The organism is Vibrio sp. Isolate34 (assembly GCF_022397915.1).
In the GTDB taxonomy this organism is placed as follows: Bacteria; Pseudomonadota; Gammaproteobacteria; order Enterobacterales; family Vibrionaceae; genus Vibrio.
Genome location: NZ_JAKEUO010000002.1, coordinates 173,014 through 230,684, shown reverse-complemented (window position 1 = coordinate 230,684; position 57,671 = coordinate 173,014). Strand labels below are relative to the sequence as shown.

General features: G+C 45.0%; 56 protein-coding genes (2 of these 56 only partly in view). 20 read left to right on the top strand and 36 right to left on the bottom strand.

Features of this window, described 5'->3' with window-relative positions; all coding sequences use genetic code 11:
• A protein-coding gene (purN, locus tag L1D22_RS03670; RefSeq protein WP_239828743.1) for a phosphoribosylglycinamide formyltransferase crosses the window boundary here: on the top strand, positions 1-363 show its 3' portion. It extends 312 nt beyond the left edge of the window; the window shows 363 of its 675 coding nt (coding positions 313-675); its start codon lies beyond the left edge, outside the window; its stop codon occupies positions 361-363.
• Between the two features lie 115 nt (positions 364-478).
• On the opposite strand, the gene L1D22_RS03665 is transcribed toward purN, so the two are convergent.
• The gene (locus L1D22_RS03665; RefSeq protein ID WP_239828742.1) at positions 479-1,324 is read right to left on the bottom strand and encodes a class II glutamine amidotransferase; all 846 of its coding nucleotides are present in this window, start codon (positions 1,322-1,324) and stop codon (positions 479-481) included.
• Positions 1,325-1,391: 67 nt separating this feature from the next.
• Positions 1,392-1,967 (bottom strand): D-sedoheptulose 7-phosphate isomerase, encoded by a 576-nt coding sequence (lpcA, locus tag L1D22_RS03660; RefSeq protein ID WP_239828741.1) that lies wholly within the window; start codon positions 1,965-1,967, stop codon positions 1,392-1,394.
• 326 nt (positions 1,968-2,293) lie between these two features.
• Here lpcA and fadE point away from each other — a divergent pair, with 326 nt between their 5' ends.
• Positions 2,294-4,759, top strand: a complete 2,466-nt coding sequence (gene fadE / locus L1D22_RS03655; protein ID WP_239828740.1) for an acyl-CoA dehydrogenase FadE — start codon at positions 2,294-2,296, stop codon at positions 4,757-4,759.
• Between the two features lie 130 nt (positions 4,760-4,889).
• On the opposite strand, the gene L1D22_RS03650 is transcribed toward fadE, so the two are convergent.
• Positions 4,890-6,137 (bottom strand): TIGR03503 family protein, encoded by a 1,248-nt coding sequence (locus L1D22_RS03650; protein ID WP_239828739.1) that lies wholly within the window; start codon positions 6,135-6,137, stop codon positions 4,890-4,892.
• Positions 6,138-6,146: 9 nt separating this feature from the next.
• On the bottom strand, positions 6,147-6,914 hold the full coding sequence (gene dnaQ / locus L1D22_RS03645) for a DNA polymerase III subunit epsilon (RefSeq protein WP_161687277.1): 768 nt from the start codon (positions 6,912-6,914) through the stop codon (positions 6,147-6,149).
• A gap of 56 nt (positions 6,915-6,970) precedes the next feature.
• Here dnaQ and rnhA point away from each other — a divergent pair, with 56 nt between their 5' ends.
• Entirely contained in the window at positions 6,971-7,435 is a 465-nt protein-coding gene (gene rnhA, locus L1D22_RS03640; RefSeq protein ID WP_239828738.1) for a ribonuclease HI, read from the top strand.
• A gap of 74 nt (positions 7,436-7,509) precedes the next feature.
• On the opposite strand, the gene L1D22_RS03635 is transcribed toward rnhA, so the two are convergent.
• Positions 7,510-8,295, bottom strand: coding sequence for a class I SAM-dependent methyltransferase (locus L1D22_RS03635; protein ID WP_176680286.1), 786 nt, complete (start codon positions 8,293-8,295; stop codon positions 7,510-7,512).
• Between the two features lie 53 nt (positions 8,296-8,348).
• On the opposite strand from L1D22_RS03635, the gene gloB reads away from it, so the two are divergent.
• The 3 genes from gloB to L1D22_RS03620 all read left to right on the top strand — a co-directional run bounded on the left by gloB (position 8,349) and on the right by L1D22_RS03620 (position 11,432).
• Positions 8,349-9,107, top strand: coding sequence for a hydroxyacylglutathione hydrolase (gloB, locus tag L1D22_RS03630; RefSeq protein WP_146492105.1), 759 nt, complete (start codon positions 8,349-8,351; stop codon positions 9,105-9,107).
• Positions 9,108-9,177: 70 nt separating this feature from the next.
• Positions 9,178-10,749: a LysM peptidoglycan-binding domain-containing protein gene (locus L1D22_RS03625; protein WP_239828737.1), complete on the top strand. Its 1,572-nt coding sequence runs from the start codon at positions 9,178-9,180 to the stop codon at positions 10,747-10,749.
• Entirely contained in the window at positions 10,746-11,432 is a 687-nt protein-coding gene (locus L1D22_RS03620) for a YIP1 family protein (RefSeq protein WP_176680289.1), read from the top strand. The genes L1D22_RS03625 and L1D22_RS03620 overlap by 4 nt, the downstream gene beginning before the upstream one ends.
• Positions 11,433-11,493: 61 nt before the next feature.
• Here the strand turns inward: L1D22_RS03620 and L1D22_RS03615 are convergent, their stop codons facing one another.
• From L1D22_RS03615 to rpsB, 21 genes are all read right to left on the bottom strand, one after another.
• Positions 11,494-12,336 carry an endonuclease/exonuclease/phosphatase family protein gene (locus L1D22_RS03615; protein WP_239828736.1) on the bottom strand — a complete coding sequence of 281 codons (843 nt, stop codon included), beginning with the start codon at positions 12,334-12,336 and terminating at the stop codon, positions 11,494-11,496.
• 61 nt (positions 12,337-12,397) lie between these two features.
• Entirely contained in the window at positions 12,398-12,736 is a 339-nt protein-coding gene (glnB, locus tag L1D22_RS03610) for a nitrogen regulatory protein P-II (RefSeq protein WP_239828735.1), read from the bottom strand.
• A gap of 130 nt (positions 12,737-12,866) precedes the next feature.
• Entirely contained in the window at positions 12,867-13,190 is a 324-nt protein-coding gene (locus L1D22_RS03605) for a cytochrome c (protein WP_019821619.1), read from the bottom strand.
• A 46-nt stretch (positions 13,191-13,236) separates the two neighbouring features.
• Positions 13,237-14,568 (bottom strand): tRNA lysidine(34) synthetase TilS, encoded by a 1,332-nt coding sequence (gene tilS, locus L1D22_RS03600; RefSeq protein ID WP_239828734.1) that lies wholly within the window; start codon positions 14,566-14,568, stop codon positions 13,237-13,239.
• A 123-nt stretch (positions 14,569-14,691) separates the two neighbouring features.
• Complete coding sequence (gene accA / locus L1D22_RS03595; RefSeq protein WP_239828733.1) at positions 14,692-15,651, bottom strand: acetyl-CoA carboxylase carboxyl transferase subunit alpha; 960 nt, start codon at positions 15,649-15,651, stop codon at positions 14,692-14,694.
• A 45-nt stretch (positions 15,652-15,696) separates the two neighbouring features.
• Positions 15,697-19,176 carry a DNA polymerase III subunit alpha gene (gene dnaE / locus L1D22_RS03590; RefSeq protein ID WP_239828732.1) on the bottom strand — a complete coding sequence of 1,160 codons (3,480 nt, stop codon included), beginning with the start codon at positions 19,174-19,176 and terminating at the stop codon, positions 15,697-15,699.
• Positions 19,177-19,288: 112 nt separating this feature from the next.
• Positions 19,289-19,909 (bottom strand): ribonuclease HII, encoded by a 621-nt coding sequence (gene rnhB / locus L1D22_RS03585; RefSeq protein WP_239828731.1) that lies wholly within the window; start codon positions 19,907-19,909, stop codon positions 19,289-19,291.
• Positions 19,910-19,957: 48 nt separating this feature from the next.
• Complete coding sequence (gene lpxB / locus L1D22_RS03580) at positions 19,958-21,154, bottom strand: lipid-A-disaccharide synthase (protein WP_239828730.1); 1,197 nt, start codon at positions 21,152-21,154, stop codon at positions 19,958-19,960.
• A gap of 82 nt (positions 21,155-21,236) precedes the next feature.
• Positions 21,237-22,025 carry an acyl-ACP--UDP-N-acetylglucosamine O-acyltransferase gene (gene lpxA, locus L1D22_RS03575; RefSeq protein WP_004738600.1) on the bottom strand — a complete coding sequence of 263 codons (789 nt, stop codon included), beginning with the start codon at positions 22,023-22,025 and terminating at the stop codon, positions 21,237-21,239.
• A gap of 1 nt (position 22,026) precedes the next feature.
• Entirely contained in the window at positions 22,027-22,479 is a 453-nt protein-coding gene (gene fabZ, locus L1D22_RS03570; protein WP_048661224.1) for a 3-hydroxyacyl-ACP dehydratase FabZ, read from the bottom strand.
• A 95-nt stretch (positions 22,480-22,574) separates the two neighbouring features.
• Positions 22,575-23,606 (bottom strand): UDP-3-O-(3-hydroxymyristoyl)glucosamine N-acyltransferase, encoded by a 1,032-nt coding sequence (gene lpxD / locus L1D22_RS03565; RefSeq protein ID WP_239828729.1) that lies wholly within the window; start codon positions 23,604-23,606, stop codon positions 22,575-22,577.
• A gap of 5 nt (positions 23,607-23,611) precedes the next feature.
• A complete protein-coding gene (locus L1D22_RS03560; RefSeq protein ID WP_239828847.1) occupies positions 23,612-24,112 on the bottom strand; it encodes an OmpH family outer membrane protein in 501 nt (166 codons plus the stop codon).
• A 27-nt stretch (positions 24,113-24,139) separates the two neighbouring features.
• Complete coding sequence (bamA, locus tag L1D22_RS03555) at positions 24,140-26,545, bottom strand: outer membrane protein assembly factor BamA (protein WP_176680297.1); 2,406 nt, start codon at positions 26,543-26,545, stop codon at positions 24,140-24,142.
• A 48-nt stretch (positions 26,546-26,593) separates the two neighbouring features.
• Positions 26,594-27,952 (bottom strand): sigma E protease regulator RseP, encoded by a 1,359-nt coding sequence (rseP, locus tag L1D22_RS03550; RefSeq protein WP_017066403.1) that lies wholly within the window; start codon positions 27,950-27,952, stop codon positions 26,594-26,596.
• Positions 27,949-29,157: a 1-deoxy-D-xylulose-5-phosphate reductoisomerase gene (gene ispC, locus L1D22_RS03545; RefSeq protein ID WP_239828728.1), complete on the bottom strand. Its 1,209-nt coding sequence runs from the start codon at positions 29,155-29,157 to the stop codon at positions 27,949-27,951. The genes rseP and ispC overlap by 4 nt, the downstream gene beginning before the upstream one ends.
• Before the next feature lie 50 nt (positions 29,158-29,207).
• The gene (locus tag L1D22_RS03540; RefSeq protein ID WP_239828727.1) at positions 29,208-30,050 is read right to left on the bottom strand and encodes a phosphatidate cytidylyltransferase; all 843 of its coding nucleotides are present in this window, start codon (positions 30,048-30,050) and stop codon (positions 29,208-29,210) included.
• Between the two features lie 15 nt (positions 30,051-30,065).
• Positions 30,066-30,818: an isoprenyl transferase gene (locus tag L1D22_RS03535; RefSeq protein WP_239828726.1), complete on the bottom strand. Its 753-nt coding sequence runs from the start codon at positions 30,816-30,818 to the stop codon at positions 30,066-30,068.
• Positions 30,819-30,916: 98 nt separating this feature from the next.
• Positions 30,917-31,474 (bottom strand): ribosome recycling factor, encoded by a 558-nt coding sequence (gene frr, locus L1D22_RS03530; RefSeq protein ID WP_026084234.1) that lies wholly within the window; start codon positions 31,472-31,474, stop codon positions 30,917-30,919.
• A gap of 97 nt (positions 31,475-31,571) precedes the next feature.
• Positions 31,572-32,303 carry a UMP kinase gene (pyrH, locus tag L1D22_RS03525; protein WP_017630771.1) on the bottom strand — a complete coding sequence of 244 codons (732 nt, stop codon included), beginning with the start codon at positions 32,301-32,303 and terminating at the stop codon, positions 31,572-31,574.
• Between the two features lie 162 nt (positions 32,304-32,465).
• Complete coding sequence (gene tsf, locus L1D22_RS03520) at positions 32,466-33,311, bottom strand: translation elongation factor Ts (RefSeq protein WP_017630772.1); 846 nt, start codon at positions 33,309-33,311, stop codon at positions 32,466-32,468.
• 141 nt (positions 33,312-33,452) lie between these two features.
• Positions 33,453-34,184 carry a 30S ribosomal protein S2 gene (rpsB, locus tag L1D22_RS03515; protein WP_009847420.1) on the bottom strand — a complete coding sequence of 244 codons (732 nt, stop codon included), beginning with the start codon at positions 34,182-34,184 and terminating at the stop codon, positions 33,453-33,455.
• Positions 34,185-34,641: 457 nt separating this feature from the next.
• Here rpsB and map point away from each other — a divergent pair, with 457 nt between their 5' ends.
• From map to L1D22_RS03500, 3 genes are all read left to right on the top strand, one after another.
• Positions 34,642-35,520: a type I methionyl aminopeptidase gene (map, locus tag L1D22_RS03510; protein ID WP_239828725.1), complete on the top strand. Its 879-nt coding sequence runs from the start codon at positions 34,642-34,644 to the stop codon at positions 35,518-35,520.
• A 141-nt stretch (positions 35,521-35,661) separates the two neighbouring features.
• Entirely contained in the window at positions 35,662-38,283 is a 2,622-nt protein-coding gene (gene glnD, locus L1D22_RS03505) for a bifunctional uridylyltransferase/uridylyl-removing protein GlnD (protein ID WP_239828724.1), read from the top strand.
• Between the two features lie 164 nt (positions 38,284-38,447).
• Positions 38,448-38,831 carry a DUF3461 family protein gene (locus tag L1D22_RS03500; protein WP_239828723.1) on the top strand — a complete coding sequence of 128 codons (384 nt, stop codon included), beginning with the start codon at positions 38,448-38,450 and terminating at the stop codon, positions 38,829-38,831.
• Positions 38,832-38,962: 131 nt separating this feature from the next.
• Here the strand turns inward: L1D22_RS03500 and truC are convergent, their stop codons facing one another.
• A complete protein-coding gene (gene truC, locus L1D22_RS03495) occupies positions 38,963-39,712 on the bottom strand; it encodes a tRNA pseudouridine(65) synthase TruC (RefSeq protein WP_239828722.1) in 750 nt (249 codons plus the stop codon).
• Positions 39,712-40,026, bottom strand: coding sequence for a YqcC family protein (locus tag L1D22_RS03490; RefSeq protein ID WP_239828721.1), 315 nt, complete (start codon positions 40,024-40,026; stop codon positions 39,712-39,714). The genes truC and L1D22_RS03490 overlap by 1 nt, the downstream gene beginning before the upstream one ends.
• A gap of 87 nt (positions 40,027-40,113) precedes the next feature.
• On the opposite strand from L1D22_RS03490, the gene L1D22_RS03485 reads away from it, so the two are divergent.
• Together L1D22_RS03485 and L1D22_RS03480 are read left to right on the top strand one after the other, a co-directional pair.
• A complete protein-coding gene (locus tag L1D22_RS03485; RefSeq protein ID WP_239828720.1) occupies positions 40,114-41,154 on the top strand; it encodes a DUF3549 family protein in 1,041 nt (346 codons plus the stop codon).
• A gap of 105 nt (positions 41,155-41,259) precedes the next feature.
• Positions 41,260-41,568 carry a DUF3301 domain-containing protein gene (locus tag L1D22_RS03480; protein ID WP_019821602.1) on the top strand — a complete coding sequence of 103 codons (309 nt, stop codon included), beginning with the start codon at positions 41,260-41,262 and terminating at the stop codon, positions 41,566-41,568.
• On the opposite strand, the gene L1D22_RS03475 is transcribed toward L1D22_RS03480, so the two are convergent.
• Positions 41,534-42,052 (bottom strand): GNAT family N-acetyltransferase, encoded by a 519-nt coding sequence (locus L1D22_RS03475; protein ID WP_239828719.1) that lies wholly within the window; start codon positions 42,050-42,052, stop codon positions 41,534-41,536. The genes L1D22_RS03480 and L1D22_RS03475 overlap by 35 nt on opposite strands.
• 767 nt (positions 42,053-42,819) lie before the next feature.
• On the opposite strand from L1D22_RS03475, the gene L1D22_RS03470 reads away from it, so the two are divergent.
• Together L1D22_RS03470 and L1D22_RS03465 are read left to right on the top strand one after the other, a co-directional pair.
• A complete protein-coding gene (locus L1D22_RS03470; RefSeq protein ID WP_017110392.1) occupies positions 42,820-43,107 on the top strand; it encodes a hypothetical protein in 288 nt (95 codons plus the stop codon).
• A 22-nt stretch (positions 43,108-43,129) separates the two neighbouring features.
• Entirely contained in the window at positions 43,130-43,573 is a 444-nt protein-coding gene (locus tag L1D22_RS03465) for a YaiI/YqxD family protein (RefSeq protein ID WP_017630780.1), read from the top strand.
• 111 nt (positions 43,574-43,684) lie between these two features.
• Here the strand turns inward: L1D22_RS03465 and L1D22_RS03460 are convergent, their stop codons facing one another.
• From L1D22_RS03460 to L1D22_RS03450, 3 genes are all read right to left on the bottom strand, one after another.
• A complete protein-coding gene (locus tag L1D22_RS03460) occupies positions 43,685-45,271 on the bottom strand; it encodes an AbgT family transporter (RefSeq protein ID WP_239828718.1) in 1,587 nt (528 codons plus the stop codon).
• A gap of 388 nt (positions 45,272-45,659) precedes the next feature.
• Positions 45,660-45,785 (bottom strand): type B 50S ribosomal protein L36, encoded by a 126-nt coding sequence (gene ykgO / locus L1D22_RS03455; RefSeq protein ID WP_004734365.1) that lies wholly within the window; start codon positions 45,783-45,785, stop codon positions 45,660-45,662.
• Positions 45,786-46,046 carry a type B 50S ribosomal protein L31 gene (locus L1D22_RS03450; RefSeq protein WP_239828717.1) on the bottom strand — a complete coding sequence of 87 codons (261 nt, stop codon included), beginning with the start codon at positions 46,044-46,046 and terminating at the stop codon, positions 45,786-45,788.
• Positions 46,047-46,170: 124 nt separating this feature from the next.
• On the opposite strand from L1D22_RS03450, the gene tsaA reads away from it, so the two are divergent.
• From tsaA to L1D22_RS03420, 6 genes are all read left to right on the top strand, one after another.
• Positions 46,171-46,866 carry a tRNA (N6-threonylcarbamoyladenosine(37)-N6)-methyltransferase TrmO gene (tsaA, locus tag L1D22_RS03445; RefSeq protein ID WP_239828716.1) on the top strand — a complete coding sequence of 232 codons (696 nt, stop codon included), beginning with the start codon at positions 46,171-46,173 and terminating at the stop codon, positions 46,864-46,866.
• 101 nt (positions 46,867-46,967) lie between these two features.
• Positions 46,968-48,683, top strand: coding sequence for a proline--tRNA ligase (locus L1D22_RS03440; RefSeq protein WP_010436451.1), 1,716 nt, complete (start codon positions 46,968-46,970; stop codon positions 48,681-48,683).
• A gap of 189 nt (positions 48,684-48,872) precedes the next feature.
• A complete protein-coding gene (locus L1D22_RS03435) occupies positions 48,873-49,568 on the top strand; it encodes a tellurite resistance TerB family protein (protein ID WP_239828715.1) in 696 nt (231 codons plus the stop codon).
• Positions 49,569-49,732: 164 nt separating this feature from the next.
• Positions 49,733-49,936 carry a YaeP family protein gene (locus tag L1D22_RS03430; RefSeq protein ID WP_008222923.1) on the top strand — a complete coding sequence of 68 codons (204 nt, stop codon included), beginning with the start codon at positions 49,733-49,735 and terminating at the stop codon, positions 49,934-49,936.
• Between the two features lies 1 nt (position 49,937).
• Positions 49,938-50,129 (top strand): DUF4250 domain-containing protein, encoded by a 192-nt coding sequence (locus L1D22_RS03425; RefSeq protein ID WP_004738555.1) that lies wholly within the window; start codon positions 49,938-49,940, stop codon positions 50,127-50,129.
• A 232-nt stretch (positions 50,130-50,361) separates the two neighbouring features.
• Entirely contained in the window at positions 50,362-50,688 is a 327-nt protein-coding gene (locus L1D22_RS03420; RefSeq protein WP_017630785.1) for a hypothetical protein, read from the top strand.
• 237 nt (positions 50,689-50,925) lie between these two features.
• On the opposite strand, the gene glyA is transcribed toward L1D22_RS03420, so the two are convergent.
• On the bottom strand, positions 50,926-52,176 hold the full coding sequence (gene glyA / locus L1D22_RS03415; RefSeq protein ID WP_017072002.1) for a serine hydroxymethyltransferase: 1,251 nt from the start codon (positions 52,174-52,176) through the stop codon (positions 50,926-50,928).
• A 347-nt stretch (positions 52,177-52,523) separates the two neighbouring features.
• On the opposite strand from glyA, the gene L1D22_RS03410 reads away from it, so the two are divergent.
• Positions 52,524-53,126, top strand: a complete 603-nt coding sequence (locus L1D22_RS03410) for a YitT family protein (protein WP_017630786.1) — start codon at positions 52,524-52,526, stop codon at positions 53,124-53,126.
• Positions 53,127-53,298: 172 nt separating this feature from the next.
• Here the strand turns inward: L1D22_RS03410 and treC are convergent, their stop codons facing one another.
• From treC to treR, 3 genes are all read right to left on the bottom strand, one after another.
• On the bottom strand, positions 53,299-54,984 hold the full coding sequence (treC, locus tag L1D22_RS03405; RefSeq protein ID WP_239828714.1) for an alpha,alpha-phosphotrehalase: 1,686 nt from the start codon (positions 54,982-54,984) through the stop codon (positions 53,299-53,301).
• A 140-nt stretch (positions 54,985-55,124) separates the two neighbouring features.
• On the bottom strand, positions 55,125-56,549 hold the full coding sequence (gene treB / locus L1D22_RS03400) for a PTS trehalose transporter subunit IIBC (RefSeq protein ID WP_048661201.1): 1,425 nt from the start codon (positions 56,547-56,549) through the stop codon (positions 55,125-55,127).
• A gap of 205 nt (positions 56,550-56,754) precedes the next feature.
• A protein-coding gene (gene treR / locus L1D22_RS03395) for a trehalose operon repressor TreR (protein WP_019824953.1) crosses the window boundary here: on the bottom strand, positions 56,755-57,671 show its 3' portion. The gene runs 28 nt beyond the window's last position; 917 of the gene's 945 nt are visible here — the last part of the coding sequence; its start codon lies off the right edge, out of view — the gene reads right to left on this strand; the stop codon is at positions 56,755-56,757.

Below are 57,671 nucleotides of genomic sequence, written 5' to 3'. Positions count from 1 at the left end.
CTGAGTTCAGAGTTTGTTCGTCACTATGCAGGGAAAATGGTCAACATCCACCCTTCTCTGTTACCGAAATACCCAGGCCTACACACCCACCAACGTGCCATTGATGCGCAAGACAAAGAACACGGTACTAGCGTCCACTTTGTTACCGAGGAGCTCGATGGCGGCCCTGTGATCTTGCAAGCTAAGGTGCCAGTGTTTGAAGGCGATGACGCTGATATGTTGGCAAGCCGAGTGCTGACTCAAGAACATTGCATTTACCCTATGGTTTGCAAGTGGTTCGCGGAAGACCGCTTATCAATGGTCAATGGGCAGGCTGTGTTAGACGGTAAGACATTAGGTAAGCACGGTTACGCAGAAGAGTAATTCGTAAAACGACTGTCAGGCAAAAATTACAGAAAAACAAAAAGGCCGCTTACTGACTGATTAGTACAGTAAGCGGCCTTTCGCTTATTCGGGTTCAGCAATGCGATCTACAGCATTAGCTTAATGGCTCAGTAGGTGCTTGGCTCGCGACCTTTTTCGGCGCATAAGCAACATCTTCCAACGCTTGATGGTTGTTGCCAATCAGCTCACCAAAATGAAACAGTGCGTATTCACCCGGCTTCATTCTAAACCACTCTTCATTGTCTGTAAGAGGTTGAGTTGCAACGACCGTCACCACATCATTCGGCGTGGTCTCTTCTTGGAAGTTAATCTCAACATCTTCATCAATTAAGCTCGCTTTGCCAAAAGGCGCGCGTCTGGTTATCCAGTACAAATGGTTGGTACAGTAAGTCATCACGTACTCACCATCACTCAATAACATGTTAAATACGCCTTTCTCGCGTAGCTTGTCACAACACTCAGCCACGAAACGGAACATACCTTCCATGTCTTGAGGTGGTTCAGGAAAACGCTCTTCAAGTTGTTTCAGTAGCCAACAAAAAGAGAGCTCACTGTCCGTTTCACCGACAGGTCTAAAACGCCCACTCACCAGATCATCGTAATCTGATAATTGGCCATTGTGAGCAAAGGTCCAATATCGCCCCCAAAGCTCACGGGTAAAAGGGTGTGTATTTTCTAGATTAACGCCACCACGGTTGGCTTGACGGATATGACTGACAACAGCTTGGCTTTTAATTGGGTAGTTTTGAACCAACTCAGCGATCTTAGATTCACAGCTCGGAGTCGGGTCTTTAAAAGTGCGAAAACCCTTGCCCTCATAAAAGGTAATACCCCAGCCATCACGATGCGGGCCAGTGTTACCTCCACGCTGCATAAGACCAGTAAAGCTAAAACAAATATCCGTTGGCACATTCGCGCTCATACCGAGCAATTCACACATGGTTTAATCTACTCCCTATTAAAACCAATGGAGCCACAAAGCTGGGCTCCAAATGTCTGTATAACTATTATTCCATCTCTTTTTCAACAAGTTGAATCACAATATGGATGATCTTAATGTGAATCTCTTGGATGCGATCTGCGTAGCCAAAGTGTGGTACTCGGATTTCGATATCCGCACAACCTGCCATTTTACCGCCATCTTTACCCGTCAATGCAATAGTCTTCATGCCTTTCGCTTGAGCCGCTTCAATCGCTTTTAGAATATTGGCAGAGTTACCTGAAGTCGACAGACCGAACAACACATCGCCTTTACGACCTACCGCTTCTACATAGCGAGAAAATACGTGGTCGTAGCCAAAATCATTACTCACACAAGATAAGTGGCTAGGGTCTGAAATCGCAATGCCAGCGTAGCCCGGGCGATTTTCACGGTATCGGCCTGTTAGCTCTTCTGCGAAATGCATCGCATCACAGTGTGAGCCACCGTTACCACAAGAAAGCACTTTGCCTTCTTGTCTGAATGAATCAGCAATCAGTTTTGCAGCCGCTTCAATTTGAGCAATGTTGTGATCATCACTCAAGAACTTGTTAAGAACGTCAGCAGCTTCGTTCAATTCACTTTTGATTAGGTCTTGGTACATAAGGCTTATCTCTTATATTTTTTTACGCAACTTAAGGTACGTGAAATGAGAGCTGAGGGTTTTTCCCTCTTTTACCTGAGTTTACCCACAAACATGAAATAGTGTCGACACTTAAGCCCAAAGATTGCCACCTTAATTAATATCTCACTGCAGAACCGTCCAATTATTCACCACCAACCTCTCACAATTAGAATTTTAACTCTATTAAGATCACTTTTTACCCAATTTAGAGTTTTACAAATATTTAATATTTTGTTTACACTTAACTGGTTAGACCTCTTACCTAAAATCATAACGATAAGTGATCTCTGAAAAGGAAATCGATCATGAACATATTGCTCTCCCTACTCGGCATGACAGCCATCTTAGGCGTCTGTCTTTACCACAGAGTTAGTCTGGTACGCGCGTTAACCGTATTAACTGGCGCGATGGTAGCATTAACACTGTTTGGTGGCGTGGCTGTCACCGGCTGGCTATGCTACTTGTTAGCCGTTGCGATCTTTGCAGTTCCAACTATTCGCCAAACTTTAATCAGTCAAAAAGCACTCTCTTTATTTAAGAAAGTTCTACCGGCGATGTCTCAGACAGAAAAAGAAGCACTAGAAGCTGGCACAGTATGGTGGGAAGCAGAGCTGTTCAAAGGCAAACCTGAATGGAAGAAGCTTCAGAACATTGCAGACCCGAAACTCTCTGAAGCCGAGCAAGCATTTTTAGATGGTCCAGTGAATACCGTGTGTGAAATGGTCAACGATTACCAAGTGACACATGAGCTTGCTGATTTGCCACCAGAAGTATGGCAATACCTGAAAGACCATAAATTCTTCGCCATGATCATCAAGAAAAAATACGGCGGTTTAGAATTCTCGGCTTACGCTCAATCTTTGGTTCTTCAGAAGCTAACCGGCGTTTCTAGCGTATTGTCATCAACGGTTGGCGTACCTAACTCATTAGGCCCTGGTGAGCTATTACAACACTACGGTACTGAAGAACAAAGAAACCACTTCCTGCCGCGCCTAGCGGAAGGTAAAGAGATCCCTTGTTTTGCCCTAACCAGTCCAGAAGCCGGTTCAGATGCAGGTTCAATCCCAGATTACGGTGTTGTATGCAAAGGCGAATGGCAAGGCGAAGAAGTATTGGGCATGCGCCTAACTTGGAACAAGCGTTACATCACCCTAGCACCTGTCGCGACGGTATTAGGCTTGGCTTTTAAACTGCGTGACCCTGATGGTCTGCTTGGTGATCAAAAAGATCTAGGCATCACTTGTGCGCTTATCCCAACAGATTTAAAAGGCGTAGAAATTGGCAACCGCCACTTCCCGCTAAACGTACCTTTCCAGAACGGTCCAACGCAAGGCGACGATATCTTCGTGCCTATCGACTTCATCATTGGTGGCCAGAAAATGGCCGGCCAAGGCTGGCGCATGCTGGTTGAGTGCCTGTCGGTTGGTCGTGGTATCACACTGCCTTCAAACTCAACAGGTGGTATTAAATCAGCAGCGCTTGCAACAGGTGCTTACGCTCGTATCCGTCGTCAGTTCAAACAACCGATTGGTCGCATGGAAGGGGTTGAAGAGCCACTTGCACGCCTTGCAGGTAACGCTTATGTAATGGACGCTGCGAGTAACCTAACCGTTGCAGGTATCGACCTTGGCGAAAAGCCTTCAGTTATCTCTGCAATCGTTAAGTACCACTGTACTCACCGTGGCCAACGCAGCATCATTGATGCGATGGATATCGTTGGCGGTAAAGGCATTTGTTTGGGCCCCTCGAACTTCCTAGCTCGTGGTTACCAAGGTTCGCCTATCGCGATTACCGTTGAAGGCGCAAACATCCTAACTCGTTCAATGATCATCTATGGTCAAGGGGCGATTCGTTGCCACCCTTATGTTCTTAATGAAATGGAAGCGGCTTATTCTGAAAGTAGTGATGCGCTTGATAAGTTCGATTCAGCGTTAGCAGGACACGTTAGCTTTACTATGAGTAATCTAGTCCGCAGTTTGTGGTTTGGTTTAACCGATGGTCGTGGTTCAGATACACCAACGCCAGCCAATAAAACTGACAAACAGACACAACGTTACTACCAACAACTGAACCGCTACAGTGCAAACCTAGCGCTACTGTCTGATATTTCAATGGCTGTGTTAGGTGGTTCACTGAAACGCAGAGAGCGCCTATCAGCAAGGCTGGGTGACATCCTGAGTCAATTGTACTTAGGCTCAGCAACGCTGAAACGCTTTGAAAGCGAAGGCAGCCATGCTGAAGATCTACCGCTAGTACATTGGGGTATGCAAGATAGCTTACGTCAAACTGAAGTAGCGATTGATGAGCTTTTAGCAAACTTCCCTAACCCAGTAGTTGGTCGCCTGCTGCGTGTTGTACTAATGCCATTTGGTCGCATTCGTCGCGCACCAAACGACAAACTGGACAGCAAAGTTGCGCACATCCTACAAACACCGAGTGAAACACGTTCACGTATCGGTCGTGGTCAATACTTAGCGGACACTCAATACAACGCGGTTGGTAAGATTGAGAAAGCACTAGAAGTGATTCTTCAAGCTGAACCTCTGTTCGACAAAGTCTGCAAAGAGACGCATCAAAAACGCGCCTTCCTGAGACTGGATCTGGTTGCTGAACAAGGTTTAGAGAAAGGCATCTTAACGCAAGAAGAAGCTGACCTTCTGATCAGTGCAGAACAACACCGACTGTACACGATTAATGTTGATGACTTCTCTCCAGAGGAGCTAGCAGCAAAGCCACAATATCCAGGCCAATCGATTGATAACGTAGCCTAGATTTTGTAATGGAAACGAAAACGGGACTCCTATGAGTCCCGTTTTTTTGTTAATGACATCGTTGTCACAAATTCTAATGCTTTATCTCTGGCGGCTTATTCTCTCCAGACAACCTAATCATCTAAGCGAGTTACTTAGGCGCTTTAAGCTGCATCTCAGGTAACGCTTTTTTCTTCGCCTTGACCTTACGAACCACAAACCAAATCAATAAGCCCAATAGAATAGCGACCACATTACCCACCGCAATAATGATCATACTGCGCTGTCTGTCATCTTCACGTTTTTGAAGGATCATTAATTCCGTAGCAATACGCTTCTGTTCAGCCAGTGCTTCTTCTTGAAGACGTCGAGATTCTGCTAAGTCGATATCTTCTACAACACTGTACGACTGCTCGGTAATTGGAAAGATCAGCGGACGTTGACTTGAGGCGTCGGTAGCATAAACCATCCCAGACCAGTTATAGATCCCCAACTCACCATTGTAAGGGACCTCTAAAGGCACTTTCATTGCATCGACATCGGCTTGGCCTTGTTTATACGTTACATAATCATCAGGCGCTTTATGCTCAACGTGAACCGCTAAAGAGCTCGGTGCGATCATGCCCTGTTCACCAGACACAACAATCGTGTGAGGTAACCCCTCTTTACGAGACTGAATGAAAGTAGTCGTGATTGGTGTTGGGTAGACTAAAACCTCTTGCTCTTGCGCTCGCAAGAACACGCCATTGCCAGAAGTAATACGTGCACGGTATTTGCCCGGCTCAATATCAATCGGTAATGACACAGTAAACACACCGTCTCCAGCTTTCTCGTCGAGATCAACACCATCATCAGCAAACTCGCCCATCACAACAGGCACAGGACGAGCTTCTCTCACTAAAGACTCTTCGTTTTCGACAAACTTAGTAAACGTCACCTTAAGCTTCACGCGATCAAGAAAATCACGCAGCACAAGAGGTTTGCCGTCTGAGGTCAAACGAGCGGTAAATTTGATGTGTTCTGTTTGATACAACTTGTCTGGAAATTCATTGGCATCCAAAACAAGGTGAGACAGAAGCTTGATGTTGTTCTTAGGAGAAACTTTACCGACCGCTTGCCAAGGACCAGGCATCGGCTTGTCGATAGAGATAATGTCCATGGACGACTCTTCGTACCAACGGACATTATCAGCATTGCGCCAAGAGTAGTATTTCTTGCCGTCAGGGCGAACCAAAACGACAGGCTTAGAGTTATCGGCTCGATAAATCACAAAGGTGACTTGTTCAATACTGGGATCAACACGAAAACGGTTGTCCAACAAACTCATTACGGATTCCGTTGCCGCATGTAAGCTAAAGCTTAACAGCAATAAGTAACCGGTAGCCAATACCCTTAACATACTTTCTCCCTACTGACGCCAAAGGCAGCTTCCGCTTTTCTCGACGAGGTCTAAACGATTTTGATGCGCTTCTACTTCATCGGCCGTAGCTCGTAAAACCTTAAGGGATTTTCGACCACTTTCTACTCTTCGTATGCTTTCTGCTTCGCCTTCCTGTTGGCCAGCGTTAAATTGCAGCGAAGTTTGTCCACCCGTCATCAATAAGTAGACGTCGGCTAGGATCTCCGCATCGAGCAATGCGCCGTGGAGAGTACGGTGCGAGTTATCAATACCGTAACGGTCACATAAGATATCTAGGTTGTTTCTTTTACCCGGGAATATCTTCTTCGCCATTGCCAAGGTATCGGTAACTTTACAGTAGTCATCCGTTTTACCTATCGCAGGATTAAGCTTCTCGAATTCATAGTCCATAAAGCCCGTATCGAAGGGCGCGTTATGAGCCACCAACTCGGCACCTTTGATAAAGTCGAGAAACTCTTTATGTATGTCTTGGTATTCTGGCTTATCCACCAAGAATTCATCGGTAATACCGTGAACGCCAATCGCCTCTTCTTGAATCGCACGATCGGGCTTGATGTAGACGTGGAAATGACGTCCGGTCAGCCTACGGTTGATGATCTCTACTGCACCAATCTCAACGATGCGATGCCCCATATAGTGAGGGCCACCTTCTGTATTCATACCGGTGGTTTCGGTATCGAGTACAACGATGCGCTTATTTTCGTTCGAACTGTTTTTTTCGTTCGTGCTTTGTTCTGGAGTGCTACTGGTATTCATAAGGATAACTGTGTCAGACTATGCCGATAATGTGCTTGAGGTAATAGTATCAAATCATGACGAAACAAGTTGAAATTTTCACTGATGGTTCTTGTTTAGGTAACCCTGGCCCGGGTGGCTATGGCATCGTACTTCGCTACAAACAAGTCGAAAAGACATTAGCGGAAGGTTTTACCCTAACAACCAATAACCGCATGGAAATGCTCGCCGCTGTCGTGGCCCTGCAAACCCTCAAAGAGCCTTGCTCGGTGATTCTGACCACAGATAGCCAATACGTGCGCCAAGGCATCACACAGTGGATTCACAACTGGAAAAAGCGTGACTGGGAGACAGCCGATAAGAAACCGGTTAAAAACGCCGACTTATGGCAAAGACTCGATAAAGAAACGGCGCGTCATAGCGTTGATTGGCGCTGGGTTAAAGGACACGCCGGACACAGAGAAAACGAAATGTGTGATGATTTAGCAAGAACGGCCGCTGAGAACCCAACTCAGGAAGATACGGGCTATCAACCCAGCTAATCGTCTTTGCTAAATGGGTGTGAATGCCTGAGCTCGTGTCTCGTCCTAAAATACGATAAAAAACGAAAAGCCGACTACGAGTCGGCTTTTTCTGTTTTTAACGGGTATGGTGCTTTTGTGGAATGCACTGAACGGCGAGAGTTGGTTCTAAAACTTGCTCCCACAGGAGAGAAGCGTCGTTTAAGGTGCCAATGCGGCTTGATAGGTTTGAGCGGATAAGTACGTTTGCGAGCAACAATAAAGTATTGGCTGCCAGCAAAAGAGGCACAACCACCTAAAGCGTTCTCCAACCACGTCCACATCGCTTGATACTTACTCATCGGAAACAGCGCGTAGGTATCACAATGAATCACTTCATAGTTCAATACACCGAGCCAATCTTTAATTCGATTTGGCGTGTACATGCGCCCACTCCAAGGCAAGCTGTTCTTTCGCCAAGGCATTAAACTGGCTAGCCCAGTCACACTGAAAGGATTGAAGCCAGTAATGATAATATAGCCATCATCCATCATCACTCGGTCGACTTCTCTCAATAATCGATGCGGGTCATTGCTATAATCTAATTGATGACTGAGCACCACAACATCAAAACTTTTCTCCAAAAAGGGCAAATTATAGCCATCCGCTATCACATTATGTAATGGGTTCTGGATATCTAGGTTTACTTGATGTTGAATGTTGCATGTGCAGCTAGAAATCTCACTACTGAGGCCGCCGAGCTTGAGCATATGGTAACCAAATAGCTTTGGGCACCACTCATCGAGTCGAGTTTGAATAGATTCTCTCAACCAATCCCCATTGTGCAACTGTGCCCAAGTGTAGGGATGTTCAAACTTCTTTCTGCTACGTGCTGGCTTCATCAATAATCTGTCTCACTTATTCTGTCGCACTGAAAGTGACTGGAGAACCAATAATGTTACATATCAAAAGCATACCTGCATTTAACGACAATTACATCTGGCTGATTGAAAATAGCGATCGTCGTTGTGCTGTCGTCGACCCTGGTGATGCGGCTCCAGTATTAGAGTACTTAGCGAACCATGAGCTAACTTTAGATGCAATCTTGATTACACACCACCACCACGATCACATTGGCGGCGTTCCAGAGCTGGTAAGACAATTTCCCGGCGTCGATGTTGTTGGCCCAAGAAATGAACCTATCCCGACATTAACGCATCCAGTTGATGATGGTGACCAGTTAGAGCTGTTTGGTGAAGTGTTCCTCGTGTTAGGACTCAGTGGACACACTGCTGGCCATATTGGCTATGTGGGTGATGCCAAGCTATTTTGTGGTGATGTGTTGTTCTCAGCAGGCTGTGGCCGAATCATGGAAGGGACACCACAACAGATGTTCGATGCGCTGAATAAAATAACAGCGCTGCCTCAAGAAACCGAAGTTTATTGTGCACATGAGTACACTGCAGCCAATATCGCTTTCGCACTTGCCGTCGAGCCTGATAACCAACATTTGCAGCAATATCGCGACCAAGTGAACCGACTGCGTGCTCAAAATAAGTCGACCATCCCCACAAATTTGAGACAAGAGAAGTTTGTGAACCCTTTCTTGCGCTACACCGAACCAAGTGTAGTCAAATCAGTATCTAATCGTACCGAACAGACCGATCCTCTATCAGTATTCACCGCTTTACGTGCGTGGAAGAACGAATTTTAACAAATACAGACTTGTCACTCATAGGGGGTGACAAGTATTATCATCGGCCGTTTATTAAAAAGGCTGTAACATGCGAGTTAAGTACAGCTGGGCTTTGGTATTACTACTTTCTGGTTGCCAATTAACTCAGTCAGAGAATCCAGACCAAGCTTCCGAGCAAACCAACACATCTCTTACTAAAGAAGTTTCTCAAGCGAACGCTTCATCAGAAACGACCAAAGAAGAACCAAAAGTTGAAGCACCAATCGTTACTCCACAAACACAAGAAGATGTTTGGAAACGCATTGCGATGCAACTTGAAATGGAAGTACCAGACCAAAAGAAGGTCGACTACTACCGAACTTGGTATCTCAATCACCCGAGCCACCTAAAAACCGTATCAAAGCGTGCTGAACCTTTCCTTTATTTGATCACCACTAAGATTGAAGAAAGAGATATGCCTTTAGAGCTGGCACTATTGCCGGTTGTAGAAAGCTCTTTCGATGCATTTGCCTACTCACATGGCAGTGCAGCAGGTCTATGGCAATTCATTTCAGGGACAGGCAAAGATTACGGGCTTGAACAAAACTTTTGGTATGACGGTCGCCGCGATGTTGCTGCTTCTACTGATGCGGCGCTAGACTTCCTAACCGACCTCAACAAACGTTTTGATGGTAACTGGCAACACGCAATCGCTGCATACAACAGTGGCGGTGGTCGTGTAAACAGTGCTATCCGTAAGAACAAGAAGCTTGGTAAGCCAATCGACTTCTTCTCTCTCGATTTGCCAAAAGAGACCAGCAGCTACGTACCTAAACTACTGGCACTAGCAGACGTGATCGCTAACCAAGAAAAGTACGGTATTGATATCCCAGCGATCCCAAATAAGCCGGTACTGACTCTAATTAACCCTGAAGAGCAACTTGATTTAGCGATTGCTGCAAACTATGCGGGCATTCCAGTAAAAGAACTGCAAGGCTACAACCCAGCTTATAACCAGTGGGCGACATCGCCTGAGAAGCACCAACAATTACTGCTTCCTATCAGCTCAGTTGAAAAATTCAACAAAGAAGTCGCAGCCAATAAAGGCAAAGGCATGAAGTTGGTACGTTACCAAGTTCAGTCGGGTGACAGCATTAGCGTACTGGCAAGCAAATACAACACCACCAGCAAAGTGATCCGCTCTGCAAACGGGTTGAGCAACAACAATATTCGTATTGGCCAGCACCTGCTTATCCCAACCTCAACCAAAGACGACAAGACATACGCACTAAGCGCTTCAAACCGCCTAGCAAGCACACAGTCGAAGAGTCGTGGTCAATATAAGCTCAGCCATACAGTAAAAAGTGGTGACAGCCTATGGACGATTGCACGCGCAAATAAGGTATCTCACCAATCACTGGCTAAGTGGAACGGTATGGGACCACGCGACACTCTTAGAGTTGGTCAAGAACTGGTCATTTGGAAGAATAGTTCAGACGGCGCCATCATCCGTACGATCTTCTATAACGTAAGATCAGGTGACACAGTCAGCGGTATTGCATCAAAGTTCAAAGTAAAAAGTGCAGATGTTGTAAAATGGAACACTTTGCAGAACAAGAAATACCTACAGCCAGGACAAAAACTGAAGCTGTATGTTGATGTAACTAAGGTAAGTGTATGAACCCGTCAAGTAACCCACTCGTCATGCTGTTGGATATATTCCGATCACCAACAGCTTGTTTCTTAGCGCTTTATCAAAGAAGCGCTTGGGGATGGCAACCCTACGTCGTATTAATACTCAGCCCATTTTTATTTTGGGGTGCTTATTTTTCGAATGTAGATTTTGCTTGGTTAAGCGCAGAGTTATCAAAACAACTGGCTCAAACTAACCCTGACCAATTGGCGTTACTTGACAGCAATACCCTACTCGCAAGTGAGATCATCAACGATGTATTTGGCCGAACGTTAACCATCGTTCTATTGGCATTCTGGTTTAATCTCGCAACGAAGCCAAGCCAACATCAGCATAGCTTTTGGCGCTGGTTCGCGGCGGCATCGGTTGTGATATTCCCTGCTGTGTTAGGTGATGTAGCGAGCTACGCAAGCCTAATCCTCAAGCACGGCCATGTGATGAACTACGCCGCTGACCTGAACAGCTTAAACGGCTTAATCAAGTTGCCTCTAACCAGCGACTGGTCTCAGTTTGCAAGCTCATTACCACTGCTATTACCTTGGTACATCGTATTGGGCTACGCAGCCGTACTAACTTGGACTGAGTTTGAACGCGGGCAAGCACTGGTTATTTCTGGCTTGCCGTGGGTTGGTTACTACCTAATCTGGGCGATCTACATTTTAGTGTCGTAAATAACCCAGAAAATAGAAAAAGTTAGTAACCCTACGTAAACCTACCGAGTGACTGAATAAGCTACTTCGCCTTAAAGGTTACTAACATTGGATTATGATCAGAAGCGTCCGTCATGGGCGCTTTTGCTTTTTCTACCTCTAGACCTCGATAGAATACATGGTCGAGCACCAAACCCGTCATAAATTGAGTTCGGTTATCTGGCTCAAACGCCACCTCTGTTAAACCGACCTTTTCTAACGCATCTTTCAATACTGTAAAGCGCGCTTCGCTCCAGCTGTTAAAGTCTCCCGCAAAGATGACGGCACCGCGGTATTTTTGCAGGTTGTCGGTCAAGCTTTTGAGCTGAGCTTCGTAATCTTCCGTACCAAATGTAAAGTTCACCGCATGGATATTGATCACCGCTAGCTCTTCACCATTATTCAACTGATAGCGAGACCAAAGAGCCGATTTAGGCAGTTGAAGCCAAGGCTCTTCGTGGGTATAAGCACACGCTTCTATCGGTAAATGAGTCGCTAGATTGAGCACGCCAGCACTTTGTTCAAAAGCTTCAAACGCATTCACACGAGTGCTTCCCCATTGACCACTCGTTACCCACTGGCGAAGCCCATCCGTCATGCTCGCTTCTTGCAGTAAGACTAAATCACTTCCCGCCGAGAACTTATTCAGTTCGATCTGCCAGTTGTTGCGGTTCTGCTTGTAGATGTTCCAGACGGTGAGGCTTAACCCATCTGACACATCAATCTCTTTGGGCTCAGAATTTTGGTAGCAACTGTAGATATCATTGCTGGTATTTTGAGCGGAGGTGATCAGGTTGGGTTTGTTCGGGATCACGAAGATAAGATGAAAACTAGCAACAGCGAGTGTTATCAAGACTGCGATAACAATGATGGTTTTCTTAAACATACAGCACCCTACCAGAAATGAAAAAGGAGCGATAAACGCTCCTTTTAGGGTAATAGTTTTTTTATACGGCGTCTTCGTCTTCTTCGCCAGTACGAATACGTACCACACGTTCAACCTCAGTAATGAAGATCTTACCGTCGCCAATTTTGCCTGTTTGCGCCGTCTCGATAATGGTATCAACACATTGTTCAGCCACTTCGTCGGTTACAACAATTTCCAATTTCACTTTAGGTAAAAAGTCGACCATGTACTCTGCGCCGCGGTATAGCTCAGTATGACCTTTCTGACGTCCAAAGCCTTTAACTTCAGATACTGTCATCCCCGTAATACCCACTTCTGCAAGTGCTTCACGTACATCATCAAGTTTGAATGGTTTGATAATGGCTTCAATCTTTTTCATGTTCATCCCTTAAACTGTGCGAATGGCTCATTATCGGTTAGCTATAGTAAACATTCAATGAAAAAAGCCAGAGCTTTAAAGCTCTGGCTCGAAATTTATCATCTTGTTTAATCAGCGCTTTAAGAAGGTTTTACTTAAGGCTTGCGTAGTAAGCGGCTAGATTAGCAATATCTTCATCACTCAGCATGGAAGCTTGAGCCTGCATTACAGCGGCCAAACCGCCGGTGCGCTGGCCGTTCTTATATGCCTTAATTGATGAAGCGATGTATTGCTCGTTTTGACCTTTCAGGTTTGGGTAACCAGGGATCACTGCGATACCGTCTGCACCATGACATGCCGCACAGATTGCTGCTTTAGCTTGACCCGCAGCAACATCACCCGCCAGAGCGTTACCACTCAATAGTCCAAATCCAAGAACTAATCCTAGTGTAATTTTCTTCATTGCATATTCCATTAATTATTTTTATTAAAGTGACGCCGAATTGTGACACAAACTTTTTCTACTTGCTCCAAAGCGCTTCACAATCTTGACCTTCGTAGTTTTTATCTACGAATAAACCCAAAACAGCGATCACTCGATCGCCATCCATTAATATTGGCGTTCTGCGTCGTAACCAACTGGGTACTTGGTACTCTTGAAAGAGTTTTTTGAGCTTTCGACTATGTCCACGTCCAACAGGGTGTGCCGATAATCCTTCGGGATTAAAGGTAACACGTAATACCGCATTTTGGTTTAGTAAGCTGAACGTTTGTACCCGACGACCAGCTTCGGATTCAGATCCCTCCGCTTGCAAGCTGACATGTCCCAAACCATCAGGCAGAACCAACCTTGCTCCAACAGAAACGTCACCTTGCCAGCCCGATAGATCTTTAGTCTCTCGAACCAAATAGAGTTTTTGATTGAAACGCCTAACTTCAACGCCGTTTAACATCAGCTTGGGGTTAGCATCACGCTGAGCACACGCCACTTCATTCCAGATAAGCTTGAGCTGCTTTTGACTCGGCATTGCTTGATTACAATGACTCAACCACATTCTTAGCAGTCGTGCTCGTAACAAGTCTGAGTGTTGAGATAACGCCTCAATGTTTAAGCTCTGGCTATCTCCCAAAGCTTGCTGAAAGTGAGATTCAAGCAACTCATCGAGCAATAACTCTTGCTCCGCACAAAGCTGAGCACTGCGACTGACCGACTCACGAAAGCTTGGCCAACGCTCAGTCAACACCGGAGTCACTTGATGACGAATAAAGTTTCGGTCAAAACGCACGTCCTGATTACTTTCATCTTCTACCCACGTTAACCCCATGTCGAGAGCGGCTGCTTCAATCTCGGTTCGGGTCACCGATAGCAGTGGGCGAACAATATGAGCATCAGCAAACGGCATGACTTTAGCCATCGAGGAAAGGCCTTTCGGACCACTGCCTCGCTTTAACGCTAACAGGAAAGTTTCTACTTGGTCGTCGATGTGTTGACCAGTGACAAGTACATCGCCGTGTCGAATATGCTGTTTGAAGGCGTGGTATCTGGCATCTCGAGCAAGCTTTTCAATACTTTCACCGCTATGAACATCCAGTGAGACACGCTCCACAGCCAAAGGCACTGACAAATCATCACACCACGCTTGGCATTGCTCGGCCCATTGGTCCGCACTCTCACTCAATCCGTGATGAATATGGATTGCCTGACAATCGATACCATGAGCTTTGGTGTATTGAACAGCTAACTCCAACAGCACTCGTGAATCAACCCCACCACTAAAGGCAACCACCAGCCGCAGAGGCTTGATTGCGCTTTGGTCAAATACAGAGGTAAACGTTTCGATTAAGTGAGTCATGAGGCTTAATGAACCAAGAAGGTGTTTGAAAGGTAATGTTTAAATAATAAAAAAGGGTTGGCACTGAGTCCAACCCTTTCATCATCTTGTTACATAAAGTCCGCCTTCGAATAAGGCAGCTTATCAGCAGTAACCGTAGCTCATTAGACGCTGGTAACGACGCTCAAGAAGCGTTTCGTTATCAAACTGCTCTAGCTCTTCTAGCTGTTTCACTAGCATGTCTTTCATGTTCTGAGCTGTTTGCACTGGATCACGGTGTGCACCACCTAGCGGCTCAGGGATGATCTCGTCAATAAGCTCAAGCTCTTTAAGACGAGGAGCAATTAGGCCCATCGCTTCAGCAGCTTGTGGGGCTTTATCTGAATCGCGCCATAGGATTGAAGCACAACCTTCTGGAGAGATTACTGAGTACGTAGAGTACTGAAGCATGTTCACGTAGTCACCAACACCAATCGCTAGTGCACCACCAGAACCGCCTTCACCAACAACGTTACAGATAACAGGAACAGAAAGACCAGCCATAACCTTAAGGTTTTTCGCGATAGCTTCAGATTGACCACGCTCTTCAGCACCAACACCTGGGTATGCGCCCGCTGTGTCGATGAAAGTAATGATAGGCATGTTGAAACGCTCAGCCGTTTCCATTAGGCGAAGTGCCTTACGGTAACCTTCTGGTTTTGGCATACCAAAGTTGCGAAGTACTTTTTCTTTAGTCTCGCGACCTTTCTGGTGACCAATAACCATAACAGGACGGCCATTTAGACGAGCCATACCACCCACAATTGCTTTGTCATCAGCGTAAGCGCGATCGCCCGCCATCTCTTCAAACTCTGTGAATGCATGCTCCAGGTAATCTTTTGTGTAAGGACGTTGTGGGTGGCGAGCAAGTTGAGCAACCTGCCATGCACCTAAGTCGCTAAAGATTTTCTGTTTAAGCTCTAAGCTTTTTTTCTCTAGTTGTTCGATTTCTTTGTCTAGATCTACCGCTGTGTCACCACCGTGACGCGAAACGTCACGTAGCGCTTCGATTTTTGCTTCAAGTTCAGCGATAGGCTTTTCAAATTCTAGAAAGTTCAGGCTCATCTATGAATCCTTGTTGATTCAGCTCCGCACTTGCGAAGCTAAATTTTAGTTAAATTCGAGTTCTACTTGGCTATTTCCAAGCAGCTGTTTTAATTCGTCTAGTAATGTATCACTTGGCGTCACGCGCCATTCTGTGCCCAATGTTAACCGCGCTCTAGCGTCGGCACGCTGGTAGTATACATTGACTGGGACCGTTCCGGCTCTATAAGGTTCTAAGATTTGACTAAATCGTTCAAAAAATTGACCATTAATTTGGGATTCATCGATAGATATCGATACCCCACGAGCATATTTTTCACGGGCGCTTCCTAAGTCCATGACCTCGCGCGCGGACATTTTAAGCCCACCGTTGAAGTCATCAAAGCTGACCTGTCCAGAAACGACCACAATTTTATCCTTTTCGAGCAATTCTGCGTAGCGATCGAGCGCATCTGAGAACAACATCACTTCCATTCGGCCAGATCGGTCGTCAAGTGTCATCAAACCGATTCGTGTACCGCGTTTAGTGGTCATCACCCTAGCCGCAATCACTAAACCTGCAATCGTTAATGACTGGTCACGACGCGTTGGCGTGGCATCCTTCAAACGACAGCTGGTGTATTTCGCTAATTCTTTGATGTAGGCGTTAACCGGGTGGCCCGTTAGATACAAACCAAGCGTTTCACGTTCGCCTTCAAGCCAAACCTTCTCAGGCCACTTAGGGACTTGAGTATACTTGTGTTCAACCTCTTCAGGCGCATCGGTCAATACGCCAAACATATCTGATTGTCCAAAGGACTCAGCGTGGTGATGTTGGCTTGCCGCTTTAACCGCATCCGGTAATGAAGCCATCATCGCTGCACGGTGAGGACCTAATCTATCTAAGGCACCGGATAGAATCAACTTTTCGATAACACGTTTGTTGACCTTCTTCAGATCAAGGCGTGCACAGAAGTCGAATAAGTCTTTAAAGTAACCGCCCTTATTGCGCGCTTCGATGATCGCTTCAATAGGACCTTCACCTACCCCTTTGATCGCGCCGATACCATAAACAATCGCGCCATCTTCATCCACGTTAAAGCGGTACAAGCCAGAGTTGATATCAGGTGGGAGCAGCTTGAGCTTCATACGGAAACATTCATCAACAAGGCCAATAACCTTCTCGGTGTTATCCATATCCGCGGTCATTACCGCGGCCATAAATTCGGCTGGGTAATGCGTTTTCAACCACAGCGTTTGATAAGAAACCAGTGCGTATGCAGCCGAGTGAGATTTGTTAAAGCCGTAGCCCGCAAATTTCTCTACCAAGTCGAAGATTTTCATGGCCAGTTCGCCATCAATGCCGTTAGCTTCCGCACCTTCTTTGAAAATACTGCGCTGCTTTGCCATCTCTTCTGGCTTTTTCTTACCCATCGCACGACGCAGCATATCCGCGCCACCCAGTGTATAACCCGCTAGGATCTGTGCAATTTGCATTACCTGTTCTTGGTACAGGATGATGCCATAGGTTGGCTCTAACGTGTCTTTTAGTGATTCATGTTGCCATGTTTCATCTGGGTAAGAGACCGCTTCTCGACCGTGCTTACGGTCGATAAAGTTATCTACCATGCCTGATTGCAGTGGGCCCGGACGGAACAAGGCTACCAATGCGATGATATCTTCAAAACAGTCAGGCTGAAGACGTTTGATCAGGTCTTTCATACCACGTGATTCCAGCTGGAATACCGCAGTAGTTTCAGAGTTTTGTAGTAGGTTGAACGACGCTTGGTCATCCAGAGGGATCGATTCAATACGAACCGGCTCTTTGCCTTCCTTCTTTAAACGTGGATTCACTAGGCCCAACGCCCAGTCGATGATGGTCAGAGTACGTAGACCCAAGAAGTCGAACTTAACCAAGCCAGCGGTTTCAACGTCATTCTTATCGAATTGCGTTACTGGGAAGTTACCTTCAGCATCGGCATAGATAGGTGCGAAGTCCGTGATCGTAGTTGGTGAGATCACAACGCCACCTGCGTGTTTACCGGCGTTTCGCGTACAACCTTCAAGGATGCGACACTTATCGATCAGTTCACGAACTTCCTCATCGCCATCGTAAAGCTCTGGTAATGCAGGTTCAGCAAGGAAGGCTTTCTCTAGTGTCATCCCCGGATCTGGCGGTACAAGCTTAGAAATACGGTCCACGAAGCCAAACGGGTGGCCAAGTACACGGCCTACGTCACGAATTACCGCTTTTGCTGCCATGGTACCAAAGGTGATGATCTGAGATACCGCATCACGACCATACATTTCAGCAACGTGATCAATTACTTGGTCACGCTTATCCATACAGAAGTCGATATCGAAATCGGGCATCGAGACACGTTCTGGGTTCAAGAAACGTTCGAACAGTAGATCGTATTCAAGTGGATCAAGATCGGTGATATCCAACGCGTACGCCACCAATGAACCTGCACCCGAACCACGACCAGGGCCTACTGGCACATCGTTATCTTTAGACCACTGGATGAACTCCATTACGATCAAGAAGTAGCCGGGGAAACCCATATTGTTAACAACTTCCAGTTCAACCTTTAGGCGCTCGTCATATTCTGGGCGGCGCTCCGCTCGCTCTTTTTCATCAGGGAAAAGGAATGCTAAACGACGCTCAAGGCCTTCTTCTGATTTTTTAATCAAGAAGTCTTCAATCGCTAAACCTTCGGTTGGGAAGTTCGGGAGGAAGTACTCACCAAGACGAACAGTGACGTTACAACGCTTAGCAATCTCAACGCTGTTTTCAAGCGCTTCTGGGATATCGGAGAACAGTTCACACATCTCTTCTTCGCTACGAAGATACTGTTGCGCGCTGTAGTTTTTTGGACGACGCGGATCGACCATGGTGTAACCATCATGGATCGCTACGCGGATTTCATGGGCATCAAACAAGTCTTCAGTTAAGAACACCACTTCGTTGGTTGCTACAACCGGTAAGTCTTGTTGCTCAGCAAGTTCTAGTGCAAAGTGCAGATAAGACTCTTCATCGGCACGCCCTGTACGAATCAACTCTAAATAAAAGCGATCGGGGAAGTGAGCCTTGTAAAACTCGACACTGCTCGCGACGAGATCACGGTTACCTTTCAGCAATGCCTTACCGATCTCACCTTCTTTAGCGCCGGATAAGATGATCAACCCTTCAGCATTTTCAATTAGCCACTCTTTGTCGATCACAGGTTGATGCTGTATGTGACCACGTAAGTAAGCTTTTGAAATCAGTAAGGTAAGGTTGTTATAACCTTTGTTATCAGACGCTAAAACCGTCAGTTTCGTCAGCTCATCTCCAAACTCTGGAGATTGCATCAGAAAATCAGCACCAATAATTGGTTTAACCCCACACCCATGGGCAGTACCGTAAAATTTCACCAAACCACATAGGTTAGTGAAGTCGGTAAGTGCTAGAGCTGGCATACCCATTTCAGCGACTTTTTTAACTAGTGGTGGCACCTTAGACAGGCCATCCACCATAGAAAAGTCACTGTGTACGCGTAGGTGAACAAATTTTGGATCTGACATTATTTTTCCTGAGTTCTAGACCGAAGCCTAGGATTACAACTGAGTGTATTCTATTTTTTTCTACCGCTAGTAAGCAAATTTATTCGAAGATGAACGCTTATCTGTGTAGCATTTAATCAATGCCTAAAATACGTTTTACTGGCTTAAAGCTCTTACGGTAGTGCTCGGTAACACCGTGCTTTTCAATTGCCTCGAAATGCGTCTTAGTCGGGTAACCTTTGTGTTTAGCAAAGCCAAATTCTGGATGAAGCTTATCAAGCTCCTCCATCTCTTGGTCACGAACTACTTTAGCGATAATAGAGGCGGCGCTAATTTCAGCGACGCGCAAATCACCTTTAACTACAGCGATGCCTGCCATTGGTAATTCAGGTACACGGTTGCCATCAATCAAAGCCATATCAGGCTGAACACTTAACCCAGCAATCGCGCGCTGCATCGCAACCATAGTCGCTTGTAGAATATTGAGTTCATCAATTTCTTGCGGTGAACAACGACCAACCGACCACGCCAATGCTTTCTCTTTAATTTCAGGAAGCAGAGCAAGACGCTTTTTCTCAGACAGTTTCTTTGAGTCGTTCAAGCCTTCAATGGGATTATTCGGGTCTAGGATAACTGCAGCGGTCACTACATCGCCAACCAATGGCCCACGCCCTACTTCATCGACGCCAGCAAATAGCTGGTAGCCTTGAGGGTATTCGAAAGGTGGAAGCTCTTTTTTCTCTTTTACTGCCATGACAATTCTCTTTGTAACTTGTAAGCCCGTGCCTTTGAAACTAGCACGTTATGATTCAACAAACTCTCGGCCGATCAATTTCAGCACCGCGTTGGCGGCTTGCTTATCAGCATCTTTACGAATCCAGTGGTGCATCTCGGTAAAACGTTCGATCAATGCACTGTTGTCGGCTGATAGCATTTTGTCGACAGATGGGAACAAGAAGTTCGGGTCGCACTCTTCAAGAATATGCTCTTTCACGATCTCTTCCCCCGCCAGAATATTCGGCAGTGACACAAATTCGGTGATAGCCAGCTTCTTCACAATGTAGCCAGTCAATTTATTCACTTTGTAGCCTACAACCATTGGACGCTTAAGCAACATGCATTCAAGCGCAACGGTACCAGAAGCCAGAAGCACAGAGTCAGCCGCGGTAATCACGTTGGTTGCCGTATCTTCAACTAACGTGAATTCAAGCTCAGGCGCTGTTGCTTGCCAGATTTCAGTAAACTGCTTTTTGCGCTGCTCATTCACAAGCGCAACAACGAAATGGATGTCAGGGTATTTTTGCTTAATGCGTTGGCACGTTTCGATAAATGGTTGAGCGATCAAACCCATCTCACCACCTCGACTGCCCGGCAATACGGCTAACCACTGTTTGTCTTGATCTAAGCCTAACAGCTCACGAGCATCTTGTTTGCTTGGTTCTAAAGGAATTGCGTCTGCCAGCGTGTGGCCAACAAACTCACAGGCAACGTTATATTTATCGTAGAACGCTTTTTCAAATGGTAGGAACGCCAGTACCAAGTCGGTTGCTTTGTCGATCTTAAAAATACGTTTTGGACGCCATGCCCAGACAGAAGGGCTAACGTAATGAACCGTTTTTATACCTGCGTTCTTAAGATCTAGCTCTAATCTCAAGTTAAAGTCAGGAGCATCAATACCCACAAACACATCTGGTGGGTTCTGAGTGAAATACTTAACTAGCTCTGCTTTTACTTTGAGCAGACGAGGCAAGCGACCAAGTACTTCAACTAAGCCCATGACGGCAAGCTCTTCCATCTCAAACAAAGATTCACAGCCTAGCGCTTTCATTTTTGGCCCGCCAATACCAACAAATTCTGCATTCGGATATTGAGCTTTAATCGCTTTAATAAAACCTTCGCCAAGGGTATCGCCAGAGAGTTCTCCGACAACAATGCCTACCCGCAGTGGCTCGTTGGAAACAAAGCCTGAGTTATTGGTTTGTGCTTCTTGCTGTGCCATAGTTTTCCAATTCCCTTCTCGCCTAAAACAAAAAAGATCGCCTTAAAAGTAGCGATCTTTTTTATATCAATCACACCTAGTATTAACGAATAATACCGCGCTCAGAGTTTTCTAGCATCTCTAGCATAGGAGTTACCGAAGCAAACTCTTTCGCCATTTCAACTAAAGCCGCTTTCGCTTCTTCAAGTGTTTTGCCAGAGCGGTAAAGCTCTTTGTATGCTTTTTGCAGTGCACGAATCTCTGGTTTCTCGAATCCGTTACGTTTCAGACCTACAAGGTTAAGGCCGAATGGTGCTGCATGGTTACCTTGTGCAAGTACATACGGCAGTACATCTTGAACAACGGCAGAACAACCACCAATGTATGCATAAGCACCGATTGAGCAGAATGGGTGAATCGCAGACAGTGCCATAACACCAGCGTAGTCGCCAACCGTTACGTGTCCGCCAAGAATAGCGTTGTTACCAATGTGAGTATGGTTACCAACAATAACATCGTGCGCTACGTGAGCATTAACACAAAGTAAGTTGTCATCACCAATTACAGTGGTTGCTTTGTCTTGAACGGTACCACGGTGGATTTGAACCGCTTCACGAATTACGTTGCGATCGCCGATTACGACCGTTGTGTCTTCACCGCCGTATTTCTTATCTTGGTTTTCTTCACCGATAACAGCGTGTGGGAAAATGCGGTTTTCTTTACCAATGGTAGTGTGACCTTTGATCACAACATGCGACATGATTTCTGTGTCGTCGCCAATGGTCACATTACCAGCAATGTAAGTGAAAGGCCCAACCGTCACGTTAGCACCGATAGTTACATCACCTTCGATTACTGCTGCCGGGTGAATTTTCGCTGTTTCATGAATCATATTAAAACTCTCTACGAGCACATTTAAGTTCAGCTGAACATACAACGTCGCCGTCAACTTTCGCTACACCGTTGAACGATGCAATGCCACGACGCTCTTTTAAGAATTCAACTTCGATAACCAGTTGGTCACCAGGTACTACTGGCTTACGGAATTTTGCTTTATCAACACTTGCAAAGTAGTAAAGCTCGTTGCCAGAAGGTGCACCAAAAGATTTAAATGCTAGAAGGCCTGTTGCTTGTGCCATTGCTTCTAAGATCAACACGCCTGGGAATACAGGAAGTTGTGGGAAGTGGCCTGTGAACTGAGGTTCGTTAACAGAGACATTCTTAATCGCAGTCAGTGTTTTTTCTTTTTCAAAGCTAGTCACACGATCAACCATTAAGAATGGGTAGCGATGAGGTAATAGTTCCTGAATTTCAGTAATGTTCATCGTTGTCTGTTCAGTAGTCAAAGTCGTATTCCTATATATATATTCTTTATTTAATTAGAAGGATTATAAACGAAAAAGACTCGCTGTACGCGAGCCTTTTATTAGAAATGCTGGAATTATGATTCCGCGCTCTTCTCGATAAGTTTTTCAACGGCTTTCAAACGCTTGTTCATTTCATCAATTCGATGAACACGCGTTGCTGTTTTACGCCAATCTTTGTTTGGCTGTAAAGGAATACCTGAAGAGTACATGCCTTTCTCAGTGATGCTACGCATTACCATCCCCATACCGGTGATTGTAACGCCGTCAACGATTTCAATGTGACCATTAATCACACTGCCGCCACCAATAATACAGTACTTACCTATCGTCGTGCTGCCTGCGATGATAGTACCACCCGCAAGAGCAGAACCATATCCGATGTGAACGTTATGAGCAATTTGAAGTTGGTTATCTAAGATAACGTTATCTTCAATGATTGTGTCATCTAATGCACCACGGTCAATGGTTGTACACGCTCCGATTTCTACGCGGTTACCAATGCGAACAGAACCCACTTGCGGGATCTTAATCCACTCGCCCTTCTCGTTCGCATAACCGAAGCCATCAGAACCGATCACCGTGCTTGATTGAATTAAACACGCATCACCAATCACTACTTCATGGTAGATACTTACGTTAGCCCAAAGCTTAGTGCCAGCACCAATCTTTGCGTTTTTACCGATAAAGCAGCCCGCGCCGATGATCACATCGTCACCAAGAACAACACCAGACTCAATCACAGCGTTTGCACCAATAGACACGTTTTGTCCAATGGTCGCATCACTTGCAATCGAAGCTGAATCAGCAATAGCCGCAGCGGGTGCTGGAGTAGTATCAAGCGCTTGAGCAACCTTAGCAAAAGCAACGTAAGGGTCATTAACCACAATCACGTTAGTCTTACACAGTTCACGCTCACTCTCTTTAACCATAATAGCAGATGCTTTACAGTCACCTAGGTGCTTGCTGTACTTCACGTTAGAAAGGAACGTAATGTTACCTTCTTGCGCTTTATCCATAGGAGCGACTGCTGAAACGGTAATAGTACCATCTCCGTGTAGCTCTCCCCCGGTAATCGTTGCCAATTCGGCTAAAGTCAGATTCTTCATAAAACTTATTTCAGTGCTTTAATTACTTTCTCGGAGATGTTGTATTCTGGCTTGCCGTATTGCAGAGCTTGAATATCAACGATCATGTCGTAGCCTTCTTTCTCTGCAACTTTCGTTACAGCATCTTGAATCACTTTGAATAGCTTCTGCTTCTCTTGTGCTTCACGACGTTGGCTTGCTTTTTCTAGTGCTTGAGCTTTGATTTTGTACTTGCTGTCTAGTTGGCCTACTTCGATACGTAGCTTCTCAACTTCGTCAGGACCTAGTAGCTCGCCATCACGCTTAAGCTTTTCAATCTTCGTTTTTGCTTCAGCTTGAATGTTCTGTAGCTCAGCTGCTTTGTCTTTGAACTCTTCCTGCATTTTTTGAAGAACAACTTCACGCTGAGGTAGAGCCTGGAATACTTGTGCAGTGTTTACATAACCCACTTTTTGCGCAGCTTCAGCAGCTGTTGCAAAGAAAGAAGAGCTAAGAACTACAAGGCCTAAACCTGCTGCTTTAATCATATTTTTCAAAATATTGTCCTTTAAATATTAGAAAGTTCTACCAATGGTGAATGTGAAGAATTCCTCATCATCACCTTCGTAAATTTTAATTGGTTTCGCTAGAGAGAAAACCAGTGGGCCCATCGGTGACATCCATTGAAGGGCTGCACCATAAGATGAACGGTAATTCGTTGGATCAGAGTAATCGTAGTAGTACTGGCCGCCACTATTAGGTGCGCCACGGTCTACGAACTCGGTATCCCATACACTTGCCATATCGAAGAAGACACTGGTACGAATTTGGCTGCGTGCTTCATCAGAAGCAAACGGCGTAGGTACGATTAACTCTAAACTTGCCAAAGCAACCGCGTTACCACCTACTGAATCATCCGTAGCGGTATCGTAGGTTGGGTTGTTACCCGTGCTGCTTCCGTAAACGGCTTTCGGACCTGCCGAGTTAGAGCCAAAACCACGTAGGGTTGTAAAACCACCCGCATAGTAGTTCTCGTAGAATGGGAACAAGTTATCGTTACCATCCGTTTGACCATAACCATTACCATAGCCTAATCGGCCACGCATCAATAGTGTGAACTCATGCTTTTTGGTCAGCGGGATGTAATGTTTTACATCGTACTGCATTTTGAAGTACTGAGCATCAGAGCCTGGTACCGTCATTTTAGCGAAAGCACGTTGGTGGTTACCCTCGGTTGGGAAGAAACCACGGTTCAAATTGTTACGCGTCCATGAAATATTGATATCGAAGTCATCGGTTAAGATGTGCTCGTCACCGTATTGGTCGATACTTCTCGCGAACTGTTCAACTTGGATATAAGTCGGTACGTTACCGATCTTGTTGTGTGTGTAACCCACACCAAACTCGATACGGTTCAGCTCATCCATAGGGAAACCCCATGTTAAGCTCGTACCATAACTTTGGTTGGTATAGTCGACGATACCCGCTTCAGATGCTTCAAATTCGTTGTAGAAGATCTTACCGCCTAAACTCACACCATCAAGGTTCCAGTATGGGTCGCGGTAGTCTAAGCTCACGTTCTTTTGGTAATCGTTCATCATGGCACTTACACCAACACGGTTACCAGAACCTGCAAAGTTGTCTTGTTGTAGACCAACTTGGAAGCTCACACCCGATTCAGTACCGTAGCCGACACCAAAGTTAATGCTGCCCGAGTTCGCTTCTTTAACGTTGTAAACCAGATCCACTTGGTCTTCACTGCCAGGAACACGTACCGTTTGTACGTCCACAGTCTCGAAGAAACCTAAACGGTTAAGACGGCTCTTACCCGTATCAATGGATTTAGAGTTAAGCCAGCTGCCTTCCATTTGACGCATTTCACGACGTAACACTTCATCTTTTGTCGAGTTGTTACCTGTGAAACGAATATCACGAACGTAGATACGGCTGCCCGCTTCTACATTGATAACGAGCGAAACTTCTTTCGTCTCGTCGTTGAATTCTGGAATAGTACGAACTTGTGGGTAAGCATAGCCAGACTCACCAAGAATACGTTTTACGCCTTCTTCAAGTGAAGTCACAGAAGAGCCGTTGTACGTATCACCATCTTCAAATGGCACTAGAGCATCAAAATCAGCCTCACGACCAATCAGCTCACCACGGAACGACACATCTTTAACAGTGTAAGCTTCGCCTTCATCTAGGCCCAGCGTGATATAAACACCTTTCTTATCTGGAGAGATCGCAACCTGAGTTGAGTCCACCTTAAACTTAAGGTAACCACGGTCAAGGTAGTACGATTTCAGTGCTTCAATATCACCCGCTAAAACTTGCTTCTGGTATTTTTCATCCGCAAGGAAGTTCCACCACGCAACGTCTACGTTGAGGTTAAAACGGCTAAGCAGGTCAGCATCAGAGAAGACTTCGTTACCGATAAAGTTGATTTGCTGAATCTTAGCGGATACGCCTTCAGTAAACACAAACTTAAGGTCAGAACGGTTACGCGGCAAAGGCGTCACAACCGCTTTTACTGTCGCGTTGTATTTACCAACACTGTAGTAAAAGTCTTCAAGACCTTTCTCAATGTTACTCAGGGTTGTGCGGTCAAGAGCTTCACCTTCACGAACACCAGACGCATCTAGGTTCTGCTGAAGCTGTTCTTCTTTAATCGCTTTGTTACCAGAGAATGAGATGCTTGCGATGGTCGGTCGTTCTTGAACTTGAACAATCAATACACCTTCATCACGAAGTACTTTAACGTCCTCAAAGTTGCCCGAAGCATACAATGCACGAATGATCTCAGACACATCGCTTTCATCCACTTCATCGCCAATACGTACTGGCATTTTCAGTAGAGCTGCACCAAGTGCAACACGCTGTAAACCTTCGATCTTGATATCTTGAACTACAAAGTTTTGTGCTCCGTTCGCAGCCACACTAGTGGCCAATAGACTTGCGAACAGAATTTGCTTAATCGCCATACTTATTCTAATTATTCCTTGCTACTACCAATGCCTGTGAGAAACCATTCACAGACGAGTAAAATCGTTAAATATTGCCAGAGCCATCAATGAGAAGAGGATTGCCCCTCCCACTCGGTATCCCATTTCCTGAACTTTCTCAGGTACCGGTTTACGAGTAACGGCCTCAATAGCGAAAAACAGCAAATGTCCGCCATCAAGCATAGGCAGCGGAACCAAATTAATAATGCCTAAGTTAACACTAATCAGAGCCAAAAAGCCCAAGAAGTAAACCAGACCATAATCGGCGGTTGTACCTGCACCTTTAGCGATTGAAATAGGGCCACTCAAGTTGTTTAAGCCAACATCACCAACGATGAGCTTCTTAAGCATTGTCAGTGTCAAACCAATGATTTGACCTGTTTTATCAAATGCTTTTCCTACAGATTCAATTACACCAAATTGTAACTCAAAGCGATAATCTTCTGGCCATTCTGCGACTTCCGGAGCAATACCTGCATAGCCGATTGTCGAACCATCAGAAAGCTCTCGACTTTTTGGTGTCATAACCAATGACTGCTCAGCACCATTTCGCAATACGACCAAGTCCAATGATGTCATTGGATTTGCACGAATTAACTCAACAACCGACTGCCACTGTTCAATAGGTTGCCCGTTAATCTCAACAATTTTATCGCCAGCTTCAAGACCTGCATCGTATGCAGCGCCATCATCAATGATTTGAGCCAGTACGGTCGATATCTCTGGAGAATACGGTCTAAAGCCCAGCGTTGTCATTGCAGACTCAGTTTCTGGGTTGAACGACCAGTCTGAAATATCCAATGTCATTTGTTGCTCAAAACCGATGTCGTCTTGAGAAGCAACCGTCACTGTCATGGATTGATCACCAATGTGTGATATCAAACCCATATTGACTGATTCCCAATCTGCGGTTTTGATTCCTGAAATAGATTTAAGTTCCATTCCTGTTTCAATTCCGGCTTGTGCAGCAATAGATTGCGGAGTGACTTCACCAATCACGGGCTTAACCGCAGGTACGCCAATCAAAAATACTAGCCAATACGCGAACACTGCAAAGATAAAGTTGAATGCCGGACCTGCACCCACAATCGCCGTTCGTTTCCACAACGGCTTCTTGTCGAAAGCGTATTGCTGTTCATCTTCAGAAAGATCGTCAACACGGCCATCGAGCATCTTAACGTAGCCGCCCAGTGGAATCACTGACAAGCTGTATTCAGTACCATCACGACCCACTTTACTCCAGATTGATTTACCAAAACCAATCGAGAATTTTTCAACTTTCACACCACAACGACGAGCGACCCAGAAGTGTCCAAACTCATGAACAGCGACCAGAATGCCAAGCGCTACGATAAAAGATGCGAAGTTCCACAAAATTCCACTCATGCTAGCTGCTCTTTAATAAATTGAATGGCTATTTGACGAGACATATTATCGAGCTCGAGAAGGCTTTCCAAGCTATCTAAGCCCTCAGAGTTATGTTGTTCACATACTTTGCTCATAACGTGTTCGTTAATGACAGCAATATCGGTAAACTTCACTTGATTGTTCAAGAAAGCACCGACCGCAATCTCGTTTGCTGCATTAATGGCTGTTGTCGCATGTTGACCTAAGTAGCACGCTTCAATCGCTAATCTCAAACACGGGTAACGACTGAAATCTGGTTCTAAGAAGGTAAGCTCGCCCACTTTCGTAAAATCTAAAGGCTTAACCCCCGCTTCGGTGCGATTAGGGTAAGACATCGTCAAAGCAATTGGCGTTGCCATATCTGGTTCGCCCATTTGAGCAAGCACAGAGCCATCCTTGTACTGGACCATAGAATGAATCACAGATTGAGGGTGGATGATGACCTTTAGCTGTTCCTGAGAAGCATTAAATAGCCATTTCGCTTCAATGTACTCTAGCCCTTTATTCATCATAGTCGCAGAATCGACAGAGATCTTAGGACCCATAGACCAGTTAGGGTGTGCAATTGCGCGTTCAGGAGTCACTGATTCGAGTTCAGCCACATCGGTATAACGGAAAGGACCACCAGAACCCGTCAGAAGAATATGGTTAATGCCGTTTTCTTCAAGGTTACAGCGGCCTAGGTTAGTTTGTACATTCTGCGGAAGGCATTGGAAAATAGCATTATGCTCGCTATCGACAGGAAGCAGCTCTGCACCGTATTTTTCCACGGCGTCGATAAACAACTGCCCAGACATCACCAAAGCTTCTTTGTTTGCAAGCAAGATACGCTTGCCCGCTTTAACCGCAGACATCGTAGGAAGCAGACCTGCTGCACCGACAATCGCAGCCATTACTGTATCCACGTCTTCTAAAGAAGCAACCTGACACATGCCTTCAGTGCCTGAAAGGACTTTAATGCTTGGGTAATCCGCAGACAACATGTCAGTCAGCTGAGATGCTGCATCAGGGCAAGCCATAGCAACATAGCTTGGTTGCCACTTTTCAACTAACGCCAGCATCTTTTCAGCATTCGAGCCGGCAGCCAGTGCTACAACCGAATAGAGATCTGGGTTTTGCTCAACGACTTTTAGGGTACTTGCACCAATTGAGCCGGTAGCGCCAAGGATAGTTAGATTTCGCATCACATATGACCGTAGAAATGTAATAAAGGGCAGAATCACTGCCCTTTTAATTAGAATGCTAAATAAAGCAGAGCAAAGACAGGGAATGCAGCCGTTAAGCTATCTATTCTATCAAGTATACCACCATGACCAGGAATCAGATTACTGCTGTCTTTGACCCCAGAAACACGCTTAAACATGCTTTCAACAAGGTCACCAAGAACAGAGATAACGACGGTCACAAGGGTAATAACAATCATGTGAAGCGGGCTTGTGAATTGGATATCAAATAAATCAGCGAAGATCCAAGCCACGATCACAGCAGTAATAATGCCACCAATCAGACCTTCAATGGTCTTGTTAGGGCTTACTGCTGGCGCCATTTTACGCTTACCAAAGCTCTTTCCTGCAAAATAAGCACCGCTGTCTGCAGCCCACACGAGTAAGCAAACAAACATCACCAATTTCGCGCCGTGGTACGGGTCTACATCAATACCATTAGCACGCAGGATAACCACACTCCAGAAGAATGGTAGCAGAGTCAGCACACCAAAGGCGTGACGAAGAAGAGAGGAATCTTTCCATGCTGGCATAGACTTAGGATAAGTCACAGCCATGCCACTCGCGATTACCCACCAAATCGAACCAATCGTTAGAATGGCGTAGTGAGCACTCGATAAATTATTGAGACTAAATGCATCAAAAGGGATAAAAGCAAAACTTACAGCACTTACCACAACCGTAGGAATCAACGCTAGATAACGCGATTTGCTTTCAACAAATTGAGTCCACTCCCAGTATCCCAATAGCGAAATAACCGCTAATGAAAGAATAAACGTGGGAAGTGATAACTCGAAAATTCCTAGAATAACTAGGGGAGCCAAAATCAACGCCGTAATAATTCGTTGTTTCAAACCAAAAAATCCTTATTAACTGTCCATCAGAGCTTTAATTTGCTCACCGGTGCATCCAAAACGACGCTCACGGTTAACAAACCAAGTCACAGCTTCTACTAAGCTGTCTTCATTAAAGTCTGGCCAGAATTGTTCAGTGAAATACATTTCGGCGTAAGCCAACTGCCAAAGCATAAAATTACTAATGCGGCATTCGCCACTGGTGCGGATAAGTAGATCAACTTCAGGAATATCTGCCATCGTCAGGTGCTGTGTAATCATAGCTTCATCAATGTCATCTACATTAATATCGCCAGACTTTACCTGTTGAGCAATAGAGATCATTGCTTGCTGGATATCCCACTTACCGCCGTAGTTAGCTGCAATATTAATAACCATACCGGTATTGGTGCTAGTCAAAGCTTCCGCTTCTTCTATCTTCTTTTGTAGTCGATCATTGAAACGACTTTTATCACCAATAACACGAAGTTGTAGATTATTTTTATGAAGCTTTTTTACTTCACTCGATAGCACTGAAATAAACAGTTCCATCAAGATACCGACTTCTTCTTCAGGACGGCGCCAGTTTTCGCTACTAAATGCAAAAAGAGTGACTGCTTTGATGCCAAGTCTGGCTGCAGAAGAGATGGTTTTACGAACGGCTTGAACACCGTTTTTATGACCAAAGACGCGAGGCTTGCCCTGAGCTTTTGCCCAGCGACCATTACCATCCATAATGATAGCAATGTGTTTAGGAAGAGAGTCTGTGAACGCTTGAGAATTATGCATAAAAGAGTGAATCAAATTCTAATAGTCGAACAGAGTAGCATAAAAAAACGCTGCACCGTGAGTACAGCGTTTTTCCGGAAAGAAAAGAATAGGGAAAATTAAACTTCCATCAACTCTTTTTCTTTAGTTGCTAGAACTTCGTCTACGTTCTTAACCGCAGCGTCAGTTAGCTTTTGAATTTCGTCTTGTGCTTTACGATCTTCGTCTTCAGAGATTTCTTTATCTTTAAGAAGCGCTTTTAGATCGCCATTTGCGTCACGGCGGATGTTACGGATAGCAACACGACCACCTTCCGCTTCGCCACGAACGATTTTAACTAGGTCTTTACGACGCTCTTCCGTTAGCGGTGGAAGTGGAACACGGATAACCGTACCAGCAGACATAGGGTTTAGGCCTAGGTCAGATGTTAGGATTGCTTTTTCTACTAGAGGAGTCAGTGTTTTATCAAACACTGTGATAGCTAATGTACGTGCATCTTCAGCGATAACGTTAGCTACTTGAGTCAAAGGCGTTGGAGCACCGTAGTACTCAACAGTCAGACCAGAAAGTAGGCTTGGGTGTGCACGACCTGTACGAATCTTTTGCAGGCTGTTTTTTAGTGCATCAACACTTTTTACCATGCGCTCTTGAGCGTCTTTTTTGATTTCGTTAATCACAATTTCACCTTGATTATGTTCTTTCTTCAAGAAAGCTTTTTATTTGGAGTGATAAGGATAAGCTTACCGAAATATAACCTTCAGTAAGCCCGAAAAATTAGTCAGCGTCGCTGATTAATGTACCTTCAGTTTCACCCATAACCACGCGACGTAGTGCGCCTGGCTTATTCATGTTAAATACGCGGATTGGCATTTTGTGATCACGTGCTAGCGTAAATGCAGCCAAGTCCATTACTTTAAGTTCTTTATCAAGAACCGTGTTGTAAGACAACGTATCATACAGCTCTGCGTCTGGGTTTGCTACAGGGTCAGAAGTAAATACACCATCTACCTTTGTCGCTTTTAGAACTACGTCAGCTTCGATTTCGATACCACGTAGACATGCAGCAGAATCCGTAGTGAAGAATGGGTTACCAGTACCAGCAGAGAAGATCACAACGCGACCTTGACGTAGTTGGCTGATTGCATCTGCCCAGTTGTAGTCGTCACACACACCTTTAAGAGGGATTGCTGACATTACACGTGCGTTTACGTAAGCACGGTGTAGAGCGTCACGCATTGCAAGGCCGTTCATTACCGTTGCAAGCATACCCATGTGGTCACCAACAACGCGGTTCATGCCAGCTTCTGCAAGACCTGCACCACGGAAAAGGTTACCGCCACCGATAACAACACCTACTTGAACACCTAGTTCAACCAATTCTTTTACTTCTTGAGCCATACGATCAAGGATCGTCGGGTCAATACCAAAACCTTCTTCGCCTTGTAGTGCTTCACCGCTAAGTTTTAACAGAATACGTTGATACGCTGGTTTAGGGTTCGTAGTCATGGAGTTTACCTTCCAAAGAGTTGATGATTAACAGTCATGGATAAAAACTGAACATGTCAGTTCGCATTCATAACAGCTAACGTTACGAGCAAAAAATAATTCACTATTCATAAAAAGACCGCAGCAATGGCCACGGTCTTTTTTCAAACAATACGCTAAGGATTAACCTTTTTGTACCGCTGCAACTTCGTCAGCGAAGCTCATTTCAGCAGCTTTCTCGATGCCTTCACCAACTTCTAGACGTACGAAGTTAGATACTGAAGCGCCTTTCTCTTTAAGGATAGCGCCAACAGTTTGCTTAGGCTCCATGATGAAAGCTTGACCAGTTAGAGAGATTTCGCCCGTGAATTTCTTCATACGGCCAACAACCATTTTCTCTGCGATTTCAGCTGGTTTGCCTTCGTTCATAGCGATTTCAACTTGAACTGCTTTCTCTTTAGCAACTACGTCTGCAGGTACGTCTTCTGGGTTTAGGAACTCAGGACGTGATGCAGCAACGTGCATTGCAACGTGCTTAAGAGTTTCAGCTTCGCCTTCACCAGCAACAACAACACCGATTTTCTCGCCGTGACGGTAAGAAGCTAGTGCAACACCTGAAACGTATTGTACGCGACGGATGTTGATGTTTTCGCCGATTTTTGCAACTAGAGCAACGCGAGTTTCTTCGAACTGTGCTTGTAGCTCTTCAACAGTTGCTTGAGAAGCTACTGCTGCCGCTGCAACTTCTTCTGCGAATGCAGTGAAGTTAGCATCTTTTGCTACGAAGTCAGTTTGACAGTTAACTTCAAGAAGAGCAGCTACGCCGTTCTCTTCTTTGATGATGATTGCGCCTTCAGCAGCAACGTTACCAGCTTTCTTAGCTGCTTTCGCTGCGCCAGATTTACGCATGTTTTCAATTGCTAGTTCGATGTCAGCGTTTGCTTCTACAAGCGCTTTCTTACATTCCATCATGCCAGCGCCAGTGCGCTCGCGAAGTTCTTTAACTAGAGCAGCAGTTACAGTTGCCATTCTCTATTCCTCGGTTGATTCGAAAATAAGGTAAAAATCAGGGGCCAAAATGAGGCCCCCGATCTAACTATAACTTAGCTTACATTTAATAAAGATTTCAAAATCTAAATTAGCTAAGCCAAGCGTGATTCAGAGCCGCTATTATTCAGCTTCTACAAAACCATCTTTTTCAGCAGCTACAGCAGCAACATCTTTGTTACGACCTTCTTTAACCGCGTCTGCAGCAGCGTTTAGGTAAAGCTGTACTGCACGGATTGCATCGTCGTTACCTGGGATAACGAAGTCAACGCCGTCTGGGTTAGAGTTAGTATCAACTACAGCGTAAACTGGGATACCTAGGTTGTTTGCTTCTTTAACTGCGATGTGTTCGTGATCAGCGTCGATTACGAATAGAGCGTCTGGTAGGCCGCCCATGTTCTTGATACCACCAAGAGATTTCTCTAGCTTCTCCATTTCGCGAGTACGCATTAGAGCTTCTTTCTTAGTAAGCTTGTCGAAAGTACCGTCTTGAGCTTGCGCTTCAAGTTCTTTCAAACGCTTGATAGACTGACGAACAGTTTTGTAGTTCGTTAGCATACCGCCTAACCAGCGGTTGTTAACGTAGAACTGGTTGCTGTTGATAGCAGCTTCTTTAACAGCTTCAGATGCAGCGCGCTTAGTACCAACAAAAAGAACTTTACCTTTCTTCTCGCCAACTTTAGCGATTTCAGCTAGAGCGTCGTTGAACATTGGTACAGTTTTTTCTAGGTTGATGATATGTACTTTGTTACGAGCACCAAAGATGAATGGCTTCATTTTTGGGTTCCAGTAACGAGTTTGGTGACCGAAGTGAACACCAGCTTTAAGCATATCGCGCATTGATACAGTTGCCATTTTAAAATCCTCTATGGGGTTAGGCCTCCACATCCCCCATGAATCCGACCCCTAACAACTAACCACTTTTCAGCCGTTATTCGTGTTGTTGAGGCACCCCGGAACATGTGTCGGAATGTGTGTGATTTAAAGATATAAGTTAGTAGACACAAAGTCAGTTTCGCCAATTGGAGAAAACAGTCCTGATGTCCGGCGCGCTTTATACCATATTTTGTCTATCTATGGCTAGAAAAAAATCTAAAAATGGCGACTGCTATACTGATCTCTAAAGGCGAATTTCCTCTATAAATAGTGTCCCTTTCCAATCGCTTCGGTATCAACAAACCAAACATTATTCACTCAAGTTGAGTAGTATCCACCAGCATTGTACGGATATGGGAATGTTGCGCTAAATTGCTGCACTGATAGAATAGCCCCAATATGCACACTTAGGTGCTACCAAATTAAGAGATATGCAATGGCTGTAAAAATTAAAACTGCTGAAGAAATTGAAAAAATGCGCGTAGCCGGCAAACTGGCTGCTGAAATTCTAGAGATGATCGAACCTCACATCCAAGAAGGTACGACGACAGAAGAGTTAAACCAAATCTGTCATGAGTACGCTCTAGAAAGAGGCGCATACTCAGCACCACTTGATTACCACGGTTTCCCTAAGTCTATCTGTACGTCTATCAACCACATCGTGTGTCACGGTATTCCGGCATCACAAGATGAGACTGGCAGCACTGGTCAATTCAAACCTGCGGTACTAAAAGATGGCGACATCCTGAACGTTGATATCACAGTAATCATTCCTGATGACGAAAACGCAGACCTAAGCACTCGTCCACAAGGATACCACGGTGACACCTCTAAGATGTTCCTAGTGGGTGAAGTATCACCGGCTAACAAACGTCTGTGCATGGTTGCTCAAGAAGCACTTTACGAAGGCATGCGCCAAGTGAAGCCAGGTGTTCAACTTGGTCAAATCGGTACGGCTATCGAGAAGTACATCAAGACCAACAACAAGAACAACCCACGTGCGAAGTTCTCTATTGTTAAAGATTACTGTGGTCACGGCATCGGTTCTGAGTTCCATGAAGATCCACAAGTGGTTCACTACAAAAACAACGACCGCACTGTGCTAAAAGCAGGCATGTGTTTCACTATCGAGCCAATGATCAATGCTGGTAAGTTTGGCTGCCGTCTTGATGACCAAGATAGCTGGACAGTATACACCGCAGACAGCAAAAACTCGGCACAGTGGGAACACACACTGGTTGTAACAGATACAGGTTGTGAAGTACTAACACTGCGCAGCGATGATACGATTCCACGTATCATGAAAAACGCTTAGTTCACCGAACTGAACGCATCCGCCTTTTAAAAATATCCTCGCTTTGTCGAGGATATTTTTTTACCCACTCAATTTCGATTTTCCATCAGCTTCTGTTAAATTGTTTACTATTCTCATTTGCTTGCACGGATAGCAGACCCTATGCCTTATCAATGCCCTCTTACGTTCAATGACGAACAAATTGAAATCTGCGAATTAAAAAATCAGCTCGAGATCTTCACGCAGTATCAAAAAAATGAATTCCTGAATCATCATCCAGTTACCGACTTAGTGTTGCTACGTTCCGAATACATGGACTTTCTACTCAATCGACTATGGGAGCATTTCGGATTCAACAAACTGCCTCATATCTCACTCGTCGCAGTGGGCGGTTATGGCCGTGGTGAGCTCCACCCCTTGTCTGACATTGATATCCTTATCGTCTCGCAAAAAACATTGCCACCAGCACTCGGCGAAAAAGTCAGCCAGTTCATCACCCTACTCTGGGATTTAAGACTCGAAGTCGGCCACGCGGTACGAACCATTGCTGAGTGTCTTGATATCGGCATTGATGATTTAACCGTTGCAACTAACCTGCAAGAGTCGCGCTTATTGTGCGGCAGTGAAGACACCTTCCAAGAACTGAAGCTGAAGATTCACTCTGATTCATTTTGGCCAAGTGAGACTTTCTATAAGGCTAAGATTCAAGAACAAAGAGAGCGTCACGCTCGCTACCACGACACCACTTACAATCTTGAACCCGACATCAAATCGACCCCGGGTGGACTCAGAGACATCCATACCCTGAGCTGGGTTGCGCGTCGACACTTCGGTGCCACATCTTTGCTGGAAATGAGTAAGTACGGCTTTCTGACTGATGCGGAATATCGTGAGTTAGTTGAGTGCCAAGATTTCTTATGGCGCGTTCGTTTTGCGCTGCATATTGAATTGCGTCGCTACGACAACCGCCTGACGTTTGCTCATCAAGCCCAAGTCGCTGAACATTTAGGTTATACAGGCGAAGGCAACCGTGGCGTTGAGATGATGATGAAAGAGTTCTACCGCACGCTTCGTCGTGTCGCTGAACTCAACAAGATGCTGCTTAAGTTGTTCGATCAAGCGATCATTAACGGTGGTCAAACGCACGACGCCGAAATTCTCGACAATGACTTCCAGCGCCGTGGCTCACTGATCGAAGCACGCAAGCCAGCTCTATTCCAAGCGAGACCAGAAACTATTCTCAATATGTTTATCCATATCGCAAACGACTCGTCCATCGAGGGGGTCAGTCCACCAACATTGCGACAACTGCGCACGGCACGTCGTCGATTGAACCGATTCCTGCATACGATTCCTGAGGCTCGAGAGAAGTTCATGGCCTTGGTTCGTCACCCGAACGCCCTGCACAAAGCTTTTAGTTTGATGCATAAACTGGGCGTGCTGTCCGCTTACTTACCACAGTGGAGCCAAATTGTTGGTCAAATGCAATTTGATTTGTTCCATGCTTACACCGTGGATGAACACAGTATTCGCCTGCTCAAGCACATCAATCGTTTCAATCAAATTGAGAACCATGACAAGCATCCTATCTGCTGCGAAGTGTATCCTCGCGTGCAGAAGAAAGAGTTGCTAATTCTTGCGGCTATCTTCCACGACATCGGTAAGGGCCGTGGTGGAGACCACTCAGAAATCGGCGCGATCGAGGCATACTCTTTCTGCATTGAACATGGATTGTCGAAACCAGAAGCCAAACTAGTAGCTTGGTTAGTACAAAACCATCTGTTGATGTCAGTGACCGCTCAGCGTCGTGATATCCAAGATCCTGACGTGATTTCTGAGTTCGCTAAAAAAGTGCGCGATGAAGAATCATTAGAGCTATTGGTGTGCCTAACCGTCGCCGACATTTGTGCAACCAACCCAGATCTATGGAACAGCTGGAAACGCACTCTGTTAGCAGAATTATTTCATTCAACTCAGCGTGCACTGCGCCGTGGTTTAGAGAACCCGGTCGATGTCAGAGACCGTATTCGCCACAATCAACAAATGGCGTCAGCTCTACTACGTAAAGAGGGCTTCACCGCTCGTGAAATTGAAGTGTTGTGGCAACGTTTCAAAGCCGATTACTTCTTACGTCATACACACAACCAAATAGCATGGCACTGTGAGCACTTACTTCGCCTAAAAGACCCAAGCCAACCACTAGTACTAATAAGTAAGAAAGCGACGCGTGGTGGGACGGAAGTGTTTGTTTACTGTAAAGATCAAGCAGCTCTTTTTGCTACCGTGGTTGCTGAACTCGATAGACGTAACTTTAACGTGCACGACGCACAAGTAATGGTCAGCAAAGATGGTCATGTTTTGGATACCTTCGTCGTACTCGATCAACATGGTGAAGCGATTGATGAATCAAGACACAAAGCCGTCGCTAAGCATCTGACTCATGTTCTGGCAGATGGTCGTCCGACGAAGATCAAGACACGTCGTACACCACGCAACTTGCAGCATTTCAAGGTGAAGACTCGGGTTGAGTTCTTGCCGACCAAGAGTAAAAAGCACACCTTGATGGAACTAAGAGCTTTAGACACACCTGGATTATTGGCTCAAGTGGGTGCGACTTTTGCGGAATTAGACATCAATTTGCACGGTGCAAAAATCACCACGATTGGAGAACGAGCAGAAGATTTGTTCATTCTGACCAGTGAAGCGGGAGGAAGGCTTTCTGAAGAACAAGAGCAAGCGCTAAGGGAACGGTTAACGGAACATGTTTCTGAACTCACGCCTTAAAAAGAGAATCTAACCATCGAATAAATGTGGGTAAAGATAGAGAGCGATCTTGCCCACAACTTACAATCAATTCTCAGATATCAACTATCTAGCTCGTCTTTAGGCTGCTACATTGATTAAGTCAATTACATAAAAGTATTACATTCATAAACTAGAGGTCGCTTATGTATCCAAACCTCACTGGCTTAGGTATCCACGAACCTAAACAGATTGAACGTTACTCCCTTCGCCAAGAAGCGCACAAAGATATTCTGAAGATTTACTTTCGTAAGCAGAAAGGCGAACTGTTCGCGAAAAGCGTTAAGTTTAAGTACCCACGACAAGTAAAAAATGTGCTTGTTAGCGGTGGCAACAATCAATACAAAGAAGTGACAGAGATAAACCGCAACCTCACTCTTGTGATTGATGAGCTGAACAAGATCACCAAACCGACACCAACCACTGAGATGGATGTGAAGCAGAAGATCCTTACTGACTTGCGCCACCTAGAGAAAGTGGTATCGAGTAAGATCTCTGAAATCGAAGCCGATCTAGAAAAGCTGAAATAATCGCGAGAACAGACAATTAACAACCACGATTAATTGTTACGCTCAGATCACACAGACATTAAAAAGGGCTGATATCACTATCAGCCCTTTGTTTTACTTTACTTTCTATGCTTACTTAGATGCCTGTGCTTTTACTTAGACGAACACGCTTTAGCATTGATTAAATTGGTGTCCCACTCAAAGGTTTCAAACAACCTTAACCACGTTTCATCGAGATTGGCCTTCATGACCAACTCTTCTTTAGTGAAAGGATGAATGAAGCGTAATTCAGACGCATGCAGCAACAAACGGTACGAATCTAGATCATCACGAAACAGTCGATTGTGTTTACCGTCACCATGTGAGGTATCGCCAATAATTGGGTGTCTTAGGTGAGCCATGTGACGACGCAGCTGATGTTTACGACCTGTCTTTGGCATCATCTCAACCAAGCAATAACGGCTAGTCGGAAAACGCCCTGTTGAATATGGCACTTCGACTTTTGCTAGCGGTTCATAAACTGTCACTGCTTCTTGCGCTTCTTTGTCTTCTTTCGCGAACTTATCTGCGATCTTATCCAATTCAACCTTCAGTGCGTAATCGAGCGTATCGCCCTCTTCTATCCAACCACGAACAATTGCATGATAAGTCTTTTGCATCTCATGGTTAGCGAACATTGGCATCACCTCAGAAGCAACCTCACTCGACAGAGCAAACACTAATACGCCAGACGTTGGGCGGTCTAAACGGTGCAGAGGAAATACGTGCTGACCAATTTGGTCACGCAGTGTTTGCATCACAAATTGAGTCTCGTGTTTATCCAACCATGAGCGATGCACTAGCATACCCGCAGGCTTATTCACTGCGACAAAATACTCATCTTGATAAATGATCTCTAACATTACGCGCATACCTCATCAATGCTCTGAATCGTCACTAGCAGTTCGGCCTTGTCCGCCTCATTTTTCCATACTTCACCAAAATAAGGATGAATCGCGAAACCCTTTGGTAGGCTCATTTGTGCATCCATCATTGCGTTGATCTTAACAATGAATATCCACTGCAACCACTCTTCAGGTTGTAACGAATCAATCGCGAAAGGTTCAACACTGGCCAGAGCTTCGTTTGAAGGTGGAACATCACTCCACAGCGAACATTGGCGCATTTGTTGTTCTAATTGTTGAAGTAAAAGAGGTAACTTTGTGGCTGCTGTCATTTTTCACCAAGTTATTTATCTAGTGACCTTGAAATTGGGGCATAGAGTACCATCTATTTAGGAAAGAAAGTTAGGAGCTTTATTACTATGGAAACGATTCACACGCTCACTCAGTTACTAAAGAATAGCGGTTGCCAATACGATATCTACGACCTAGGTCGTCGCATTCAGAAGATCGACAACACCTTATTCTCTGATGTTGAGCAAGGGAAACAGCCGTACCCATTTCCACTTCAGAAACAAGCTCACTTAGCCATTAGTTACTGGAACGAACACAAGCAGCCTTGGATTTGGTTCCTAAAGTTCAAGCTGGACGAAAGAGGCCTATTGCATCAAGGCGATGTAGGCAACTTCCTTAAGTTTGTTATCGAAGCGATGGGCACACGTCTAAACGGCGAGATCAGCGAAGAGCAACAACAAAAGCTGTCTAATAACCCATACACGTTTAAGCCTTCAGAAGACAAGATGGCCGTGTTCCATAGCCAAGTAAGAGCAGGTTTAGACCTGGCGACGAGCCAATACTACGAACACGCTCAACACTACTTCACTGGCGATCTAGGCTGGGACAACTGGAAAACGGTTGGTCTTCAAGGCATCACCGATATGTGTGCTCGCCTAGGCAGCCAACAAAACGGTGTCGCGATTCGTAAAGCATTGAACAAACTGCCATCAGAACCTCTATACGCAACACTAGGGGCGCTTGAGCACACGCAAATCAATGACAAACTGGCTCAACGCTTACAAGAGATGGCTGAAAATGAAATTAACAGCCAAGAACCGGATCTGTTCTTGCTGTCTGCGTTAGTTCGTGCCCTTTCTGGTGCTGAGCAAAGCACAACGAATGCCGTAATTAACCAAGTTCTGGCGAGCCCACGCTTAAGTCACCAAGAGGTATTAATTGGTTTAGCTGGTCGTAGCTGGCACGCACTGCAAGATCCAGCGATTGCTGAGCAATTCTTGCTGCGTCTCGCACAAACAGGTAACCAAAACTTGTTCAATCAATTATTTGCAGATTTAGTGATGATTCCAACTCTGAGAATGGTATTTTTACCGCTACTGAACTCAAATCCATCACCAGAACTTGCCAACGCACTGGTCGAACTGCAGCAAGCGGCCAAAGCAAAATAAGCAAAATAAGCAAAATAGGCTCACAAAGAGAGTCACTCTGTAGCTCATCAAAATGCGCAACTATCACAATTGGAATGAAGAGATAAAAAAGGAAGTATGGATTAAATGATAGATAACTTATTGGCTATTTTATTTCTGTGCTTCTTTTGCTTTTTATTTTGGCAGCAGCGCAGGCAATCAGAGCTTGCGAAGGCTGCCATTGCGAGAAAGTGTAAAGAACTAGACTTACAGTTGTTGAGTGTCGCTTTCAGTGGTCATAAACTTAAGATGCGCCATGAGTTAACAACGATTTGGCGCTGGCATACTGTGTACCAATTTGAGTTTTCAGCGTTAGGTGATGACCTGTACCAAGGCAAGCTGACCATGGTTGGCTTCCGCTCTATGCGGTTTGAGCTACAGCCTCATAGAATGTAACGTCACAATACGCGGTATAGCGATATTCATGATAAGGGCCAAACTGATCTTGTTTGGTCTCTTCAAATGCAAAACCGAGCTTTTCTAATAACTTAATGGATGGGTTATGACCGACATTGACGGTTGCGACGACATTCGTTAGGTGCTCTTCAAAACACACCAAGCTAAAGAAAGGTTTTAGTATTTCACTCGCAAGGCCTTTATTCCAGTGTTCTTTATCCAAAATAAAGCCAAGTTCATGCCTGCCTTTTTCAGATGAAATAAAGACATGTCCCAGATATTCACGAGTTTGGTTATGGATGATCGCACGGCAAAAGCCGACGTTGTCTTGCAGTATTTCTTGAAAAAGGTGCTTCGCAGAGGCAACAGAGTGCGGCCCGTTCATTTCAGCACGATTAATGGGGCAGCAGTTTAACTTGATAAAGTCGAGTTCTAGCTGTTCAGTATAAGGTACCAACAGCGTTCTTGAGGTTGCTATCGTCATAAAACACTCCTTGTGTTGACCATTAGCAGAAAAGCAGATGTCGCGCTCTTAGATGAAAAGCTCTCGATTAAACAGAGCCCCCTAGACAGAGAAAACTTCAGAAAAAGAAAAGCCCCGACACCGAAGTGTCAGGGCTAGGGTCTTACTCGCAGCAGTCCGGCTACTAATTAATGCTCCATGCATCATCCATAATAGTGGCTGTAATCCTTCAGCTCTTTCCTTTACTTCGCCGTCCTAGCGGTGTCCAATCATCCTGAAAGCTAACAATCCTAGTTAGCGCACATCACTTGTTCCGTGAGCGGTGTCCTTTACATCGTCCTGATGCTAATCCAACCCTTTAATCCTAAAGGTGTCCATTGTCATTCCGTTGCAGCTAACTTCCTGTTAACTGACTGTATCCCAACAATGTCCTTACGCTCCATGCTTGATCACTCAATCCTAAGTAACCAAATCTTCATCCTGAAGATAACCAAATCCTTGGTGCTTTCCTGTTCCGTGTCAGAATCCTTCCGACAAGGTTTAATTTACGCGATTTAGGATTTCGGACAATAGATTTGCATCACACTTTGAATCCAATCGAGTTGTTAATTATATAAAACAATTAAAATTCAACACCTTAACCATATGCATATCAATCTCTCTAGACAAGTATTCGTGTTATCTCACAACCTTTGTAAGAGATCTCTCACACGCCATGGGATGTTTTATGATTCGCTATCATCCACCGGAGCGAGTAAAATGACCAAAGACTAAAAATGGAGGTCAACATGCTGACAAAAGATGTTTCTGAAGAGTTGAAATCGGTGCTTGAAGGACTGCAAGCACAAGGTAAAGAGCCGACCGTTGCGTTAGTAAAAGCTCGCATGAGTACATCGGTTCCAATGCCTGCTTTAATCACCACCATCAAGAGCTGGAAAAGTGCGAATCGCGTACCTAAAGTTGAAGTCGCCACACAGGAAGAGCCAGCACTAGACCGTGTTAGCCAACTGGAAAAGCAAATCCTAGAACTTACCGCTCGTGTTGCCACGCTTGAAGCTAAGTTAACTGAACAATAAGCTAACTGAGAAATAGAACACTATGAAGATATGGGTTGATGCGGACGCTTGTCCAAAGGTTATCCGAGAAACCATCGTACGCGCAGCTGAGCGAACCGGTGTTGAATGCACCTTTATCGCAAACCACGTTGTTCCTGTACCAAAACGAGTGAACATCCACTCGATTCAAGTACCAAGCGGCTTCGATATCGCCGACAACGAAATAGTAAAACGAACAGAGAAAGGCGACCTTGTCATTACTTCAGACATCCCTCTGGCTGACGAAGTGATCACCAAAGGCGCTCTGGCACTGAGCTCGCGCGGTGAGCTTTACACCAAAGAGACCATTAAAGCGCGTCTCAACATTCGTGATTTTATGGAAACCATGCGTTCAAGTGGCATCCAAACTGGCGGACCAAGTACCCTTTCTCAAACCGACCGTCGTGAGTTCGCCAACCACCTCGATCGCCTGTTAGCAAAACGCTAACAATCTAATTCTAAATTAACTTAGTTCTATCTCTTCATGACAAGAACAAAAAAACCTGCAATCAATGCAGGTTTTTTATTGTCGATTAGAAGGGGCTCCCCTACTCAACCACTAAGGCGTGTAGTACGTTGCAGCGCCCGGACCTACTGGTAGGCCAAATACGAATACCCAAACGTAGAACATTAAGCTCCAACCAACCAAGAATACGATTGAATATGGAAGCATAGTTGCAATCAGAGTACCGATACCTAGGTTCTTCATGTAACGCGTTGCTACAGCAAGGATAAGACCGAAGTAGCTCATCATTGGAGTAATGATGTTCGTTGTTGAGTCACCGATACGGTAAGCCGCTTGAATAGTTTCTGGTGCGTAGCCTACTAGCATTAGCATTGGAACGAAGATAGGTGCCGTTACAGCCCACTGAGCAGAAGCCGAACCGATCATCAGGTTAATGAAGCCACACATTAGGATGAATGCGAAGAACAACATTGGACCCGTTAGGCCGATATCCTGTAGGAATGTAGCACCTGCAACTGCGAATACTTGGCCGAAGTTAGTCCACTTGAAGAAAGCAACAAACTGAGCAGCGAAGAACACGAGTACGATGTACATGCCCATTGAAGACATAGACTTAGACATTGCATTGATAACGTCACGGTCTGTTTTCATTGTGCCAGTAACTTTACCGTAAACAAAACCAGGAACTGCGAAGAATACGAAGATGAACGCTACGATACTTTTCAGGAATGGAGAACCTGAAACCGTACCTGCTGCTGAACGTAGAACGCCATCAGCGGGAACAATCGTCCATGCAAGAAGTGCAGAAACCGCTAATACTGCGATACCCGCAAGCTTAAGGCCTTTCTTCTCAACGTCTGTTAGCTTGCCCATTGAATCATTTGATAAATCTTCAGACGCTTCTTCGTCGTTGTATTTACCCAGTTTTGGTTCAACAATCTTCTCAGTTACAAATGCACCTGTAATCGCAATGAAGAAAGTAGAAACAAACATGAAGTACCAGTTTGATTCAGGGCCAACGCTGTAAGTCGGGTCGATCATCTGTGCTGCTGTTTCTGTAATACCAGAAAGCAGTGGATCAACCGTACCGATTAGAAGGTTTGCAGAGTAACCACCAGATACACCAGCAAATGCTGCCGCTAGACCCGCTAATGGGTGACGACCCAATGAGTGGAAAAGCATCGCTGCAAGCGGGATAAGTACCACATAACCAAGCTCAGAAGCCGTGTTCGAAATAATACCGGCAAAAACTACGGTTACAGTAACCATGCGCTTAGATGCGCCCATTACCATGCCACGCATCGCCGCAGATAATAGACCTGAGTGTTCGGCAATCGCTACACCTAGCATTGCAACAAGCACGGTACCTAATGGCGCAAAGCCAACAAAGTTTTTAACTAAATTAGTTACGATAAGCTGTAAGCCTTCAGCATTAAGTAAGCTTACAACGTAGATCATGCCGTCAGCAGCACGACCAGGAGCACCTTCTGGACGAGGGTCCATAACAGAGACTTCAAAATATCCAGCGATACCTGAAGTAACTAGAATAGCGACACAGAAGATTGCGAAAAGAGTGATCGGGTGGGGCAATAGATTCCCCAAATACTCAACACCATCGAGAAAACGGGTAAAAATAGGTTTCTTTGGCGAGTTGTTTTTTATTGAAGCTGATGAACTCATCAGTTCCCTCCTTGTAGTGATTCCTATGCAATTGTGACAAAAATGTTCAAATTGCCAGCGAAGGGTACGCGACAAAATTATCAATTAGAAATTCAAAATGTTACAAAATGTGTAACAAACGACGATTTTTAACTCTATTTGAACAATTAATTAGCAAATAAATCTATATTAAATACAAAACCTAGATTTATAATTCACAACCACACATTCACTACATACATATCTAACGGTATAACCTATTGATTCACTTTAAAATAAAATGCATCGTACGCTAAATAAGCACTCTATCTTTAATCCGGTTCCTCTTGAGGGAAAAGAAAAGCAGGCAAATGAATGAAGTTTGACTTTCCCCTCGTTTTTTACACACGTGTCACATCAAATTGGCGGCTTATTTCTGAACCGCTTTGAATCTCGGATTGGTTTTGCAGATAACATAGTGGCGGCCTCGGCGCTTTACTATCTGACAATCTGGGTGACGGCTCTTTGCACTTTTCAGTGATTTCACGACTTTCATTTATTTCGCTCCCTTACCTAATTGACCAAAACGACGAGTGAAGTTTGCAACACGTCCCTCTTTATGTAGCACTCTCTGTTTACCGGTATAGAAAGGGTGCGACTTTGACGACACTTCAATAGTGAAATAAGGATAAGTATTGCCATCTTCCCATTCGATAGTGCGGTCTGTTTTCAGCGTAGAGCCGATTAAAAAGCACTCATCAACGCTGGTGTCATGGAACACCACTGTGCGGTAGTCCGGGTGGATATTCGGTTTCATTGTCTTTCCCTAAATAATCAATTTGCTATGTTATAACATTTCAAGTGATAATTATTATCAAAAGAAAAACAAGCAAATTTATGATATTTTCCCGCCATAGATCGTAATTAGAGAGCGTCTACTCATGTACTCCATTGAACCTATTGGCTTTATAGAGTCTCCTTATAAAGAGAAGTTCGCAGTACCAAGGCAACCTAGATTGGTACCAACATCCATCTCAAGAGTCAGGCTGGTTGATGCGGCAAACTGCCTTGAATCTGTTCGTAACATAGAGCAATTTAGCCATGTGTGGCTGTTGTTTCTATTCGACAAGAACCTTGAAGCCGGCTGGAAACCCACAGTAAGACCACCTCGACTTGGCGGAAATGAACGCATTGGTGTGTTCGCATCACGTGCCACTTTTAGGCCGAATGGAATAGGTATGTCAGCGGTTGAGCTCAAAGGTGTCTCTCAAGAGAAGGGGCAAACTTGGTTGGATTTGGGCAGTGTCGATCTCGTCGACGGCACGCCGATCATCGACATCAAACCTTATATCCCCTACTCGGACTCAATTCCGGATGCACTTGGAGGCTTTGCCGCCGATGAACCTGAAGTGCTAGACGTGAACTTTTCACAGCAAGCCCAAGCGAAACTGGCACAACACCCGCAAGCGCGTCATATCATTCAAGTGATCAAAGAAGTACTTGGTCAAGATCCACGTCCTGCCTATAAAAAAGGCAAGCCGGACAGTAAGGAATATGCGGTAAATTTGTTCGATCTTAACGTGAAATTCGTTGTTGAGACGCTTTTCATCAATGTAACTGACATTGAACGCTTTTGAGATCCCAAATAGGCTGATATTATATGCGGCTATATCAGATTTGCTGTCGTCACTCACTGCAGCAAATTTTCTTTTATCAATGATGAAACGGATACCATAGAATGCGTACCAGTAACTACCTTCTTTCTACTCTGAAAGAGACTCCAAACGACGCAGAAGTTATCAGCCACCAGCTGATGCTACGTGCAGGTATGATCCGTAAGCTAGCTTCAGGTTTATATACTTGGCTACCTACTGGTCTACGTGTACTGCGTAAAGTCGAAAATATCGTTCGCCAAGAGATCGATAATGCAGGTGCCGTTGAAATCTTGATGCCCGTAGTTCAACCGTTTGAGCTTTGGGAAGAGACTGGCCGTTCTGAAAAGATGGGCCCTGAGCTACTTCGTTTCACAGACCGTCACTCTCGTCCATTCGTTCTTAGCCCAACAGCTGAAGAAGTAGTAACGAGCCTAGTACGTAACGAGATCAGCTCTTACAAACAGCTACCTCTAAACCTGTACCAAATCCAGACTAAATTCCGTGATGAGCGCCGCCCTCGTTTTGGCGTAATGCGTGCACGTGAATTCTCTATGATGGATGCGTACAGCTTTGATATCGACAAAGAAGGCTTAGAAAAGTCTTACCAAGCAATGCACGATGCTTACTGTAAAGCATTTGACCGCATGGGCCTTGAATACCGTCCAGTATTAGCAGACTCTGGCGCAATCGGCGGCAGCGGCTCTCAAGAGTTCCACGTTCTTGCTGAAAGCGGCGAAGACCTAATCGCATTCTCTTCTGAATCTGATTACGCAGCAAACATCGAGAAAGCAGAAGCACTCGCTCCTACTGAAGAAGTTGCAGCGCCAACTCAAGAGATGGAACTGGTTGATACGCCAAACGCAAAAACAATTGCTGAGCTTGTAGAGCAACACGGTCTAGCAATCGAGAAAACCGTTAAGACTCTATTCGTTAAAGCATCTGATGAAGTAGAAGCAGATATCATTGCTCTAATCATCCGTGGTGACCACGAGCTTAACGAAGTGAAAGCAGAAAACCTTCCACAGGTTGCTTCTCCACTAGAGATGGCTTCTGAAGAAGAAATCCGTGCACTTGTTGGTGCTGGTCCTGGTTCACTTGGCCCTGTTGGCCTAGAGCTTCCATTCATCGTTGATCGCTCTGTTGCTGTAATGAGCGACTTCGGCGCTGGTGCAAACGTAGACGGTAAGCACTACTTCGGTATTAACTGGGGTCGTGACGTTGAGCTTGCTCAAGTTGAAGACCTACGTAACGTTGTTGAAGGCGACCTTAGCCCATGTGGTCAAGGTACTATCCAGCTTAAGCGCGGTATCGAAGTTGGTCACATCTTCCAACTAGGTAATACTTACTCTAAAGCAATGAACTGTAACGTGCTTGGTCCTGATGGTAAGAGCGTAATCCTAGAAATGGGTTGTTACGGTATCGGTGTTTCACGTGTTGTTGCATCTGCTATCGAGCAGAACCACGATAAATTCGGTATCACTTGGCCAGACGCACTAGCGCCGTTCCAAGTTGCTATCGTACCAATGAACATGCACAAATCTGAGCGCGTTAAAGAAGCAGCTGAGAAGCTATACGCTGAATTAACAGCTATGGGTATCGAAGTACTATTTGATGACCGTAAAGAGCGTCCAGGTGTTATGTTTAAAGATATCGAGCTTGTGGGTATTCCTCACACTATCGTTATCGGTGATCGCAGCATGGACGAAGGTAACTTCGAATACAAAAACCGTCGTACTGGTGATAAAGAAGCTATCGCTATGGACACGGTTATCGAGCACCTTAAAGCTCAACTAGCTTAGTAATCCGATTACTGACTAGATAAACATTGAAAGGCTGCCATTAGGTGGCCTTTTTTGTACCTGTCGTTTCCCTTCAAGTTCTCTTCTATTTATCACTAGAGTAAATAACGTAAGTTAATCCCCTGTTCATCTTTAAATCCGTATATTGGGTTCATCAACTCTTTAGACCCGCTTACATTGGAGGTATCGATGGATATCAAAAGTTTACTTAACCAAGCACTTAAGTCAGATCTCGTTAAACAAGGTACTCAGAAGCTTTCCCAAGGATCTTCGAGTTTAAGCAGCCTCTCTCAAGGCAGTAGCAGCAATGGCAAAGGTATCAACAAGAGCACACTGGGCGCTTTCGGTGCAGGTGCTGTTGGTGGTGGACTGTTAGGGGCGTTAATGGGCTCTAAGAAGACTAAGAAAATGGGTAAGAAAGCGGCTGGCATTGGAGGCGCAGCAGCACTGGGCGCTTTGGCTTATAAAGTTTACAACGACTACCAGTCCAAACAAGGCCAGACTCCCAATATCGAACAGGCTCAGTTTGATGAAAATGATGCAAACCACAGCGTGCTGATTTTACGTTCGATGATAGCCGCGTCTAAAGCTGATGGCCATGTTGATGAAGAAGAGATGGCTAAGATAGAACAAGCCGTCGAAAACATGGGCGCTGATTATCAACTGACTAAATTGGTCTCTGAAGAACTGCATAAGCCACTCGACCCAAGCGAAATCGCTCAATTAGCAACGTCACCTCAACAGGCAAGTGAGATCTACTTAGCCTCTTTGATTGTGGCCGACGAACAAAACTTCATAGAAAAGGCGTACCTGAAAGAGCTCGCGAAACAGCTCAACCTTGCTGATGAAGTCACCTATCAACTTGAACAACAAGTCTCTGGCTAATCGGTAAGTACCAAACGAAGCAGTAAAGCACGGCCTAAGCAGAGAACTAACCAAGTGAGATATTGAGCAAGAACAAACTAACTCTGAACTTGATCAGATCCACTTTGTTTTTGCTTATCTCTATGTGTATATTGAGATCAGTTATCATTTGGTTAGGTATAAAAATGAAAGTATACGATTGTTGTGATTTGGTTCGTGAACTGTATTCTCAAATTGGCAGTGGCGATCAAGGCTATATCCCTAAAGCGATCACCTGCGCAGTAAAAACATTGAATGACCTTGCTGCCGATGAGTCTCTTCCTAAAGAAGCTCGCGAGCGTGCAGCCTTTGCTGCTGCTAACTTACTGATTTCAGATTTCGAGGACTAATATGAACCTCGCTAACTTTGAAAAGATGGATCCAGTGATGTTGATGAGCATCGTCAACATGAAGCTTCGTGACGACTTCGGCGGAGATTTAGATCGAGTGGTCAACTTCTACGAAATCGACAAAGCAGCATTGATCGCGAAGCTCGCGTCTGCTGGTTTTGAGTATCTTCCAGAAGCCAAACAGTTTCGATAGTCGTTTAAAAAATCTTCCTATTTAAAGGCCAACCTCTGTGTTGGTCTTTTTTTGTTGGTGATACGTAATAAGTAAACATGCAGCAAACCCGTTATAAATTATCTGTCTGCACCTATACTTTTATATCTTAGAGTCAACGAACGCGCCTTGAACCAAAGCGTATTGTTGTATAGGCTACCCAAACTAGCATATAAAACTCATCACCCAACTTGATGATAGTGAAGGATTAACAATGAAAAGACTCGGACTTTTAGCCGTTATCGCTGCCGCATTCACCGCAGGTTGCGCTTCAAATACTCAGCAAGACAACTTTCGCGAAGCCTCTTTTGAGCTGTGTAATACTGAAGTCGATATTTACTCTGTAAGCCATGATGAACGAGTTCGCATCGTCTGCTCTGATGGCTCTAAATTCGCTCTGAAGAGCGAAGACACACTAGAAGTGATGCGTGACATCAACATCGACTACTGCGATGGCGAAGGCCTAGGTAAGTTCAGTGAAAGCCGCCACTACTACTCTTTCAAGTGTAAGTCAGGCACTCTACTTAGCATCAAAAAGTAGAATAGACACTACCAAACAACAAAGGGTTAATGTGAAAACATTAGCCCTTTTTAGTATCTGCTTTCCTGTATTCTCAGATAACCTAACTCTCATACCTACAGATACAAAAAAGGCCCCAAAAGGGACCTCTTAAATCAATTTTCAAAGTAGTTGTTTGAAATTCTAGGAGAGCACGCGGAGCTTACGAATGTAAGTGAGCATGCTCGACAACGAAGTTCAAATCACTACGAAGAAAAATTAAGCGTAAACAGGTAGACGCTTACAGATATTTAGTACTTTTGCTTTAGTCGCTTCGATAACAGACTCATCACCCATGTTATCTAGAATGTCACAGATCCAACCTGCTAGCTCTTTCGCGTCTGCTTCTGAGAAACCGCGACGAGTGATAGAAGGAGAACCGATACGGATACCTGAAGTAACGAATGGGCTACGTGGGTCGTTTGGTACTGAGTTCTTGTTTACAGTGATGTTTGCTGCACCTAGTGCCGCATCTGCTTCTTTACCTGTGATGTCTTTGTTGATTAGGTCAACTAGGAACAGGTGGTTCTCTGTAGAACCTGAAACGATGTTGTAACCACGTGCTAGGAATTCAGCAACCATTGCTTTTGCGTTAGCAACAACGCGTGCTTGGTATTCTTTGAACTCTGGCTCTAGAGCTTCTTTGAACGCTACTGCTTTACCAGCGATAACGTGCATTAGAGGACCACCTTGGCCGCCTGGGAATACTGCTGAGTTCAGCTTCTTGTAAAGATCTTCGCCTTCGTTAGAAAGGATTAGACCACCACGAGGACCAGCAAGCGTTTTGTGCGTCGTTGTAGTTACTACGTGAGCGTGTGGAACTGGGTTCGGGTAAACGCCTGCAGCGATTAGACCTGCTACGTGAGCCATATCTACGAACAGGTAAGCACCTACTTTATCAGCGATTTCACGCATGCGCTTCCAATCACAGATTTGAGAGTAAGCAGAGAAACCACCGATGATCATTTTAGGCTTGTTCTCGATAGCCAGCTTTTCCATCTCTTCGTAATCGATTTGACCCGCTTCATCGATACCGTAAGGGATGATGTTGTAAAGCTTACCAGAGAAGTTTACTGGAGAACCGTGAGTTAGGTGACCACCGTGCGCTAGGCTCATACCCAGAACCGTATCGCCTGCATTTAGTAGTGCCATGTATACAGCGTTGTTTGCTTGAGAACCTGAGTGAGGCTGTACGTTTGCGTACTCTGCACCAAATAGTTCACATGCACGTTCAATTGCTAGAGTTTCAACTTTGTCTACGTACTCACAACCACCGTAGTAACGCTTGCCTGGGTAGCCTTCAGCGTATTTGTTTGTTAGCTGAGAACCTTGAGCTTCCATTACACGTGGGCTTGTGTAGTTTTCTGAAGCGATAAGTTCGATGTGCTCTTCCTGACGAAGAGTTTCTTCTTGGATAGCTGCGAATAGATCCGCATCGTAATCAGCAATGTTCATGTCACGCTTAAGCATCTGTATCTCCTGACTCAGATTGTACTGAAAGTTTCAAAAAAACCACACAACGACCGAAAGCAAACGTTTCCGTCACCGTTTTGATGTGACGCATTCTACATAATTTGATCTAGGTCATAAAGAGCTAATTGCAATTTTATCATGCAGTTTTTTCATAATCACAAATAAGATTCATCATGGTTATTAAGCTTATCCAACCAAAGATGACGCTTACTGTCAATTTTACGATTTACACCCTGTAAAACGCAAATTACATAGGTTTACCTTAATTTTGCCCCTCTAGCTACCGAAAGCTAAGGTTTTTCTCTACTATGCACGCCTTTATTGGTTAGGTAATTATAAAAACGATGGAAAAACACTCACGTAAAGAAGATTGGGTAGCAATCCTCACTGGCACGTTTTTAGTGGCGTTAGGCGTCTTCTTTTTACAGTCAGCGAACCTACTTACTGGTGGCACTACTGGCTTGGCTCTGCTTTTGAGTCAATTTATGCCGGTAACCTTTGGTATTTTGTACTTTATTGCTAATTGCCCATTCTACTTATTAGCATGGAAACGATTTGGCCGTCACTTCGCAATAAGCAGTGCCATATCAGGGGCTTTAGTGTCTGTGTTTGCCGATCATTTATACTTGGTGATTTCGTTAGAAGTTCATAATGAGATTTACTGCGCTGTTGCAGGCGGCCTGTTGATGGGCTTGGGTATGCTGATCTTATTCCGTCATCGCTCAAGCTTGGGCGGCTTCAACGTCTTGTGTTTGTTCATTCAAGATCGCTACGGTATCTCAGTGGGCAAAACCCAAATGGCTATTGATGCGTGTATTCTGTTTGCATCATTCTTCTTCGTATCGCCTTGGGTGATTGCGGTTTCTGTATTGGGCACTGCGGTATTGAACATCGTATTAGCGATGAATCACAAGCCTACGCGTTATTCAGTGAACTACGCGTCTTAGCATTCATACCAGTTCTATAGTCGCTGTCTACTCGACACTCTAACAGCAGACTCAAAACACGATAATCCAGACTATAGCTAAAACAAAAAGGCTTTGGGGAGCTCTCCAAAGCCTTTGTAAAAGCCCAATCCTTTAAGGGGAATAGAATCAGGCTTCTTAAAATGAAACAAGGTTAACCTTCAATCAAGAGAATACGAGTTTCGTAAGGACGTAAGACTAGATGATGTAATGCTGCTGAAGTGTTCGCTTCTTGATAGTTAGACAACAAACTCTTCGCCTTATTCATATCAAAACGTTCCGGTAAAACGCATTCCGCCTCTTCACCATAGTAGTTATTAATACACAACAAAGTCTGACTATCAGTCTCGCGAGAATACGCAAATACCGACGGGTGCTCAGGCAATAAATCTTTGTAGCTACCATGAGTAATCACTGGCACTTCTTTACGTAACTCAATCAAGCTCTTGTAGAAGTAAAAAACAGAGTCTTTGTCTTCCAGCGCTTGCTCGGCGTTGATCTCAGGGTAGTTATTTGCAACCTCTAGCCATGGCTGAGCTTGTGAAAATCCGGCATACGCTTCGCTATTCCATTGCATCGGCGTGCGAGAGTTATCACGAGATTTCTGCGCCAGAATCGCCATCATATCTTGATGCGCCATACCATCACGGTTCACCATGATGTCATACATGTTGGTGCTCTCTACATCACGATACTGGCTGATCTCGGTGTAACCCGGGTTGGTCATGCCAATCTCTTCACCTTGATAGATATATGGCGTACCTTGCATCATATGAACAGACGCAGCCAACATCTTGGCCGACTCAACACGATACTGCTGATCATCACCTAAACGGCTCACCACTCGCGGTTGGTCGTGGTTACACCAGAACAATGCGCCCCAACCCTTGCCGTTCAAGCCCGTTTGCCAGTGATTGAAGATCGACTTGAGCTGTAAGAAATCAAACGGCGCATTAGTCCACTTCTCACCATTGGTGTAATCCACCTTAAGGTGGTGGAAGTTAAACACCATCGATAGCTCACTGTTATCAATGTTTGAGTACTGTTGGCAATGCTCGAGTGTCGTTGAAGACATCTCGCCTACTGTCACACTGCCGTATTTCTGGAATACCGCTTCGCTGATCTCTTTCAGATATTCGTGCACTCGTGGACCATCAGTGTAAAAACGACGACCATCACCAATATCATCGTTAGGGAAATCTTGCTCTTTCGAAATCAGGTTGATCACATCCAAGCGGAAACCATCAACACCCTTCTCAGCCCAGAAGCTGATGACATCTTTCACTTCTTCGCGCACAACCGGGTTCTCCCAGTTAAGGTCGGCCTGCTCTTTTGCAAAGAGGTGTAGGAAATACTGACCCGTCGCCTCATCCATTTCCCATGCATTACCACCGAACTTAGACTGCCAGTTGGTTGGTGCTTGGCCGTTTACAGGATCTTTCCAGATGTAGTAGTCGCGGTATGGGCTGTTTTTGTCACCCAATGCCGACTGAAACCACGCATGTTCTGTTGAGGTGTGGTTTACCACTATATCCATCACGATACGGATACCACGTTGGTGCGCTTCAGCCAGCAATAGGTCGAAGTCTTCCATGGTGCCGAATTGCGGGTTAATCGCGTAGTAATCTGAAATATCATAGCCGTTATCGATCATTGGGGATGCGTAAACTGGGGTTAACCAAATTGCATCCACACTCAAGTGTTTAAGATAATCCAGTTTTGAAATGATCCCTTTGATATCGCCAGTACCTTTACTGCCACTATCACAAAAGCTCTTTGGGTAGATTTGATAGATGGTTGCGGTTTTCCACCAACTTTCATCATGCTCAGTCATCGCCATCTCTAACACTCACTTACCAGAAAATATAAATAAAAATCACCATGTGAATCATGGTCGAATAGCCGTTATAACTAAAAGAAAAAGCTATAACTAAGAGAAAAAGCGATGGCTCACTTTGGAGTCATCGCTTATTTAATGCATTACGCGTTGGCAGTTTCTAGCTCGCCTTTCATCTGTGCTCGCTTATAGAAGAACAGTGTTAACGTGACGGGTAGTACAATCGCCACCAGCATCGCAATTAAGTAAACAGACCAATATTGCGGTTGAATCGATAAGATGCCCGGCAAGCCACCAACACCGATACCATTCGCCATCACACCTGCACTACCACAGATTGCAGCCGCGGCAGCACTGCCGATCATTGCGCTCAACATTGGGAATTTGTATTTAAGGTTGATGCCGTACATCGCTGGCTCTGTCACGCCTAAGTAAGCAGAGATTGCTGCAGGAACCGAGATGTCTCGTTCGCCTTCGCGCTTGCTTAGAATGATGATGCCGACAACCGCTGAAGCTTGTGCAATATTTGATAGCGCAATCAAAGGCCAGATCGGTGTGCCGCCTAAGTCTTGCATCAATTGTAGGTCGACGGCGTTGGTTGTGTGGTGAATACCTGTAATAACCAAAGGTGCGTATAGGAAGCCAAATACCACTGAACCAAGAATCGCAAAGTCACCCGTCATTGCTGCTTTAGCCGCGAATGCCACACCATCGCCTAACATACGTCCAAATGGGCCAATGAAAGCGTGCGCTAGAATCACAGACAAAATAATCGAGACAAATGGCACGACAACAAGGTACAGATAAGAAGGAACAATACGCTTAAGGTTGGTCTCAATGAACGCCAGAGCCACACCCGCTAGCATCGCAGGGATCACCTGTGCCTGATAACCGACCTTCTCAATCACGAACAAACCAAAGTCCCACACCTCAGGTACCGATTTACCTATCATGTAAGCGTTCATCAACTGCGGGGAAACCAAGGTCACACCGAGCGTGATACCTAAAATAGGGGTTCCGCCAAGCTTCTTAACCGTCGCCCAACACACACCAACCGGTAGGAAGAAGAAAATCGCTTCACCAATCAGCCATAAGAAAGAGTGAACGGTTGCCCAGAATTGGCTGATTTCAACGAGGGTTTTGCCGTCGAACATGCGAATGTCGCCAATCACATTACGGAAACCAAGAATCAGACCACCAGTAATGATGGCAGGCAGCAGTGGTACGAAAATTTCGGCTAAATGGGAGATACCACGCTCAAGGAAGTTCATGTTCTGACGAGCAGCAAGCTTAGACTCATCTTTTGATGACGCCTCTTTACCCGTTTGCTCAATCAGAAGTGCGTACACTTCATCAACCTCTGTGCCAATCACGACTTGGAATTGACCTGCGTTCGTAAAGCAGCCTTTTACCAGCTTCAGCTTTTCTAGTTCTGCTTTGTTCGCTTGCTCTGTATCGTTCAATACAAAACGCAGTCGAGTCAGACAATGGCTGACACTCGCAATATTTTCTTTGCCACCGACTAACTCGATAAGACGCGCAACGTCTTGCTTCGCTATCTTACTCATACTACCCCACCCTGGTTTCATTCAATTACTCATCTAAACCATGTAGCAACAACCATTCAAGATTTAGACTAATGGGAACATTCCCAATTACGGTTATTATAATGCCCGCATGAATGATAAATTAAAATGGGAACAGTCCCATTAGTTGAAAGAGATCACACTCTAATTTTAATCTAAGCGGTTCGATTTCGCTTAATTGAGTGGATTATAGAATCGGAGATTGGGTGTGATGAGAGATCTCTGAATTGCCTAAAAGCTGAGAGATCAATAGATTAGCCGCCAACTTACCTGCAGATTGGTAGCCAGGATCAATGCTAAATACACGAGGGAACAAGAAAGAGAGAAGATCATTGCCACCAACACCTGTTACAACCACATCTTCACGTTGTAGTTCTTGTAGGCGCTTGATCACGCCAAGAGCCAATGTGTCACTGGCACAAACAAGCGCTTGAGTTGTAGGCGTCAGTACCTCATCCACCAGCTGATAAGCGCTTTCATGATGAAGCTGACCAGTACGATAGTTCGCAATCACTCCAGTGCTTTCGCACCAATCGAGATAAGCCTTAAGACGCAGCTCACCCGTTGATTTATCGCTAGGATCAACACCAATAAAACCGACATCTGAGATCCCCTGATCCGACAGATGCGCTAACGCACTATTGATCACCTGTTGGTTATCGTAGTTAATCGACGTTACGTTCTCAGTATCCAGAGCAATAACCACGGCTTTGTGTTCCCACGCTTCGATCGCTGGAATATCACAATCCGTAAAGCCAAACACAATGATGCCATCAACGTTACGACGCTTTAGAACCTGAAGGTGTTCATTGGCTTTGTCTCTGTCGAGTTGGCTTTCCATGATCACTACATCGTAATCCGCTCGATACAACTCAGCCAGCATGGTACTAACGGCTTTGTTTTCAGAGGGAGAATCTAAACGAGAGATGATCACGCCGATGACTTTTTGACTGCCACCACGCATTGATTGCGCAGACTTTGAAGGCGTGTACCCAGATTCTTGAATTACTCTTTCCACCCTTTCACGGGTTTCAGGTTTCACTTTAGGATCATTGGTCAGAACGCGAGATACAGTTGACTTACCAACACCGGACAGCTTAGCAA

What these genes read in the sequence shown, in the direction of transcription:
- treB (WP_048661201.1), bottom strand. Translation starts at nt 56,549, where the DNA reads ATGAGTAAGATAGCGAAGCAAGACGTTGCGCGTCTTATCGAGTTAGTC.
- rnhA (WP_239828738.1), top strand. Translation starts at nt 6,971, where the DNA reads ATGACGAAACAAGTTGAAATTTTCACTGATGGTTCTTGTTTAGGTAAC.
- glnB (WP_239828735.1), bottom strand. Translation starts at nt 12,736, where the DNA reads ATGAAAAAGATTGAAGCCATTATCAAACCATTCAAACTTGATGATGTA.
- bamA (WP_176680297.1), bottom strand. Translation starts at nt 26,545, where the DNA reads ATGGCGATTAAGCAAATTCTGTTCGCAAGTCTATTGGCCACTAGTGTG.
- gloB (WP_146492105.1), top strand. Translation starts at nt 8,349, where the DNA reads ATGTTACATATCAAAAGCATACCTGCATTTAACGACAATTACATCTGG.
- lpxA (WP_004738600.1), bottom strand. Translation starts at nt 22,025, where the DNA reads ATGATTCATGAAACAGCGAAAATTCACCCGGCAGCAGTAATCGAAGGT.
- tilS (WP_239828734.1), bottom strand. Translation starts at nt 14,568, where the DNA reads ATGACTCACTTAATCGAAACGTTTACCTCTGTATTTGACCAAAGCGCA.
- pyrH (WP_017630771.1), bottom strand. Translation starts at nt 32,303, where the DNA reads ATGACTACGAACCCTAAACCAGCGTATCAACGTATTCTGTTAAAACTT.
- treC (WP_239828714.1), bottom strand. Translation starts at nt 54,984, where the DNA reads ATGGCGATGACTGAGCATGATGAAAGTTGGTGGAAAACCGCAACCATC.
- L1D22_RS03450 (WP_239828717.1), bottom strand. Translation starts at nt 46,046, where the DNA reads ATGAAACCGAATATCCACCCGGACTACCGCACAGTGGTGTTCCATGAC.
- ispC (WP_239828728.1), bottom strand. Translation starts at nt 29,157, where the DNA reads ATGCGAAATCTAACTATCCTTGGCGCTACCGGCTCAATTGGTGCAAGT.
- L1D22_RS03605 (WP_019821619.1), bottom strand. Translation starts at nt 13,190, where the DNA reads ATGGAATATGCAATGAAGAAAATTACACTAGGATTAGTTCTTGGATTT.
- L1D22_RS03500 (WP_239828723.1), top strand. Translation starts at nt 38,448, where the DNA reads ATGTATCCAAACCTCACTGGCTTAGGTATCCACGAACCTAAACAGATT.
- dnaE (WP_239828732.1), bottom strand. Translation starts at nt 19,176, where the DNA reads ATGTCAGATCCAAAATTTGTTCACCTACGCGTACACAGTGACTTTTCT.
- ykgO (WP_004734365.1), bottom strand. Translation starts at nt 45,785, where the DNA reads ATGAAAGTCGTGAAATCACTGAAAAGTGCAAAGAGCCGTCACCCAGAT.
- truC (WP_239828722.1), bottom strand. Translation starts at nt 39,712, where the DNA reads ATGTTAGAGATCATTTATCAAGATGAGTATTTTGTCGCAGTGAATAAG.
- map (WP_239828725.1), top strand. Translation starts at nt 34,642, where the DNA reads ATGGCTGTAAAAATTAAAACTGCTGAAGAAATTGAAAAAATGCGCGTA.
- dnaQ (WP_161687277.1), bottom strand. Translation starts at nt 6,914, where the DNA reads ATGAATACCAGTAGCACTCCAGAACAAAGCACGAACGAAAAAAACAGT.
- L1D22_RS03665 (WP_239828742.1), bottom strand. Translation starts at nt 1,324, where the DNA reads ATGTGTGAATTGCTCGGTATGAGCGCGAATGTGCCAACGGATATTTGT.
- L1D22_RS03635 (WP_176680286.1), bottom strand. Translation starts at nt 8,295, where the DNA reads ATGAAGCCAGCACGTAGCAGAAAGAAGTTTGAACATCCCTACACTTGG.
- accA (WP_239828733.1), bottom strand. Translation starts at nt 15,651, where the DNA reads ATGAGCCTGAACTTTCTAGAATTTGAAAAGCCTATCGCTGAACTTGAA.
- L1D22_RS03440 (WP_010436451.1), top strand. Translation starts at nt 46,968, where the DNA reads ATGCGTACCAGTAACTACCTTCTTTCTACTCTGAAAGAGACTCCAAAC.
- glyA (WP_017072002.1), bottom strand. Translation starts at nt 52,176, where the DNA reads ATGCTTAAGCGTGACATGAACATTGCTGATTACGATGCGGATCTATTC.
- L1D22_RS03620 (WP_176680289.1), top strand. Translation starts at nt 10,746, where the DNA reads ATGAACCCGTCAAGTAACCCACTCGTCATGCTGTTGGATATATTCCGA.
- L1D22_RS03420 (WP_017630785.1), top strand. Translation starts at nt 50,362, where the DNA reads ATGAAAAGACTCGGACTTTTAGCCGTTATCGCTGCCGCATTCACCGCA.
- L1D22_RS03430 (WP_008222923.1), top strand. Translation starts at nt 49,733, where the DNA reads ATGAAAGTATACGATTGTTGTGATTTGGTTCGTGAACTGTATTCTCAA.
- L1D22_RS03465 (WP_017630780.1), top strand. Translation starts at nt 43,130, where the DNA reads ATGAAGATATGGGTTGATGCGGACGCTTGTCCAAAGGTTATCCGAGAA.
- rseP (WP_017066403.1), bottom strand. Translation starts at nt 27,952, where the DNA reads ATGAGTGGAATTTTGTGGAACTTCGCATCTTTTATCGTAGCGCTTGGC.
- lpxB (WP_239828730.1), bottom strand. Translation starts at nt 21,154, where the DNA reads ATGGCACAGCAAGAAGCACAAACCAATAACTCAGGCTTTGTTTCCAAC.
- fadE (WP_239828740.1), top strand. Translation starts at nt 2,294, where the DNA reads ATGAACATATTGCTCTCCCTACTCGGCATGACAGCCATCTTAGGCGTC.
- tsf (WP_017630772.1), bottom strand. Translation starts at nt 33,311, where the DNA reads ATGGCAACTGTAACTGCTGCTCTAGTTAAAGAACTTCGCGAGCGCACT.
- L1D22_RS03475 (WP_239828719.1), bottom strand. Translation starts at nt 42,052, where the DNA reads ATGACGATAGCAACCTCAAGAACGCTGTTGGTACCTTATACTGAACAG.
- lpcA (WP_239828741.1), bottom strand. Translation starts at nt 1,967, where the DNA reads ATGTACCAAGACCTAATCAAAAGTGAATTGAACGAAGCTGCTGACGTT.
- L1D22_RS03460 (WP_239828718.1), bottom strand. Translation starts at nt 45,271, where the DNA reads ATGAGTTCATCAGCTTCAATAAAAAACAACTCGCCAAAGAAACCTATT.
- rpsB (WP_009847420.1), bottom strand. Translation starts at nt 34,184, where the DNA reads ATGGCAACTGTATCAATGCGCGATATGCTTAAAGCTGGTGTTCACTTC.
- L1D22_RS03615 (WP_239828736.1), bottom strand. Translation starts at nt 12,336, where the DNA reads ATGTTTAAGAAAACCATCATTGTTATCGCAGTCTTGATAACACTCGCT.
- L1D22_RS03480 (WP_019821602.1), top strand. Translation starts at nt 41,260, where the DNA reads ATGATAGATAACTTATTGGCTATTTTATTTCTGTGCTTCTTTTGCTTT.
- rnhB (WP_239828731.1), bottom strand. Translation starts at nt 19,909, where the DNA reads ATGGCAGTAAAAGAGAAAAAAGAGCTTCCACCTTTCGAATACCCTCAA.
- tsaA (WP_239828716.1), top strand. Translation starts at nt 46,171, where the DNA reads ATGTACTCCATTGAACCTATTGGCTTTATAGAGTCTCCTTATAAAGAG.
- L1D22_RS03650 (WP_239828739.1), bottom strand. Translation starts at nt 6,137, where the DNA reads ATGTTAAGGGTATTGGCTACCGGTTACTTATTGCTGTTAAGCTTTAGC.
- lpxD (WP_239828729.1), bottom strand. Translation starts at nt 23,606, where the DNA reads ATGAAGAATCTGACTTTAGCCGAATTGGCAACGATTACCGGGGGAGAG.
- L1D22_RS03470 (WP_017110392.1), top strand. Translation starts at nt 42,820, where the DNA reads ATGCTGACAAAAGATGTTTCTGAAGAGTTGAAATCGGTGCTTGAAGGA.
- L1D22_RS03535 (WP_239828726.1), bottom strand. Translation starts at nt 30,818, where the DNA reads ATGCATAATTCTCAAGCGTTCACAGACTCTCTTCCTAAACACATTGCT.
- L1D22_RS03560 (WP_239828847.1), bottom strand. Translation starts at nt 24,112, where the DNA reads ATGATTAAAGCAGCAGGTTTAGGCCTTGTAGTTCTTAGCTCTTCTTTC.
- L1D22_RS03485 (WP_239828720.1), top strand. Translation starts at nt 40,114, where the DNA reads ATGGAAACGATTCACACGCTCACTCAGTTACTAAAGAATAGCGGTTGC.
- L1D22_RS03425 (WP_004738555.1), top strand. Translation starts at nt 49,938, where the DNA reads ATGAACCTCGCTAACTTTGAAAAGATGGATCCAGTGATGTTGATGAGC.
- L1D22_RS03410 (WP_017630786.1), top strand. Translation starts at nt 52,524, where the DNA reads ATGGAAAAACACTCACGTAAAGAAGATTGGGTAGCAATCCTCACTGGC.
- L1D22_RS03625 (WP_239828737.1), top strand. Translation starts at nt 9,178, where the DNA reads ATGCGAGTTAAGTACAGCTGGGCTTTGGTATTACTACTTTCTGGTTGC.
- glnD (WP_239828724.1), top strand. Translation starts at nt 35,662, where the DNA reads ATGCCTTATCAATGCCCTCTTACGTTCAATGACGAACAAATTGAAATC.
- L1D22_RS03490 (WP_239828721.1), bottom strand. Translation starts at nt 40,026, where the DNA reads ATGACAGCAGCCACAAAGTTACCTCTTTTACTTCAACAATTAGAACAA.
- L1D22_RS03435 (WP_239828715.1), top strand. Translation starts at nt 48,873, where the DNA reads ATGGATATCAAAAGTTTACTTAACCAAGCACTTAAGTCAGATCTCGTT.